Annotated in this window: 51 protein-coding genes and 2 pseudogenes (1 of these 53 running past the window's edge); 27 read left to right on the forward strand and 26 right to left on the reverse strand. The window is 63.6% G+C overall.

The annotated features are described in order from the left end of the window. Positions 1 to 136: 136 nt before the first annotated feature. Positions 137 to 532: a pentapeptide repeat-containing protein gene (locus AC1D1G_RS11110; protein WP_477952123.1), complete on the forward strand. Its 396-nt coding sequence runs from the start codon at positions 137 to 139 to the stop codon at positions 530 to 532. Between the two features lie 85 nt (positions 533 to 617). On the opposite strand, the gene AC1D1G_RS11115 is transcribed toward AC1D1G_RS11110, so the two are convergent. From AC1D1G_RS11115 to nrdH, 7 genes are all read right to left on the reverse strand, one after another. Beyond that, the gene (locus tag AC1D1G_RS11115) at positions 618 to 9,281 is read right to left on the reverse strand and encodes a helicase-related protein (protein WP_477952125.1); all 8,664 of its coding nucleotides are present in this window, start codon (positions 9,279 to 9,281) and stop codon (positions 618 to 620) included. Positions 9,282 to 9,514: 233 nt separating this feature from the next. Then, positions 9,515 to 10,141, reverse strand: coding sequence for a hypothetical protein (locus AC1D1G_RS11120; protein WP_477952127.1), 627 nt, complete (start codon positions 10,139 to 10,141; stop codon positions 9,515 to 9,517). Positions 10,142 to 10,338: 197 nt separating this feature from the next. Beyond that, entirely contained in the window at positions 10,339 to 10,701 is a 363-nt protein-coding gene (locus tag AC1D1G_RS11125) for a type II toxin-antitoxin system HicB family antitoxin (RefSeq protein WP_477952128.1), read from the reverse strand. A 1,258-nt stretch (positions 10,702 to 11,959) separates the two neighbouring features. Then, complete coding sequence (locus tag AC1D1G_RS11130) at positions 11,960 to 12,151, reverse strand: hypothetical protein (RefSeq protein ID WP_477952129.1); 192 nt, start codon at positions 12,149 to 12,151, stop codon at positions 11,960 to 11,962. Next, positions 12,148 to 12,699: a DnaB-like helicase N-terminal domain-containing protein gene (locus AC1D1G_RS11135; protein ID WP_477952130.1), complete on the reverse strand. Its 552-nt coding sequence runs from the start codon at positions 12,697 to 12,699 to the stop codon at positions 12,148 to 12,150. Before AC1D1G_RS11135 ends, AC1D1G_RS11130 begins: the two co-directional genes overlap by 4 nt. Before the next feature lie 56 nt (positions 12,700 to 12,755). Further along, positions 12,756 to 13,019, reverse strand: a complete 264-nt coding sequence (locus tag AC1D1G_RS11140) for a hypothetical protein (protein WP_477952131.1) — start codon at positions 13,017 to 13,019, stop codon at positions 12,756 to 12,758. Between the two features lie 24 nt (positions 13,020 to 13,043). Continuing rightward, positions 13,044 to 13,271: a glutaredoxin-like protein NrdH gene (gene nrdH, locus AC1D1G_RS11145; protein ID WP_477952132.1), complete on the reverse strand. Its 228-nt coding sequence runs from the start codon at positions 13,269 to 13,271 to the stop codon at positions 13,044 to 13,046. A 758-nt stretch (positions 13,272 to 14,029) separates the two neighbouring features. Here nrdH and AC1D1G_RS11150 point away from each other — a divergent pair. Next, complete coding sequence (locus tag AC1D1G_RS11150; protein WP_477952133.1) at positions 14,030 to 14,881, forward strand: hypothetical protein; 852 nt, start codon at positions 14,030 to 14,032, stop codon at positions 14,879 to 14,881. Positions 14,882 to 14,945: 64 nt separating this feature from the next. On the opposite strand, the gene AC1D1G_RS11155 is transcribed toward AC1D1G_RS11150, so the two are convergent. The 6 genes from AC1D1G_RS11155 to AC1D1G_RS11180 all read right to left on the reverse strand — a co-directional run bounded on the left by AC1D1G_RS11155 (position 14,946) and on the right by AC1D1G_RS11180 (position 19,481). Continuing rightward, complete coding sequence (locus tag AC1D1G_RS11155) at positions 14,946 to 15,215, reverse strand: hypothetical protein (RefSeq protein ID WP_477952134.1); 270 nt, start codon at positions 15,213 to 15,215, stop codon at positions 14,946 to 14,948. Positions 15,216 to 15,347: 132 nt separating this feature from the next. Further along, on the reverse strand, positions 15,348 to 15,779 hold the full coding sequence (locus AC1D1G_RS11160; protein WP_477952136.1) for a hypothetical protein: 432 nt from the start codon (positions 15,777 to 15,779) through the stop codon (positions 15,348 to 15,350). Between the two features lie 45 nt (positions 15,780 to 15,824). After that, entirely contained in the window at positions 15,825 to 16,301 is a 477-nt protein-coding gene (locus AC1D1G_RS11165; RefSeq protein ID WP_477952137.1) for a hypothetical protein, read from the reverse strand. Positions 16,302 to 16,689: 388 nt separating this feature from the next. Further along, positions 16,690 to 17,022, reverse strand: a complete 333-nt coding sequence (locus tag AC1D1G_RS11170) for a hypothetical protein (RefSeq protein WP_477952138.1) — start codon at positions 17,020 to 17,022, stop codon at positions 16,690 to 16,692. Beyond that, entirely contained in the window at positions 17,022 to 17,819 is a 798-nt protein-coding gene (locus AC1D1G_RS11175; protein WP_477952139.1) for a hypothetical protein, read from the reverse strand. The genes AC1D1G_RS11170 and AC1D1G_RS11175 overlap by 1 nt, the downstream gene beginning before the upstream one ends. A gap of 735 nt (positions 17,820 to 18,554) precedes the next feature. Next, the gene (locus tag AC1D1G_RS11180) at positions 18,555 to 19,481 is read right to left on the reverse strand and encodes a LysR family transcriptional regulator (RefSeq protein WP_477952141.1); all 927 of its coding nucleotides are present in this window, start codon (positions 19,479 to 19,481) and stop codon (positions 18,555 to 18,557) included. A gap of 357 nt (positions 19,482 to 19,838) precedes the next feature. Here AC1D1G_RS11180 and AC1D1G_RS11185 point away from each other — a divergent pair, with 357 nt between their 5' ends. From AC1D1G_RS11185 to AC1D1G_RS11235, 11 genes are all read left to right on the forward strand, one after another. Further along, a complete protein-coding gene (locus tag AC1D1G_RS11185) occupies positions 19,839 to 20,966 on the forward strand; it encodes an FAD-dependent monooxygenase (RefSeq protein WP_477952142.1) in 1,128 nt (375 codons plus the stop codon). A gap of 80 nt (positions 20,967 to 21,046) precedes the next feature. After that, entirely contained in the window at positions 21,047 to 21,982 is a 936-nt protein-coding gene (locus AC1D1G_RS11190) for a VOC family protein (RefSeq protein WP_477952143.1), read from the forward strand. 50 nt (positions 21,983 to 22,032) lie between these two features. Continuing rightward, positions 22,033 to 23,181 carry an alpha/beta hydrolase family protein gene (locus AC1D1G_RS11195; RefSeq protein WP_477952144.1) on the forward strand — a complete coding sequence of 383 codons (1,149 nt, stop codon included), beginning with the start codon at positions 22,033 to 22,035 and terminating at the stop codon, positions 23,179 to 23,181. 52 nt (positions 23,182 to 23,233) lie between these two features. Next, positions 23,234 to 24,145: a 4-hydroxyphenyl-beta-hydroxyacyl-CoA dehydrogenase gene (gene couN / locus AC1D1G_RS11200; RefSeq protein ID WP_477952145.1), complete on the forward strand. Its 912-nt coding sequence runs from the start codon at positions 23,234 to 23,236 to the stop codon at positions 24,143 to 24,145. Next, entirely contained in the window at positions 24,142 to 25,032 is an 891-nt protein-coding gene (couO, locus tag AC1D1G_RS11205; protein ID WP_477952146.1) for a 4-hydroxyphenyl-beta-ketoacyl-CoA hydrolase, read from the forward strand. Before couN ends, couO begins: the two co-directional genes overlap by 4 nt. Positions 25,033 to 25,076: 44 nt before the next feature. Continuing rightward, on the forward strand, positions 25,077 to 26,030 hold the full coding sequence (locus AC1D1G_RS11210) for a cyclase family protein (RefSeq protein WP_477952147.1): 954 nt from the start codon (positions 25,077 to 25,079) through the stop codon (positions 26,028 to 26,030). After that, positions 26,027 to 27,985 carry an acetoacetate--CoA ligase gene (locus tag AC1D1G_RS11215; protein WP_477952148.1) on the forward strand — a complete coding sequence of 653 codons (1,959 nt, stop codon included), beginning with the start codon at positions 26,027 to 26,029 and terminating at the stop codon, positions 27,983 to 27,985. The genes AC1D1G_RS11210 and AC1D1G_RS11215 overlap by 4 nt, the downstream gene beginning before the upstream one ends. A 103-nt stretch (positions 27,986 to 28,088) precedes the next feature. Next, positions 28,089 to 28,547 carry a MaoC family dehydratase gene (locus AC1D1G_RS11220; RefSeq protein ID WP_477952149.1) on the forward strand — a complete coding sequence of 153 codons (459 nt, stop codon included), beginning with the start codon at positions 28,089 to 28,091 and terminating at the stop codon, positions 28,545 to 28,547. A 16-nt stretch (positions 28,548 to 28,563) separates the two neighbouring features. After that, positions 28,564 to 29,736 (forward strand): acyl-CoA dehydrogenase family protein, encoded by a 1,173-nt coding sequence (locus tag AC1D1G_RS11225; RefSeq protein ID WP_477952150.1) that lies wholly within the window; start codon positions 28,564 to 28,566, stop codon positions 29,734 to 29,736. Between the two features lie 100 nt (positions 29,737 to 29,836). After that, the gene (locus AC1D1G_RS11230; RefSeq protein ID WP_477952151.1) at positions 29,837 to 30,031 is read left to right on the forward strand and encodes a hypothetical protein; all 195 of its coding nucleotides are present in this window, start codon (positions 29,837 to 29,839) and stop codon (positions 30,029 to 30,031) included. A 608-nt stretch (positions 30,032 to 30,639) separates the two neighbouring features. Then, the gene (locus tag AC1D1G_RS11235; protein ID WP_477952153.1) at positions 30,640 to 31,614 is read left to right on the forward strand and encodes an ATP-dependent DNA ligase; all 975 of its coding nucleotides are present in this window, start codon (positions 30,640 to 30,642) and stop codon (positions 31,612 to 31,614) included. Positions 31,615 to 31,873: 259 nt separating this feature from the next. Here AC1D1G_RS11235 and AC1D1G_RS11240 read toward each other — a convergent pair whose 3' ends face one another. The 4 genes and pseudogenes from AC1D1G_RS11240 to AC1D1G_RS11255 form a co-directional block, all read right to left on the reverse strand. Then, on the reverse strand, positions 31,874 to 32,848 hold the full coding sequence (locus AC1D1G_RS11240; protein WP_477952193.1) for a hypothetical protein: 975 nt from the start codon (positions 32,846 to 32,848) through the stop codon (positions 31,874 to 31,876). Positions 32,849 to 32,977: 129 nt separating this feature from the next. Then, a pseudogene (locus AC1D1G_RS11245) lies at positions 32,978 to 33,124 on the reverse strand (zinc-ribbon domain-containing protein); the annotation flags it as partial. Positions 33,125 to 33,154: 30 nt separating this feature from the next. After that, positions 33,155 to 33,502 carry a histone-like nucleoid-structuring protein Lsr2 gene (locus AC1D1G_RS11250; protein WP_477952154.1) on the reverse strand — a complete coding sequence of 116 codons (348 nt, stop codon included), beginning with the start codon at positions 33,500 to 33,502 and terminating at the stop codon, positions 33,155 to 33,157. A 392-nt stretch (positions 33,503 to 33,894) separates the two neighbouring features. Further along, on the reverse strand, positions 33,895 to 34,908 hold the full coding sequence (locus AC1D1G_RS11255; protein WP_477952155.1) for a hypothetical protein: 1,014 nt from the start codon (positions 34,906 to 34,908) through the stop codon (positions 33,895 to 33,897). A gap of 173 nt (positions 34,909 to 35,081) precedes the next feature. Here AC1D1G_RS11255 and AC1D1G_RS11260 point away from each other — a divergent pair, with 173 nt between their 5' ends. The 4 genes from AC1D1G_RS11260 to AC1D1G_RS11275 all read left to right on the forward strand — a co-directional run bounded on the left by AC1D1G_RS11260 (position 35,082) and on the right by AC1D1G_RS11275 (position 37,887). Further along, positions 35,082 to 35,510, forward strand: a complete 429-nt coding sequence (locus AC1D1G_RS11260; protein WP_477952156.1) for a hypothetical protein — start codon at positions 35,082 to 35,084, stop codon at positions 35,508 to 35,510. A 239-nt stretch (positions 35,511 to 35,749) separates the two neighbouring features. Continuing rightward, complete coding sequence (locus tag AC1D1G_RS11265) at positions 35,750 to 36,616, forward strand: hypothetical protein (RefSeq protein ID WP_477952157.1); 867 nt, start codon at positions 35,750 to 35,752, stop codon at positions 36,614 to 36,616. A gap of 381 nt (positions 36,617 to 36,997) precedes the next feature. After that, positions 36,998 to 37,351: a hypothetical protein gene (locus AC1D1G_RS11270; RefSeq protein WP_477952158.1), complete on the forward strand. Its 354-nt coding sequence runs from the start codon at positions 36,998 to 37,000 to the stop codon at positions 37,349 to 37,351. Between the two features lie 332 nt (positions 37,352 to 37,683). Continuing rightward, positions 37,684 to 37,887 (forward strand): cold-shock protein, encoded by a 204-nt coding sequence (locus tag AC1D1G_RS11275; RefSeq protein ID WP_477952159.1) that lies wholly within the window; start codon positions 37,684 to 37,686, stop codon positions 37,885 to 37,887. 420 nt (positions 37,888 to 38,307) lie between these two features. Here the strand turns inward: AC1D1G_RS11275 and AC1D1G_RS11280 are convergent, their stop codons facing one another. Next, on the reverse strand, positions 38,308 to 38,583 hold the full coding sequence (locus tag AC1D1G_RS11280; protein ID WP_477952161.1) for a response regulator transcription factor: 276 nt from the start codon (positions 38,581 to 38,583) through the stop codon (positions 38,308 to 38,310). 263 nt (positions 38,584 to 38,846) lie between these two features. Here AC1D1G_RS11280 and AC1D1G_RS11285 point away from each other — a divergent pair, with 263 nt between their 5' ends. The 3 genes from AC1D1G_RS11285 (at position 38,847) to AC1D1G_RS11295 (ending at position 42,501) form a co-directional block, all read left to right on the forward strand. Further along, a complete protein-coding gene (locus AC1D1G_RS11285; protein WP_477952162.1) occupies positions 38,847 to 40,727 on the forward strand; it encodes an RNB domain-containing ribonuclease in 1,881 nt (626 codons plus the stop codon). Positions 40,728 to 40,924: 197 nt separating this feature from the next. Beyond that, a complete protein-coding gene (locus tag AC1D1G_RS11290; RefSeq protein WP_005249351.1) occupies positions 40,925 to 41,638 on the forward strand; it encodes a ParA family protein in 714 nt (237 codons plus the stop codon). Then, complete coding sequence (locus AC1D1G_RS11295) at positions 41,638 to 42,501, forward strand: ParB/RepB/Spo0J family partition protein (protein WP_477952163.1); 864 nt, start codon at positions 41,638 to 41,640, stop codon at positions 42,499 to 42,501. Before AC1D1G_RS11290 ends, AC1D1G_RS11295 begins: the two co-directional genes overlap by 1 nt. A 333-nt stretch (positions 42,502 to 42,834) precedes the next feature. Here the strand turns inward: AC1D1G_RS11295 and AC1D1G_RS11300 are convergent, their stop codons facing one another. From AC1D1G_RS11300 to AC1D1G_RS11310, 3 genes are all read right to left on the reverse strand, one after another. Then, positions 42,835 to 43,341, reverse strand: coding sequence for a hypothetical protein (locus AC1D1G_RS11300; protein WP_477952165.1), 507 nt, complete (start codon positions 43,339 to 43,341; stop codon positions 42,835 to 42,837). A gap of 376 nt (positions 43,342 to 43,717) precedes the next feature. After that, positions 43,718 to 44,314 (reverse strand): hypothetical protein, encoded by a 597-nt coding sequence (locus tag AC1D1G_RS11305; RefSeq protein ID WP_477952166.1) that lies wholly within the window; start codon positions 44,312 to 44,314, stop codon positions 43,718 to 43,720. 129 nt (positions 44,315 to 44,443) lie between these two features. After that, the gene (locus tag AC1D1G_RS11310; protein ID WP_477952167.1) at positions 44,444 to 44,851 is read right to left on the reverse strand and encodes a hypothetical protein; all 408 of its coding nucleotides are present in this window, start codon (positions 44,849 to 44,851) and stop codon (positions 44,444 to 44,446) included. Positions 44,852 to 46,582: 1,731 nt separating this feature from the next. Here AC1D1G_RS11310 and AC1D1G_RS11315 point away from each other — a divergent pair. From AC1D1G_RS11315 to AC1D1G_RS11330, 4 genes are read left to right on the forward strand one after another with little or no spacing between them, the layout of a single operon-like run. Beyond that, positions 46,583 to 46,729: a hypothetical protein gene (locus AC1D1G_RS11315; RefSeq protein WP_477952168.1), complete on the forward strand. Its 147-nt coding sequence runs from the start codon at positions 46,583 to 46,585 to the stop codon at positions 46,727 to 46,729. Next, positions 46,726 to 49,068 carry an ATP-binding protein gene (locus tag AC1D1G_RS11320; RefSeq protein ID WP_477952169.1) on the forward strand — a complete coding sequence of 781 codons (2,343 nt, stop codon included), beginning with the start codon at positions 46,726 to 46,728 and terminating at the stop codon, positions 49,066 to 49,068. Before AC1D1G_RS11315 ends, AC1D1G_RS11320 begins: the two co-directional genes overlap by 4 nt. Further along, complete coding sequence (locus AC1D1G_RS11325; RefSeq protein ID WP_477952171.1) at positions 49,065 to 50,717, forward strand: restriction endonuclease; 1,653 nt, start codon at positions 49,065 to 49,067, stop codon at positions 50,715 to 50,717. The genes AC1D1G_RS11320 and AC1D1G_RS11325 overlap by 4 nt, the downstream gene beginning before the upstream one ends. Next, positions 50,717 to 51,328: a hypothetical protein gene (locus AC1D1G_RS11330; RefSeq protein ID WP_477952173.1), complete on the forward strand. Its 612-nt coding sequence runs from the start codon at positions 50,717 to 50,719 to the stop codon at positions 51,326 to 51,328. The genes AC1D1G_RS11325 and AC1D1G_RS11330 overlap by 1 nt, the downstream gene beginning before the upstream one ends. Positions 51,329 to 51,420: 92 nt before the next feature. On the opposite strand, the gene AC1D1G_RS11335 is transcribed toward AC1D1G_RS11330, so the two are convergent. The 3 genes from AC1D1G_RS11335 to AC1D1G_RS11345 form a co-directional block, all read right to left on the reverse strand. Then, positions 51,421 to 52,044, reverse strand: a complete 624-nt coding sequence (locus AC1D1G_RS11335) for an Eco29kI family restriction endonuclease (RefSeq protein WP_477952194.1) — start codon at positions 52,042 to 52,044, stop codon at positions 51,421 to 51,423. A gap of 5 nt (positions 52,045 to 52,049) precedes the next feature. Next, positions 52,050 to 53,273 carry a DNA cytosine methyltransferase gene (locus AC1D1G_RS11340; protein ID WP_477952175.1) on the reverse strand — a complete coding sequence of 408 codons (1,224 nt, stop codon included), beginning with the start codon at positions 53,271 to 53,273 and terminating at the stop codon, positions 52,050 to 52,052. A gap of 69 nt (positions 53,274 to 53,342) precedes the next feature. Then, a complete protein-coding gene (locus tag AC1D1G_RS11345) occupies positions 53,343 to 53,567 on the reverse strand; it encodes a hypothetical protein (RefSeq protein WP_477952176.1) in 225 nt (74 codons plus the stop codon). 74 nt (positions 53,568 to 53,641) lie between these two features. Here AC1D1G_RS11345 and AC1D1G_RS11350 point away from each other — a divergent pair, with 74 nt between their 5' ends. Beyond that, positions 53,642 to 54,082: a very short patch repair endonuclease gene (locus AC1D1G_RS11350; RefSeq protein ID WP_477952177.1), complete on the forward strand. Its 441-nt coding sequence runs from the start codon at positions 53,642 to 53,644 to the stop codon at positions 54,080 to 54,082. Positions 54,083 to 54,105: 23 nt separating this feature from the next. Here AC1D1G_RS11350 and AC1D1G_RS11355 read toward each other — a convergent pair whose 3' ends face one another. Beyond that, positions 54,106 to 54,393, reverse strand: a complete 288-nt coding sequence (locus AC1D1G_RS11355) for a hypothetical protein (RefSeq protein ID WP_477952178.1) — start codon at positions 54,391 to 54,393, stop codon at positions 54,106 to 54,108. Positions 54,394 to 54,716: 323 nt separating this feature from the next. Here AC1D1G_RS11355 and AC1D1G_RS11360 point away from each other — a divergent pair, with 323 nt between their 5' ends. Further along, positions 54,717 to 54,965: a hypothetical protein gene (locus AC1D1G_RS11360; protein WP_477952179.1), complete on the forward strand. Its 249-nt coding sequence runs from the start codon at positions 54,717 to 54,719 to the stop codon at positions 54,963 to 54,965. 71 nt (positions 54,966 to 55,036) lie between these two features. Here AC1D1G_RS11360 and AC1D1G_RS11365 read toward each other — a convergent pair. Continuing rightward, a pseudogene (locus AC1D1G_RS11365) lies at positions 55,037 to 55,292 on the reverse strand (response regulator transcription factor). A gap of 241 nt (positions 55,293 to 55,533) precedes the next feature. Between AC1D1G_RS11365 and AC1D1G_RS11370 the strand changes: the two are divergent. Then, positions 55,534 to 57,671, forward strand: partial view of an AAA family ATPase gene (locus tag AC1D1G_RS11370; protein WP_477952180.1) — the 5' portion only. The gene runs 16 nt beyond the window's last position; the window shows 2,138 of its 2,154 coding nt (coding positions 1-2,138); the start codon lies at positions 55,534 to 55,536; its stop codon lies beyond the right edge, outside the window.

A 57,671-nucleotide genomic window follows, 5' to 3' on the forward strand; every position in this document is an offset into this window, starting at 1 on the left:
CACTGGTACAACACCGGCCGGCTCATGCATCGTCTCGGGCGGATCCCACCGGCCGAGTACGAAGCCAAGTACTACGCTGAACACCGTGCCGATCAACCGGTCGCACACAAATGACAGTGTGTGCATGAGACCCGGGATGGTTCATGGTGCGGATCTGACTGGGGCGGATCTTCGCTTCGCGATTCTGCATCGCACCAACTTGACCGGCGCAAACCTGACAGGCGCACGGTTATCGGCCGCAAGCTTGACTGGCGCGAACCTGACGGGGGCTAACTTGACCGATGCCAACCTGACCGCAGACCTAACCGGAGTAACCAGCATCATGGGCAAGACTGGGATCCTGGATCTGACGGGCGCACATCTAGTTGTTGACCTTACCGATGTAGACCTTACCGATCCCAAAACTGACCTAACCGGAGCCGACCTAACCGATACGAATCTGACCGGCACGCGCCATGACTCAAGCACGATCTGGCCGACAGAGGACTTCCCGCAGGAGAGGTACGAACCATCGAACGATCAGCGCACATGACCGGTGCGAGGCCCTGACCAACCCGACGAACAGGTGCCGCTCAGGGCCGATCATCGGTTACCGCATGGGGTCGTGCCCGTCGGTCTCACCTTTCTGGGCTGGTGTCGCGGCTGCGTTCGGCGCGCAGGCCGGGTGGGATCCGCTCGATCGTGGCGGTGTTCGTTGCGGCGGCCGTGGTTGCGTGGGTGGGGTAGTCGGAGTGGACCAGCCGCATGACCTCGGCCAGCTCCTTGTCGGTCGCCGTTTCGGCGGCGGCCGCAGGCTGGGTCCCGTTGGCGCGCACCTCGGTCAGCGCAGCGTGGTGTCGTTCCCACACCGCCACCGGTGGTATGGCGGCTTCCGTGAGGGCGGTTCCGACTGTCTTCTCGGCGGCGGAGATCGCGGCGTCCCTAGTGGGGAAGGTGCCGCTGTCTAGGGTTTCCCTGTCGTTGTGGGCGGACCAATACCAATCGCGGCCGGTCCACTTCACCACGGCGCCGGGATCGCCGGTGTCACGGTCGAATCCGGCGGTGAGCTCGGAGCCGATCTCGTCGGTGCGCTGCCACCGTGGTGGTTGCGGGTTCGCCGCCAGCTCGGCCTTGCGTTCGGCGTGTTCCTTCGCGGCCGCCACCATCCGGGCCGGGGTGGCTTCCCGCAGCTCGTCCTCGGTCATGCCCTGGTCTTCGGCGTGCCCGCGGGTGGGGTTGAGGTCGCGGGTCCACCCGCGGTACATGCCCGTGGCCGCCAATCGTTCCTTCGTCGCCTCCTTCTCGGCGAGCGCCTCGGGGGAGTTCTCCCGGGCGGCGAGGTCGGCCCGCATCTCGTTGTAGGTGTGTGTGAGGCGGGTGATCTCGTCGGTCTTGGCGAACGGGACCCCGAGCTTGTCGGCGAGCTGCTCGGTCTGGGTGACCATGTAGTCGCGGTCCTTGACGTGCAGGTTCATCGCGGCGGGCAGGTCGGCGGCCATGTTGGTCAGCCGGGTCACCATGCCGGATCCGCCGTCGGCGCTGCCGAGTGCCAGGTCGACGACCTCGGCGTCGACGGTGCGGACGATGCCACCGGTGAGCCGGAATGCGTACCCGCCGACCGGGAGCCGGCCCATCGAGATTTCGGCGCCGGCGATCTCGGCCACCAGGTGCTGTCCGTCGGGTTGGCGTTCGAGGTCGCGGACGATGTGCGCCAGTCGGGTTTGCACCGCCTTGCGTACCTCCGCCGGTTCGGCGAATGAGACCGTGCGACCGCCCACGGTGAGGGTCCGCTGCTTGCGGGGCAGTTCACCCCAGGCGGTGAGGGCGTCGGCGACCTCGCGGCCTTCCTCGATCTCCTTGGTCAGGATCGGCAATCGGGTGCGGTTGTCGTGCAGCTGCCACTTGATTCGCTCCTGGTCGGAGCGGTGGGCGCGGGCCTCGGCGTTGAGTTTGCGGAGCTGCGTTTCGAGTTCGACGACCTCGATGTAGCGGGGATCGCCGGTCGCGGCGGCCTTGGTCGCGGCCATCGACGAGGTCATGTCGTCGCTGCCGATGTCTTCGGCCTCGGAGAAGTCGATCGCGCCGCGGCGGAGCTGCTCGATGTAGGCGGACTTCTTCTCCACGGTCTGCCACTTGGTGGTGTCGTAGGAGCGTTCCCCGACGATGTTGATGATCTCGACGGTCTTGTTCTGGTTGCCCTGCCGGATGATCCGGCCCTCGCGTTGTTCGAGGTCCGCGGGCCGCCAGGGGCAGTCGACGTGGTAGAGCGCGGTCGCGCGTTTCTGCACGTTCATGCCGGTGCCCATCGTCTCCGACGAGCCGATGAGCACTTTCACCTCGCCGCGTCGGCAGGCGGCGAACAACTCCCGCTTGTCCTTCGGCTTGGGGTAGTCCTGGATGAACTGGACCGCGCCGGGGGACATGCCGCGGGCGACCAGGTCGGCGCGGATGATGTCGTAGACGGTGTCGTCGCGGCCGGTCTTGGGGGTGCCGCGGTCGAGGAACACGATCTGCAGACCGCCTGTGCGTGGTTCCGGGTTGCCGGCCTCGTCGTAGTAGACGGTGTCGGCGGTGCGTTGCTCGATCTCCCAGAGCTTGTTCACCAGCAGGTCGACCCGGCCTTCGCCCGCCGGTGGTGCGTCGAGGCCGCCGAGGCGGGGGTCGAGGGTGACGTTGGCGCCGTCGCTGCCGATCTTGAGTGGGTTGTCGATGTGCGCGGTCTTGCCGGTGTACATCTGCATCCGCTCGTCCAGGTCGATCATGAAGTCTCGGACCTGTTGCGGCATTTCGAAGGTCAGGTTCTGGCGGCCGCCGCCGGCGATCTCGGGAAGGGTCGCGGGGACCTGCTCACGGATGACGACGTCGGTGAACTGGGCGTTCATCGACATCAGGGCGGGCAGGTTGACGAACTTGCCGATCCTCGACACCGACCGCAGTTCGGAACCGGTGACGTTCATTTCGACCGATTGGCGCATCGCGGCGAAGTTCGCCGCCCAGGCGTCGATGTTCTCCATGCCGCCGGCCTCGAGCAGGTCCGGGCGCAGGTACTTCGTCATCACCCACAGCTCGGACATGCTGTTGGCGACCGGGGTGCCGGTGGCGAAGGTGACCACCTTCTCCGGAACGGGTTTGCGGCCCTCGACGGCGGCGCGCTGGCGGTACTTACGCCGCAGGTAGGACAGTTTCATGTCCAGGTCGGTGGCCCGGCTCGATCCCTCCCGCAGCGCCAGGTCGGCGTTGTTGGACTGGCGGGAGAGGTTCTTCCACATGTGCGCTTCGTCGAGAAACAGGTAGTCACAGCCGGTTTGCTCGAAGGAGAACCCGACGTCCTTGGAGTCGGCGTTGATCTTCTTCTCGAGCTTGTCCTGCCACCGCTTCTTGGCCTTCTCGATCTCCTTGATGGTGTTCTGCCCGGTGGCCGCTTCCCGGGCTTGTTCGAGCTTGGTGATCTCGTCGGCGATGTAGGCGGCCTGGGTGTCGACCGAGCACTGCATCTTGGTGAAGGCCGGCTCCGGGACGATCACCAGATCCCAGTCCTGGGAGGCCGATTGCGCCATGAACAGTTGCCGGTCGGCGCGGGATTTGAAGTCGTCACCCACCAGCACCCGGGCACCGGGGTAGGCGTCGGCGACCTCACGGCCCCACTGGTCGATGAGGTGGTTCGGGACCACCACCCAGGGCTGTTTGATCTGCCCGAGGCGGCGCATCTCCATCGCGCACATCGTGATCGACCAGGTCTTGCCGGTGCCGACGGTGTGGTCGAGCAGCACCGACGGTTCGTTGATCTGCCGCACCGCGACGGCGGCCTGGTGCGGATGCGGTGCGATCCGCAGGCTGGGGAAGGTGCGACCCTGCCCGTTGTAGGCGGGATCGACGAAGGAGTTGAACCGGTCGTTGAACACCCGGGTCAGCTCAGCGGTGCGGGCCGGGTCGTTGAACAGCCAGTCCCCGAACGCCGTTTCGAGCATCTCGGCCCGCTGTTGCAGTTCCTCGGTGAGCTCTTCGTGGAACCGCGGCTTGGGGGAGTGCTCGAGTTCGGCCTCGGTCTTGAACACCCGGATGGGCTGGTTGTTGGCGATCTTCTCCAGCAACGACAACCCGTCGACGCCGCGCCGGTCCCCGGCGGTTTCGTACGGCAGCCCGTAGGGGTCGGTGTACTGGTCGCCGGCGATCGTGAAGTCCCAGGACGCGGTGATGGGGGAGTACTCGACCGCGATGCGGGTGTCCGGGTGCACCGAGAACGCTTCCCGGATGAACTGCGCGTACATCGGGGTCGGCACCCAGTTCGCGCCGGGGCGGACGGTGATGTTGGTCGGATCCAGATCCGCCGGGATCACCTGCCGCAGTGCATCGACCGCGCCGGCGTAGAGCTGCGGGTCCTGCCTGGCGGCGGCTTCGGTGGCCGCCAACTTCTCCCGCACGTTTCCGGACAGGAACCTCGGCGCCGGGATCAGCTCGGTCGGGTCTTCCGGGTTGGGGAAGACCAGCCCGGCGAGTTGGTCCCGGGCGGCGTCGATGTCGATGCCCACCAGCCCGGAGATCCGGTCCAGGTCGACCTGCCCGGTCTCGTCCAAGCTGACTGCCAGCGCTTCGGCGACGTCCTGGGCGGTTTCCGCCCGCTGCGGAGGGGTGATGACGTCCTCGGTGAAGATCTTCGACTTCCGCGCCTGCTGGGTGTCCTCGTCGAAGATTTCGATGCTGCGGACCAGCTGGATCGCCGGGTCGTAGCGGATGGCGCCCTCGAGGTGCCGCATCTTCTTCCACGGCGGGTTCGGCTCGGATGCCTCCGCCAGCAGCCGGGCGGCGACGTCCTCGGGCAGTGCCCCGGTGACCGGGCCGGTCTCGTCGCCGTTGTTGGTCCGCCACTTCTTCTCCAGGTCGGCGAAGCGTTTGTCGATGACCTTCTGCGTCGCCGGGCCCGGAGTGACCCAGGTGAACCGGCCCAGCGGCCCGTACTTACGCGCATACCCGTCGTACTGGCGGTTCAGCTGCGCCCGCAGCCGGTTCTTGGTGTCCTCGTCGCCGCCGGTGCGCTGGGCGTCGACGAGGTCGGTGACCGTGCCGGCCATGGCGAGCATGGACTTCCACTGGGCGGTGCGGGCCTTGTCGATCTTCGACGGCACCGGCATCCACCGGCCGCCGAGGGAGAGCTGCTCGAACATCTCGATCTCATCGTTGAACCGCACCGATCCCGGAACCTCGGTGATCGCGGCTTCTTCCGCAGTGATCAACCCCGCCCGATCGAGCATCGGGTCGGCGGCCGGCTGTTCGGCGTCCTGCCCGAGCCCCGCCCTCTTCGCGGTGTCGACGATGACACTCAGCCGGTCACGGACCTGGGTGGCCAACGGGCGGGACGGGTCGGCGGTCACCTTCAAGGTGGCCGCCGAGTACATGCCCGACCCGACCCCGAGTTCGCCGAGCACGTTCTCCGGGTGGGCCAGGAAGTAGTCGTTGACCTGGATCGCACCGTCGGCCAGCTCGGCCTTCGAGGTGGTGATCCACTGCTCGGTCGCCGTTGCCGGTGCGCGGCCGGCCTCGCGGCGGCGGAAGATCAGCAGGTCGGTGACCACATCGGTACCGGCCTGCCGGTCGAATGCCTTGGTCGGCAACCGCAGTGCGCCGACCAGGTCACCGAGTTCGGCGATTTCCTCGCGGGCCTTGGTCCGCTGGGCGTCGGAGGTGAAAGCGCTGGTGATGACCGCGACATAGCCGCCGGTTTCGGTCAGTGCCAGGGACTTGCGGAGGAAATAGTTGTGAATGGTCAGCCCGGACGGGTTGTGCAGCGGGTCGCCGACCGCGAAGTTGCCGAACGGGACGTTGCCGATCACCGCGGTGAAGGCGCCCTCGTCGGGGGAGAACTTCTCGAATCCGTGGCCCCGGACCTGGTGCCCCGGATACAGGTGGTGCGCGATCCGGGCGGTCATCGGGTCCAGCTCCACCCCGACCATCCGGGTGCCCTTCGGGGCGTGACCGATGAAGTTGCCGGCCCCACAGCCCGGTTCGAGGACCCGGCCGCCGGTGAACCCGGCTCTGCCCAGCGCGGACCACATCTCGGCCGCGATCGCCGGATCGGTGTAGTGGGCGTTGAGGGTGGAGGCGCGGGCGGCGTCGATCTCCGGCGGGGTCAGCACGGCGGAGAGGTCGGTGCGGAGATCGTCCCACTCCGGCTTGCGCTTGTCGAAGATGTCCCCGGCCGCACCCCACCCGGACCAGGCGGCGAGGATCCGCTGTTCGGCCGGGGTCGCTGCCCGGTTCTCGTCGCCGAGCTGGTGCACCAGGCGGATCGCGTCGATGTTCGCCCGGGCGCGGGCCTTCGCCCCCGACGGGGCCAATACCTCGGCACCGAGGACGAAGTTCGCGGCCGTCACCTCCGGCTGGTCCGGGACCGGCTGGATGGCGACCGGCGGAACGTCGGCTGCGGGTTCGTTCTCGACGTGGTCTCGGGTGTCGCGCTCACCGGTGATTCTCGCGGTGACCTCGGTCGCCGCAGCCGACTCGGTGCGTCGTCCGGTGCGGGCGGTGGTGATCGCCTCGGCGAGGGTTGCCGTGATGACCGGATCGGCGTCGCCGCGGCTGACCTGCCAGTCCTTGGTGCGCCACCGATAGTTGACCTGCGCCCGGTCCTTGCCGGGTTCGCCGACAAGGTATTCCGAGTCCCGCAGCGCCTCGAGATCGGCCGGCCCGGTCGCCGCGGTGAACAGGTCGTCGGGCTCACGGGCGCTGGTGTGCAGGGTGTCGAACGCCTGATGGGCGATGTCCAGGCGCAACAGCTCCGAGGTGTCGAGTCCGTGGGAGCGGCAGGCTGCCGCCAGGTCGCGGTGGTCGCGCTCGAACTCGGTGAGGACGCGGCCGCGCAGCTCCCGGCAGCCCTGCGAGGTCAAGAACCCGGTCCGGTTCAGGCTCGGGTGCAGCGACGTTGCGGCCGCGGCGAACACCTCGTCCTGGCTCAGTGCCCGCCCGGTGATCTCGGCGAACCGCCCGCGGGCCTGTTCGGCAGTAAGGCCCTCCCGGACCGGGCCCGCGCTGGTGGCACGGCCTGAGGTCGTGGCGCGGCGCACCGCGGGCAGGTGATGCCCGCCCCACAACTCTCGGCTGTTACCGCCGTCGGTGGTGACCTCCCACACGGGAGTGCCGGTGTGCAGGGTGAACCGGTGCACCTGGGTGCGGGGACGGCCCGTCGCCACGAAGGTGTTGATGTCGCGGGCAAGCCAGTCGGTGGCCTTGTCGCGGTAAGTGTCCCCGAGTGCGCCCAGGAGCGGGCCCCGGACCTCGGCGGTGAGCCACTGGTGACCGCCGTGGTCGTCGATCACCGCTGCGAGGTCCGGGCGGCCGGTGAGGCGGTCGGCGAGATCTGCGGCGGCGGCCTCGAGAACGACGCTGGTCCGTTTGCTCACCAGGGTGCTCGCCGCCAAGGCCACCACCAGCGGGTCCTGACGTAGCTCGCCCTGGGCCCAGTCCCGCCACTTCTCGACGTCGGCGGCGCGGTCGTCGATGCTCCCGGCCGCCTGCCACGCGCGCAGGCTGGCGTCCGGAATCAGAACCCGGGCGCCGGCGGCCGCCTTCTCGGCCTCGGCCACGACGGCGTCATCGGCACCGTCGAGCATCAAGGCGGTGTGCACGCGCTGGGCATCGAGCCAGGCGTGGATCTTCTCCCGGTCCGGGATCTCGTCGCCGGCCTCCACAGCAGCCTCAGGCGCGTCCACCGCGGTGGCCGTGACCTCGGCGACCGTCATGTCCGCCTCGACGGCCGGAGCGGTCTCCGGTGCGGGTGCGGCCAGCTCGGGGGAGGTCTTGACCACCTCGTGGACCGTGTCGAGGGTGGTGGCGATGTTGTCGTGCAGCCAGTGCGCCGCCGCCTGGTACTGCGGGTCGGCGGAGTCGACGGACAGCAGCCAGTCGCTGACAGTGTGGTTGAGCAGCCGGTGGCGGCCGACGCTGAGGTGATCCTCGGGTCGTCGCCGCAGCACCTGCAGGCGGGGGTGGGTGACCATCTCGGCCTGGAGATCGGTGAGGACCTCGTCCTCACGTTCGCGCGCCCACTCGGTTCGGGCGCCGTTCCAGCCGCGGTTCCAGTCGGTGAAGATCTGCTCGGTACGCGGGTCACCGACCGGGACGCCGTCGAGCGCGGCGCGCACTCGCGGGTCCGCCGCCGGAATGGGGGCTCCGCCGCTCAGGCCGTGTTCGGTCCAGGCGTCGCGGCCGATCTGCCGCCAGTCCACCGGATCGGTGCGGTGGCTGTTGGCGTGCACCCGGGTCAGGGTGTCCTCGGCCAGTTGCTGCCGCTCGGTCTCGGTTTCGGGGCCGGCGGCGGCGGTGACGGTGACGATGGCCTGCTGCACCGGCAGTGCGGCGGTGAACTGCTCGGCCGGGCCGGTTGCGGCCTCGGTGACGGCCGGGTCGGCTTCGAGGGCGGTGACCGCGGCGTCGGCGGCCGTGCGGTCGCGATTGTGCTGCGCCCAGAGGCGGGCGGGCAGCTGGGCGGCGGCAGCCTGCCAGTGCGCCGGGTCGTCGAGAGCGGCGCGGGCGACGGCCGCGATCTGCGGGTCCTCGCTCACCACCTGCTCGACCAGACCGGCCTGCACCTCGTCGTGGGCGCGGCGCATGGCCCAGGACGTGAACTGCTCAAAGGTGTTCGACTGCGCTCCGGCGGCCAGGTTGAGGTCCTCGTCCGCCATCACCTGCCCGATGATCTCGTCGAGCAACGCGGTGACGTCCTCGGCGGGGGCGGTGGGTTCGCGCTGGGCGGTGAACTCGGCCACCAGCTCCCGCAGCGGCCGCCGACCCGCGAGGTTCTCCGTGTCCGGTGCCGGGGTGGGCGTTTGCGGTGGTCGGTGTTCCCGGTCCGCCTTCTGTGCCGCGAGCTGGTCGCGTATCAGTGCGGAGCGCTCACGTGCCTGCCCGGGCGACAGCGGCGGTCCGGTGTGCTCGGCGCGCTCGTCCCGCGCCCGTTGCGATTCCGCTTCGGCCAGGATGCGGGCGATCTCCGGATCGGAGGCGTCGGCGACCTTCCCGGACCGGGTGCGCAGTATCTTGATCTGCTCGTCGGCGCGGCCGATCGTCAAGTCGTCGGGCAGCCGCACCGGCAGCCCACGCCTACGCCGCAAGGTGCGCAGATACGACTGCTGGCGGTCGGTCGCGGGCCGGTCCCGCCAGGTCCGGCGCGGGGGCCGTACTCGGCTGACCGCGGCGATATCCACCCCGGCGACGTCGTAGCCGGCATCAGTGCACACCTGCCGGGCACGCTCGGCCGCGTCGCGGGCCTCGTGGGCATCGGCCGAAACCCGCTCGACCCGGGCCGCCATCCGGTCCGCGGTCGTGGTCAGGTCCTCGATCAGCGCTCGCCTTCCTCCCCGCCGACCGCGTGCTCCACGTGCAAGGTGTGGTCGGCGGGAGTGCTCCGGATCGGTTCCCAGCAACGCCGCCTCGGCGACCTGGGCCTGGACCTGTTTGGTGGCCTCGCGCAGGGTCCGGACCTTCTGCCGCAGCGCGTCGGCGTCCCGCTGGGCGCGGGCGTAGGCGATGAGCTCCGCCGGGACTACACCACTCGGTTCCCCGCGGCCTTCGACGCCTTGATCTGCTCGTCGATCATCTGCGCCAGCTCGTCGGCCAGCGGGTCCGCTGCCGTCAGCGGTGTTGTCTCGTTGTCCTCCATCTTCTGCGCGATCAGCGCCGCCGCGTACCCCTGGAACGCGTCCGGTTCGCTCGGCCACACCCGGTCGACCACCTGCCACGCCAACGGCGGGATCTCCACCATCGACGTCCGCCACCGATCCGGGTCGCGTGCCTGGCGCTTCGCCGCGATCTCCGCCTCGATCCGCTGCTCGATCTTCAGCTCCCGGGCGATCTGCTCCTCGCTGATCTCCGGCACCTGCGAGTACAGCTCCTCGGTCAGCACTGCCTCCCGGCTGTCGTGCTCGGCCTGCGCGATCAGCTGATGGGTCGTCATCACGTCCGGATCCTGCCCCGGATGCTCGGCCTTCCAATTCCGCACCAGATACCCCTGGCCGCCCCCGACTCGCTGCACCACCAGCTCCGAGAGCCGCGCTGCCTCCTCGTCGAACTGCGCCGTCAACTGTGCCTCCGTCGCGCCCGGGTCCACGCCCAGATGCTCCCGCCAGATCCGCTCCACTTCCGCGCGAATCGTCGGATCGAACTCCGCCATCGTCGTTTCCTCCCTGGATGATGTGCTCGCTGCGTTCGCTCAACCGTCTGGCCCCTCTCATGCGCTGCCACGCGAAGCGTGACCTTCCCGTGCGCCCATTCGTTGGACACAAAGCACATGAAGCCTATGACGGATTTCGCGAAAGTACTTGCAGCGCAAAGTTGTTAAAGTTCTACAACTTTGCCTGCGGCCTTCCCTCAGGCGGCGCCGGCGGCCGCCGACCGAGGCGCAGCCGGAGCCGCGATCTTCTGGTTGACCAGCATGTTGAGCGAGACACCCTGTTCCTCGGCTTCGATCGCCAAAGTCCGGTGCACCTGCGGGGAAGTACGCACCATGAACTTGCCGCTGTAGGGACGGTCCGCGATCGGGACCGGTGGTTGCTCGCCGGTCAACGTCATGTCCTCGAGCACTTCACGGACGACGCCGATGACACCGTCGAGTGCCTCGGCCTGCGTTTCCGCCAGCCAGGACAACAACGGGAATTCGGCGACGGCCCCGACGAACTCGCCGTCGTCTGCCGACCAGGTCACCCGGTAGGTGTAGTGCGATGCGTCAGCCATCGCCAGCCTCCTTCGTGAGCTTGTCGTATGCGATGACGACTTGGCCGACCTGGTAGGGCTTCGCCTTGCCGCCGCTGCCTTTCTTCGATGTTCACTCGCGGGTCGTCCGCCCACGGCATCTTGAACACCGCGTGCGAGGTGCCGCGCTGCCGCGGTTCCCCGAATATGTCGCAGCAGAAGTTGAACAGCTCGGTATACGTCACGCTCTGCGGGCTCGCCCGCATCCTCGCGATCAGCTTCGCCTGCTTCGACATATGGGAATGGTATCACCGGCGATACTATCGAGATTGGCGTTGAGGGCTGTGAGAGAGATGTCAGCGTCCTTCGACGTCGGGCCAACGCACCGAAACTCCGCTGGTCAGACGAATCAGCGTGCGGTGTCGCCGCTGTTACCCGCGCCGGAAGAGTGATCGGATGTGGCGGCGAGCCGCTCGGTCGCGGGGCGCGGTGGTGGGGGAGGGTCGATGGCCCGCGTGTCGGGGTGTAACGCCGCCGGGCTTCGAGAGAATCCCCATTGAGCCCATGGCTCTGTCGGACCCCGACCCGGCAGCACCATGGGCATTCTTTTCGCTCCTACCCCCGTCGCCTGGTCGGCCGTGATGCGCCAGGGTTGTCCTTCGTTTGGGGCTTCGTGGGGCTCTGCCGGAGTAACGGGCAGTGCAACGTCAGCGATACCTCAAGCAGGTCGGGAGGACCAGGAGACAGCCGTGATCGGCATCGTGTTTGACATCCCGGTGTTCGGCGACCCGATCTGGCCACCGGGCGTTTGGTACGTCAACTTCGCCAACTGGTGGAATCAGTTCTAGCCATGTCACCCCCAGGAATGTATGGCCCGATCGGTGACTTCTACGTGTGGTTCGCAACCGTGACCATGCCGGTCTGGTGGCCGATCGTCGAGTGGTGGCAGGCGATGAACTGATGATTGGATTTCTGCCCGACCTGCCCGTCGACATCTTCTCAGCCCCCTATCTACTTCCGGGCTCTGCGTGGATCGCCTTCGCGACCTGGTGGAATCAGTTCTAAGGAGGGGGCGCAATGATCGGCCTACTGCCTGACCTTGGCTACATGGTGTGGCCTCCGCTCGCAGATGTATGGAACATCTTCGTTGCTTGGTTCAATCAGCTCTGATCGTTCCGTCACGGCCGCATGGTGGCAGCCGCTCGTTCGACGTGTTCGCGCCATTTCAGAACTGCGCCTCGACGTCAGGCGCGGGTCGTAGTCCATGTCATCGGCCGAGCCGACATGTGCTTTGCCCGCATCAGAACAAGGAGCCCTGGTTCTCGCTCGCGGCTGCGTCGGTGCGCTGCTGGTAGGCGAAGGCGAAGGCGCGGGCCGCGGCCTCGGTGCAGCCGATCTCCCGGCCGACCTGCGTCCAGCTCAGCCCCGCTTCGTGGAGATTCCACGCGTCACGTTCGTCGTCGGTGTGTATGCCGTTGGCGTGGATGGTCACTGGCCTTCTCCTCTGAGGTGATTGAGACGGTTTGTGGCGGCTCGCTGCTGGCGACCGAGGGCGACCAGGTGCTCGAAGAGCTGGTCTTCGGGCAGCTGCTCAGCGGCTTGAGCGAGGGACTGGGCGGCGGCGCGGAAGCTGCGCCGGTATGCCTGGCTGACAACGGTGCGGGTGTAGTGGTCGACGGCGATGTGATCGGCTCCACGGGTGGTGATGTTCGCCAGGTAGCGAGACCGTTCGGAGCCGTGGTGACCGGCGAGGTTTCCGGTGCGTTCGAGTTCGGCGGCGACCATCGTGGTGTCGTGGGGTTTTCCGGCGCGCACGAGTCGGGCGATAACGGTGAACAGTTCGCGGTGGATAGGTCGTTCGAAATCTTCGGCCTCGAGGGCGGCGACAGCTCGGGCCGCAGCCTCACTGGGCGCCCACAAGAGAGCGCACAGGCAGAGGGCCTCGACATCGGTATGGGTGTTGGTGTCGATGTCGCCGACCTGAATCTGGTCAGTGTCGACGGCGGTGTCATCCGGGACGAGCGCGAGGGCGGCGGTCATTGGGCGGTCCTTTCGTGGTGGCATGTTCGGCTGACCGGGGTCGGTGAGCCGGGCCGTCATTCGTACAGCCGGGTGGTGCCTGGAAGGAGCTGGTGGCATTGGTTCCACACCTTGCCCTTGAACCTGGCCACGACGACGTGGCCGGGATCTCCGGGTCCAATTCGGCAGGACGTGCCCTCAGGTGCGGTTTCCCAACTGCGGTCGTATCGAGCAGGCTGTGACACGGTCTCGGCACTGCCGACCACGAGGAGGAGGCCGGCCACCCCACCGAGTGCGGCGATGGACAACCGGCGCAGCGTCGGCGCGGAGATGTACGACATGGCGACCTTCTCGGTTACAGGGACTCAGGCAGCTACGAGGGCTTTGATGCGGTCAGGGCGAAAGCCGCCCCAATGCTGGTCACCGGCAATGACGACCGGGGCCTGGCTGTAGCCGAGCGCCCGCAGAGCGTTCACGGCGTGAGGGTCGCCCTCCAGATCGATCACGGAGTACTCGATCCCCTCTTTGTCGAGGGCCCGATAGGTGGCATTGCATTGCACACACGAGCTTTTGCTGTATACCTGAACCGACATTTTCAATCCCTCCCCGTTTGCGCTCTCCCTACCATTCTTATTGTAGTCGAAATTCGAGATATTTCTACATATACCGGCTAGTTTTTCGAGCAATTTAGAGCCTTTCTTTCGTCCGCTTCCAGTTCGCCACCACACCTCGCGATCATGGCGTTTAACTGCACTTTCATCGAACAGACTCGCGGTTAGCGCACGACGGGACGGCGGCGTATTTAACTCCAGGAAGAAGCGACTTAGTGGAATGCAATTCGCCTCGGGAGCGGGTATATACCTGCTCGAATTACCGAATCCCAAGAATTGAAAACAGGTAATTCAAACCCTTTTAGAAATGGCGCGAGAATAGAATTCGACCGCACTCGATCGCCGCGGGGCCACCCTTGGCCCTGTTCGKAAATCCTCCTAGTTCCGTCCGGTGCGGGATTCTCATCGGGCCGCACCGGACGGACGGTCCAGCTATCCGCGGGTGCACCCTCGGCACTCCCAACGGCCACGCACCTTCGTGCAGGTCCGGCCTTGCTCGCACAACCAGCTTTACTGGATTAGCGCGGCCCCTTCCTGCGCCTACCCAGCCGGGCGCACCGGCTGGCCCAGTCCGTAGACACGGGCTCTGCGCGAAGCGCAGCAGAGCACCTATCAGGGACATCTTCCGATGCCCAACGCGGAGTGGAGAGGCGGCTAGCCGGGTCCACCAACAGCGTCGATGTCCGACGCTACTGTGACCGATGTCGGGTGGCTCAGGAACGTCACAGAGAATTCTGGATGTGACTGACAAGCAGAACGATCCTCAAGAGCAAGCCTTCGCGTTGAATCACGCCTCAGTGCTCGCCCGTCAGTACTTCGCTGCCCCACATTTGTGGGCTGCTCGTTACTACGCTGGGCAGGCTCGGCTTCGCGAAGATGCACTGCTCAGGGCTGGCCACCAAACTATCGATACCCTCCACCGTGCACATGTGGTGTCTGCAGTGTTCGCTGCCGTCTCGTTCCTCGAGGCCTACATCAACGAGCTGTACCAGGATGCCTCCCATACGGAGTCCGGGGGTGTCGGCGACATTTCCAGTCGCCTGTCCGGACTCACGAAGGAAGACCAACAGAGCTTGGCCAAGACATGGGATGACAAAATCTGGCCTCAGAGCAAGGGGGACGACTCCTACCGTCTTCAGTCCAAGTACCAGGGCGCGCTAAAAAAGAAAAACCGTTACAACGAGGCCAGTGAACAGATGTTCCTCGATATCACGTCACTGATCCAGCTCCGAAATGCACTCGTGCACTTCACCCCTGAATCAATTGACGTTGCCGACCGAGACTTCGTCATGGAGAAGCGGCTTCGTGGCAAGTTTGCAGACAGCCCGTTCCCTGCCGATCCGTGGTATCTGAATGGTTGTCTCGGCGCTGGGCTTGCGCAGTGGTCCCATGAACTCGTTACCAAATTCGTGAAGGACTGGATTGGCAGGATGGGACTGGAGCGTGACCTCGATGCCGAGCTCGCGGGCGTGCTGCCTCCTGCCGAGCTGTCAAAGCTTGTCCGCTACTACGGTGAAATCGAAGGTAAAGCGCACCGGATATTAGCGCGGCTTCGACTTCGCTGGCGCAGCGCGATTCTGCGCGACGCCTAGACCAAATATCTCCCCCTCTGCGACGCCATCGCCAAGGAACCGCGCATGTCGCTGCGTAGTCCAGTCAACAGATCACCTCTGGAGCCCGCGCGAGCTCGTCAGTGGCGCTGGAGGTCCGGCTCGTCCTGTTCTGCTCCGGGATGCCGGCGGAGTGCGCGGGATCGAGCTGCGGTGATACGCACGGCGTGGCGGGTCGGGCTCGCAGCATGTGGCCGAACTCGTCCTGACATCCGGTGCACACGTCACCGGGTTCGACGACTGGGAAGTCGCAGGTGGGGACAGCGCACGAGATGAACAGGTCGAGCTGAGAAAGTTGGTTTCCGGGCTCGGTCATGGTGTCGCTCTTTTCCTTCTGGGCGAGCGCACCGGGCAGATAGTTGCTGCCCGGTGCGCTCGCTATTCAGCGGATCGGTACTCGATCGTCAAGATGTGCCTGCCGAGCGCCGCGCTATCGGCTGATCCCGCGTCAGACTTCGACCACCTGAGCACTGGCCGTGGCTGCGAAGAGGTCGATCGTCACCTTCTCCAGTGCGCTCCGCGGCACATTCCAGTACCGGCCGTCTTCGCCACCCAACTCGGCGATCTTCACCTTGGCGCCGTTGGCGAGGACCACGAACAGCGTCGTCGGATCGATATTGCGGGCCCGCTTCACCCGGACCATGGAGCCGGTCGACAAGGGCGCGACCGCGACGATCGGCTTCGCCAACAGTTCCGCGGGGGCGGGTAACAGCACCTCCGGCTGCGCCCGCACCAAGGGGCCGACACCGTCGAGTGGCTTGACGTCGTAATTCACCTTCAACCGGCGAACCACCTCGAAAACACGCCCCTTCATGTCCTTGTTCGCGACCACGGGGTCGATGATGACGCGGTCGCCAGCCTGGAAAATGTTCGTCGACATAGTTTTTCGTTCTCCTTCGGTGATGGGTGTAGGCGGTCTTGGTGGTTATGCGGGGATCCAGGTCACGCCCTGGTCTCCGATGAGAGCGACCTTCCCTGCCGGTGCACCGCCGGTGTACTGGTGCAGTGCCGTGCGGGCGCGGGTGACTGCGCAGCCGAGTGCATCGGGAGAGTCTCCGAGTGCATCGACGCTGGCCTCGCCCATTGCCAGGGCGACTGAGTCACCCTGTGTGTCGTACAGGCCGACAACCCAGCTCGTAATGGGTTCACCGGTCGTCAGAGCGGGTTCGCCGTTGGTGGTGGCGAGAAGGTAGATCGATCGGCCGTCGGGGGCGTAACCGGCGTCGCCGGTGAGGGCGTAGCAGTTGCCGCCGGTCGAGGTCACCTCGGGATCGGCGACGCCGACCGCCGCCAGTCGGATCAGTTCCCGGGTGTAGATCTCCTCGAGGGTTCCGTAGTGCCGGTAGTCGAGCAGCTCTGACGTCTCCACGGCGGGAGCGACGGGTGCTGTCGGTGTGCCCATGTAGCGGGAACCTTTCGTCGGAACCGGACCACCTGCGGCGGCCCGATCAGTTTTTGTGCCCTTCTGGCATGGGAGAGGGGCGCCGGTATGAGGGGGCCGGAGTGCAACTGTCGAGCCGAAAAATCTCGGGGGAGCTTGCGGAGGAGAGAATTTTCGGAGCCGAAGGCCGCCCCGCGTCGGCGGTTGCGCGCAGGTCACCGCCGGCGAAACTCGGAAGGCCAGAAGGGAACAACAAGAACGCTCTTCACCAGGGCGGAGCGCAGCGGAGCATCCGCTTGGAGGACACCGAAGGTGGCCAGGCCGCCGGGCAGGCGGATCCCCAGCTGATAGACGACAGCGTTCGGCCGCGTCACCGGTTCATCCGAGACGGCGGGCCCGCGTTCGGCAGCTAGGCGGAGGGCGGTTCGCTGATGGCGTCGGCGGTCACGACCATGTCGAGCTCGAGGCTGTTCATCCCCGCGGCGTCGGTGACGTACACGGTGATCGCCGCACACCACTGTCCATCGTGGATTTGGAACCAGTGCGTTTGAAGCGCCGGCAGCAGACCCGACAGGTAGACCGACGAACTCTTCACCCGCATGCTGACGTAATCGGCGCGCGCCGCGCCCCCACGCCCAAGCGGCAACGCCTTGCCGATGTCCACCTGGACCGCCCGCGGCGGGTCGAATGTCCTGATGACCGGGTGCTCGGGCCATCGTTCGGTCCAGCTGTCGGTGTTCATCACAGTGCAGCTCGCAAGGGGGCGTGGCCGGTGGCCTGGACCTCGGGGACCGTGCGCCAGGCCACCGAACCGGAGTCGCTGCGGAGCTCCATACGCTGCGTGCGCCGTTGGAATCCTTTGCCGGCGGCCGCGACGTCGAGTTGCACCCCGGTGACGCGGCCGTGCCCCTCGCCGAGACCGGAGTATCCAGCGACTCGGGACTCGATGCGCAGATCCACCCCGTCCCAGTGCCCCTCAGCCACCAGCAAGACGGCGCCCTTCGACCGTGCCCGCGCCACCACCGCCCTCGCCCTCGACGGCGTCACTGCCGCACCCGAAAGCCCAAGAATGATGAGGTCAACGCCGTCGATCAGTATCGCCGCGACCTCCACCGCGGAGTCCTTCGGTGCGGGTACAAGCGCAATCTTGGAGAGGTCCGCACCCTGTTCGACCGCGGCCAGCAGACTCAGATCCGGCATTCCGATCACGGCCGCGTGTGAACCGGCCGCAGTGACCGAGGCAAGGAGCCCGACCAGCACCGACGACGTTCCAGCGACGCTGGCCACAGTGCCCCGGGCGAGCCCTCCACGTGGAAGTAGCTCCGCGATCGGAGAGGGCACAGGAAGCGTTCGCAGCGTGGTCTGAGCAGTGGCCACAACCGGTGTCGGCTCATCGACGGACCGCAGCATCACCGGCGGCATAGCCGGTGCGGTGCCCTCGGACCGGGCGGGAATCGCCGCCATCTTCCGCCGCAGCTGGTCGAGCTTCTCCGCTTTGGTGAGCCCGTTCGAGGCAGGCGCAATGGGCAGTTCGCTCATACTCGCCGCCTTCACACATCCCTAACCCGATCCGATCCACCCACCAGTGTAGTCGAACATACTTTCGAAGAAGGTGTAACCTGGGTGACGCCTCAGCTCGGAGGGAACCCACTGAGGTACGCCGATGACCTGCACATTTCGGCGTCTTAAGCACTGGAGGAATGACCACATACCGGAGTGCGCGCAGGTTCGATTGAGCCGTTGCATCAGGAATCCTCCGATTTCAGCTGGTAGCGGCGTCGCAATGGCGCCGATTGGCTCTGCCTTCGATTTCGCTCAAAACTGACGGATTCCATGAGCTATGCGTGAAATCTGCGAGTTCATGACGGATTCCGATACTCGTCGGTTCGCTGGTGATCCATGGCGGCTCGTCTCCGTCGCGAAATGTCGRCGCCGACCTGCTGGGCGATCACGGCCTCGCGGATGTCGTGGCTCTGCACCGGGTGCGGCTCGGCAGAAGCGGTGGGATGTCGGAAAAGGTAGCTTCTCTCCGCGCGGTGGCCGTGGGATGCGCTGCACATCCAATCAACAGTCCCTGACCGAGCGGATGGCAACCGCGGCCACGCAAGCGAGTCCCGCGCCGAAACGCTTCTTCCGGAGTGGGGTGCCTGGTCGCGCAGCGGTGACACGATGACCGCTGGCCGTCCGGACGCCTACGCAACCCTCAACGTGCCACTGTGCCAATCACGGTCAGCCAGACTTGCACCACACCGCGGTGATAAACCACCCCGTACATTATGGGCGACGGTCTGCATCACCCTTTGCGATTTGTGTTGCAACTTCGGCGAACACATCTCGGAGCCAGCGATGCCCCATGTCGTTGCGATAGCTCGGATGCCACCACAGTGCCTCGACGAAAGGCGCAGAACCGAAGGGGCACGGCAGGACTTTCAGGCCCGCTACGTCGCTGAATAGGTCTGCCAGTCTCTTCTGCACCACAGTGACTCGATTCGTGCCTCGGAGCAGGAACGGCAACGCGGTGAAGCTTTCTGTGACGACCTTCGTTTTGGGCTCGACTCCCTTGGACTTCAACTGCTGCAAAGCCGTATTCGATGGCCAGTCGTAGCTAACGACCCACGGCATCTCAGCGAGTTGCTCGATGGTCAACGAATCGGCTGCCGCCTCGTTGTCGGCGGCAACCAAGCACACCCACTCGTCGTGAAAGAGATCCAAGTACGGCAGTTCGTCGACGTAGCCGTGCGGGATCACCAGTGCGTCGACAGCTCGATGCTCGTCGGTCATCGCTCCCAGCAGCTTCTTCCGAACCGGTTCGATATGCAGACAGACGTGAGGCGCACGTTCCTCGATGTCCGCGACCAAGTCGCCGATGAAAACGGACAACGCGTAGTCCGAGGCCATGATGCGGAAGTCTCGCCGTGATGTCTGCGGGTTGAACCCTGACTGTTCGGCGAAAACCCGGCGCACCCCGGCCACTGCCGCATCGGTCCGATCGAGCAACTCGACGGCAAGAGGAGTGAGCAGATAGACGTTGCCCGAACGCACAAGAAGGTTGTCACCGAAATGACGTCGTAACTTGCCGAGCTGAGCACTCATCGAGGGTTGGCCGATCCCGACACGCTCTGCTGCCCGGCTGACGCTGCGTTCGTGGAGGAGAGCCTGCAAGGACAGCAGCAGATTGAGATCAAGGTTTGCCAGCTCCATTTTGCTCCTACACGGTCCACGCTTGCGACAGCAATGTCGTTCCTACCACCACGTTTGCACAATCGGATCACCCCGCGAACCAAAAGAGCGATCCGACCGGAGCCGTCGAGTCGATCTGCCCGAGCAGCTGACGATGTATGCCGGTGGTCGGCTGTTCTCGTATCGCCTGAGTCGATAGTGGGTATCTACGAAGAGGTGTTCCCACCCGGCTGGTCTCCGCACATGATGTAAGTCACAAGCCGTCATCAAGGCTTGCAGCTCGGGCCCACTGCCGACGAACCCATCCGCGACAGGGATGACCTCGTTTGCGCATCCGAGCCGACCCTCATCCCAAAGACGTGAATACGAGGTCTCTCCATGGTTGCTGTCCGCAGCGTCCTAATCGTAGGTGGTGGCACCGCTGGGTGCGCCCTGGCGATCGGTCTGGCACACGCGGGTATCGCGGTCGAGATCGTCGAAATCAAGTCGGACCAGTCCGTCCGCGGTTCCGGCATAACGCTCATGGGCAACGCGCTTCGTGAGCTGCGGGCTCTGGGTGTATGGCCCGAAGTCGAAGCGTCCGGGTACGGATTCGACTCCGCTGCATTTACTTCGGTGTCGGGCGAACTGCTGTTCGAGATCACCGACGCCAAGATTGGCGGACCGGATCTGCCGGCGACACTCGGCATGACGCGGCCGAGGTTGGCAGAGATCCTCTCCTCGGCAGCCATCGCCGCCGGTGCCGCAGTACGCACAGGCAGCACCGTGTCACGACTCGATGATGACGGTGCCGGAGTCGACGTACAGTTCGCGGACGGCGACTCTGCACGATATGACCTGGTCGTCGGCGCCGATGGCATCCATTCGGTAGTGCGCAACCTGCTCGATATCGACGTCGAACCCCGTCCCACCGGTGTGGGGCTGTGGAGGGTGCAGACCCCCCGGCCAGAAGGTGTCACCCGCATCGACACGTGTTCGGATGGACCGTGCCTCATCGCAGGTCATACACCCACCAGCGCAGACACCCTGTATGCGTACCTGGCCGAGGATTTGACCGACAGGTCGGATCTGACATCGGACGAGCTCGTCGCCACGCTTCGCCAGTTGCTCGACGGCTATGGCGGCAACTGGACCGCGATTCGGGAGACCATCACCGATCCAAGCAAGATCAACTACACCTCGGTCGAGTCACTGTTGATCCGAGACCAGTGGCATCGCCGCCGAGTGGTGCTGATCGGCGATGCGGTGCACGCGTGCCCACCCACCTTGGCTCAAGGTGCGGCGATGTGTCTAGAGGACGCCGCTGTGCTGACCGAGCTCCTCGTGGGCGCGGACCAGCTCGACGACGCGCTGCTCGAAGCGTTCTACACCCGCCGGTTCGACCGGGTACGCACAGTCGTGGAAAGTTCGCTCCAGATCACCGAATGGATGCTTGCACGCGAAGTGCACAGCGACATGCCGCAGTTGATCCACAAGGTCAATTCAGTCATCGCACAGCCGGCATGACAGCAGCGAACCGAGCGAATTCTTCCGGCACGCACACCGGGTCCACCATCACCCGAAACGACTCACCAGTTGGAGGGCAAGTGTCCACACGTCTCATCACCCACCTACGCCATGTCGATCTCGCAGTGCCGGATTACGACAAGCAGGTCGAGTTCTACACCAACCTGTGGCAGTTGTCTCCCGTCGCCGACGAGAAAGGAATCATGTTCCTGGCAGCCGAGGGATCGCCCGAGCAATACGTCGTGCGCCTTCGGCAAGCAGATGAGAAACGCCTCGACCTGGTCGCCTTCGGCGCGGTCGACGCGGCCGCCGTCGAAACCCTCGCCGAGCGCCTGAGTGCGGACGGAGTCACCCTGGTCAGCCCACCCGGCAAGCTGCAGACACCCGGCGGCGGATACGGATTCCGCTTCTTCGACATCGACGGCCGCACGGTCGAAATCTCCTCCGACGTTGCAGTTCGCAAGCACCGCCGGGTCGAAGAGGGCGAGTCCGTTCCGGTCAAGCTCTCCCACGTGGTGATCAACTCCCCGAACGCCGCGCGTACACGTGCGTTCTACGAGCGACTTCTCGATTTCTCGTTGTCAGACACGCTTTCGCTCCCCGACATGGGGGAGGTGTTCTACTTCATGCGCTGCAACCCGACCCATCACAGCCTGGCGATTTCGCAGGCTCCCCACACCTCGCTCAACCACGTGTCGTTCGAGATGCGCGGAATCGACGAGTACATGCGCGGGACCGGGCGCCTCATGCGGGCCGGCGCCACGAAAATCTTCGGGCCTGGCAGGCACAAGGCCGGCGACAACACCTTCAGCTACTTCCTCGATCCCCACGGCAACACGGTGGAGTACACCACCGAGTTGGAGGTGCTCGACGAAGACCTGTGGCACCCCCATCTGTACGACGTGTCGGATCCGGCCGTCGCAGATGTGTGGGGCACAGCTCAGTCCGAAGAAGAAGGCATGATGCGGACGTTCAATGACCCGGACAAGGGCATCTTCATCGCCCCGCCCGTCTAGATCGGACTACAGCGCAGGTGACCTACCGACGACCAGTGGAGTGAAGAATCTTGTTCGAGTACTTTCCCGGCAACTACATCTGGAACCTGGCCGCCGCCGGCGTCCTGAACAGCGGCGGCAACATCGACGAGTTCGACCGCGCCTGCAAGCCCCTCCTCGAAGCCGGTGCGCACCAACAGAAGGACGGGAGCGAGCTCCTCTTCGCCTCCTGGTCTTCCGTGGTAGATCGTTTGGTGGAGTCAGCTGACAACGACGCCTCGCACGGGCGCAGTCGAAGCGCCGGGGCGAAGTATCGGCGCGCGGCCAACTATCTCGGTGGCGCCGAGCGGATGCAGAGCAGGCACTGGCCCGACAGGAAACAGGCCTACGAACGGACCCTCGAGCTGTTCGAGAAGGGGACAGCGGATCGAAACTGCACCCGGGTGGAAGTCCCCTTCGGTGACACCACCTTGCCGGCATATTTCGTACGCGCCGAGACTTCGGAAACGAACGCGCCATGCATCATTCAGTGGAACGGTCTCGACTCGACGAAGGAAATGCTGTACCTCACCGGCTTCGCGGATGAACTGGCTGCCCGCGGCGTATCCACATTGATGGTGGACACGCCGGGGACGGGTGAAGCTCTTCGTCTTCAGCATCTGACGGCCACGCCCGAAACCGAAGGGTGGGCGTCTGCCTGCGTCGACTATCTCGAAACCCGCTCGGACGTCGACAACGCCCGAATCGGGCTAGTCGGTTGGTCGTTGGGCGGCTACTTCGCGCCCAGAGCAGCGGCGTTCGAGAAGCGGCTGAAGCTGTGCGTCGCGTGGGGAGCCAACCACAACTGGGGCGAGATGCAGAAGCGTCGTCAGGCCAGGGAGGGCGAGAACCCGGTACCCCACTACTGGGACCACGTGATGTGGGTGTGGGGGGCGGAGGACATTGAGGAGTTCATGTCTGTCGCCGAACGCGTGTCGCTGGTGGGCGTGCTGGACAAGATCACCGTGCCGTTCCTGGTCACACACGGCGAAAGCGACAGGCAGATACCAGTCGAATACGCCCAGCAGAGTTACGACGAAGCGGTCAACAGTCCCAAGCGCGAGTTGAGGATCTTCACGCAGGAGGAGGGGGGCTGCGAGCACGTGGGCTGCGACAACATTTCGCTGCACGCCACTTTCATCGCCGATTGGATCGACGAAACCTTCAGCGATCTCGACTAGATCGAACATCCCAGTACCAAGCGTCGCGGCACCGAACCGGAGAAACAGGTCAATGGATTTAACTGGAAAAGTAGCAATCGTCACCGGCAGCGGACAGGGGCTCGGACTCGCCTACGCAAAGAGCCTCGCCCACTACGGGGCAGCTGTGGTCGTCAACGACGTCAATCCCGAGTCGGCGCAGGCAGCGGTCGACGAGATCACCAAATCGGGTGGACATGCGGTGCAGGTCATCGCCCCGATCGGGAGCACCGAGACCGCCAAGGAGTTGGTCGACGCCGCGGTCGAGGCGTTCGGACGGCTCGACATCCTGGTCACCAACGCCGGCATCCTGCGCGATTCCGTCCTGTGGAAGATGACCGATGAGAATTTCGACGCGGTCATCGAGGTGCATCTGCGTGGGACGTTCACCTGCGTCCGGGAGGCCGTGCTCCGGTTCCGCGAGCAGGGCGACGGCGGGCGCGTCATCTGCATCGGGTCCCCTGCCGGTCAGCGCGGAAACTTCGGCCAGACCAATTATTCTGCCGCCAAAGCCGGCATCGTCGGGATGGTCCGGACCTGGGCGATGGAACTGCAGCGGGCCGGCGTCACTGCCAACGCGGTGTGCCCGGTGGCGGCCACAGCGATGACCGAGACCGTCCCGTTCCTGGCCCCCTACGTCAAGGACCTGAAAAACGGCGAGCCTTTGCCGCCCATCATCCGCCGCGACGTGGGCATGGGGACGCCGGAAGACGCAGCAGGATTGATCAGCTTCCTCGCAAGCGACGCCGCCGCGGACATCACGGGACAGGTGTTCTCCATCGGCGGCGACCGGTTGGCCCTGTGGTCACACCCTCAACTGACAGCCACCGAGTTCCACGACGAGGGTTGGTCGGCCGACGACATCGCGACCCAATGGGCGTCCTCGTTCGCGGACGCGGTCGAATCCGTCGGGGAAAGCTTTCCGGAAGAACTCACTGCGAAATGAGCAAGTACGAATACGGGATCGATTTCGACGCGATCGACGCAATCGACTTCCACACCCACGTCCAGGTCGACGGGTGTGGGCAGCACGCAATGGACGACACCCTGTTGGCCGCCACCGAGAAGTACTTCAAGACCACCGGGGACCAAAGTCCATCGGTCGACGCCGTCGCCGAACACTACCGTTCGAGGAACATGGCTGCCGTCGTCTTCACCGTCGACGCCGCTTCCGCCACAGGGCACTCCGCGAATTCTGTCGAGGACATAGCCGAGGGTGCGGCCCGCCACAACGACGTGCTCATTCCGTTCGGCTCTGTCGATCCCTGGCAGGGCAAAGCGGCTGTCGAACGTGTGCACCGACTCGTCGACGAGTACGGAGTCAAAGGGTTCAAGTTCCATCCGAGCATGCAGGGATTTGCGCCCAACGACCGGCAGTTCTACCCCCTGTACGAGGCCATCGCACACACCGGAGTACCAGCACTGTTCCACACCGGCCAGACGGGCATCGGCGCCGGCCTCCCCGGTGGTCACGGCATCAAACTGCGGTACTCGGACCCGATGCTGCTCGACGATGTTGCAGCCGACTTTCCCGACCTGACGCTGGTACTGGCGCATCCGTCGGTGCCCTGGGTGGACGCCCAGATCTCCATCGCGACGCACAAGGCGAACGTCTTCGTGGATCTGTCCGGATGGTCGCCGAAGTACTTTCCACCACAGCTGGTCAGAGCCGCTAACTCCCTACTGAGGAACAAGGTTCTCTTCGGCTCCGACTACCCGGTGCTGCAGGTCGATCGTTGGCTGAGCGACTTCGAGAACATCGAGGTCAAGCCTGAGATTCGGCCGCTGATCCTCAAAACGAACGCGTTGACAGTGCTCGGCATCAAGGCCTGAACCTCGCCCCGGCGCAGAGAACGAACCGAAGTGGAGAGAAGCAATTGAGTACACAGATCCTCGACGACTACATCGCCCGGCTCAGTCGGTGGGGCAAGTGGGGTGAGAACGATCAGCTGGGCGCGATGAACTTGGTCGGTGCCGAGCAGGTTCGAGCTGCCGCCGCTCTGGTTCGTGACGGAAAGGTCATCTCGTTGACGTTGCCGTACGACCAGAACGGGCCGCAGAGCGGTGGCGTCCGACAGAATCCGCAACTGGTGACCATCGCAACCGGAACCGACAGCCTGTCCGGAAGCCAAACCGAGACGCTGGCGACGGTGTTCGGAGCGCCCGGTGACTTCGGCTACTCGGACGACATGGTCATCATGGGAACTCAATGCGGAACGCAATGGGATGCCCTCTCCCATATCTTCCACAAGAACAAGATGTGGAACGGGTACAGCGCGTCGGAGCACACTTCGAATGGTGCCGCGCGCAACGGAATACAGCACTGGTCCGACCGAATGGTCCTCCGGGCTGTGCTCGTCGACCTCCCCGCGCATCGCGGCGTGCCCAGCTTGGACGATGGATACGCGATCACGGTGGACGACCTCGAGGCCGCTCTCGCAGCACAGGGAAGCACCATCCAATCGGGTGACGCCTTGGTCGTGCGCACAGGCCAGATGTCGGTGCGTCGAGGCAATTGGGGCGACTTCGCCGGAGGATCCGCACCGGGGCTGTCCCTACACACGGCTCCGTGGCTGTACGAGAAGGAAATCTCTGCGATTGTGACGGACACCTGGGGCGCGGAAGTGCGTCCCAATGAGATCGACAGCTTCCAGCCGCTTCACCAGGTCGTCCTCGTGCACATGGGACTGGCCATCGGTGAAATGTTCGACCTCGACGAACTCGCGGCAGCATGTGCGGCCGATGGACGCTACGAATTCATGCTGGCGGCCACCCCCCTGCCGATTACCGGCGCCGTGGGCTCCCCGGTGGGGGCGGTGGCGATCAAGTGACCGAACCACAGATCCTCTGGGAACCGGGCGACATCGAGGACACTGCCATCGGCCGATACCGGTCGTGGCTGCACGAGCGCTACGGCGTCGACAGTCTCGTCGACTACGCAGCCCTGTGGGAATGGTCGGTGGCAGATGCCGACCGTTTCTGGTCCTCGATATGGGAATTCTTCGATGTCCAGGCCGACGGTGAACCGGCGCCCGCGCTCGATGAGCGGTCCATGCCGGGCGCGCGCTGGTTCCCGAACGTCTCAGTCAACTACGCAGAGCGAGCGCTCTCGCCCCTGTGGCCCGACGACGCAACAGCGCTCATTTCCCACAACCAAACAGGACGTACCGCAGAACTGAGCTACGGAGAGCTGCGCGACCAGGTCGCACGCGCCCGTGCCGGACTGCTCCGCCTCGGAGTGCAGAAGGGAGATCGCGTCGCCGCAGTGTTACCGAACATCCCCGAGACGGTCGTCGCGTTCCTGGCCACGGCCAGCCTCGGAGCGGTGTGGTCGCTGTGCCCGCCGGAGTTCGGCACCAAAGCCATCTTGGACCGGCTGCAACAGATCGGGCCGACAGTGTTGCTGGTCGTCGACGGATACCGGTACGGAAGCAAAGAGGTCGACGTCTCCGGCGAGCACCGACGCCTGCGCGCGGGTCTCCCATCCGTCAAGGCAGCGGTACTGGTGTCCTCACTGCACCCGGATAGACCGGCCCAAGACGACATGGTGACGTGGAACGAACTCGTCGAGAAGTCCGCGCCCCTCGAGTTCGAGCGGGTGTCCTTCGACCACCCGCTCTACATTCTCTATTCGTCCGGCACCACGGGACTTCCCAAGTCCATCGTGCACGGCCACGGAGGCATGCTGCTCACGCACCTCAAAGATGGTGCACTACATCTGAACCTCGACCTCGGGGACCGCTTCTTCTGGTACACCACCACCGGGTGGATGATGTGGAACACCGTCGTCTCCGGGCTCCTCTCCGGTGCGACGATCGTACTGTTCGACGGCAATCCCGTGCACCCGGATCTCGGCACGCTGTGGCGCCTTGCCGCGCAGGAGAAGGTCACCCACTTCGGGGTGAGCGCGTCCTTCTTGATTGCGTGCCGTAGCCAGGGACTGGATCTGCAATCGGTGGGTGACTTGACCGCGATACGGTTCGTGGGATCGACCGGCTCACCTCTGCCGCCAACCGGGTACGAGTGGGTCTACGAGAACTTCGGCAGTTCGGTACAACTCGGATCCATCAGCGGGGGTACCGATGTGGCATCGACGTTGGTCGGTTCATCCCCGATGACCCCCGTCTGGTCAGGCGAAATCTCCTGCCGAGCACTGGGCATCCCCATCGACTCCTACGATGCGGATGGCAACTCCGTCGTCGATACCGACGGCGAACTCGTGATCACCGGACCGATTCCCGCCATGCCAGTGGCCTTGTACAACGATGCGGACGGCAGCCGCTACCACACGACCTGGTTCGACAAGTATCCGAACATCTGGCGACAAGGTGACTGGATCACCATCACCCATCGTGGATCGGTCCTGATCAGCGGGCGATCCGACGCGACTCTCAACCGCGGAGGCGTCCGTATCGGCACAGCCGAGTACTACTCGGTGCTCGAGGCGCGCCCCGAAATCGGGGACAGTCTGATCGTCCATCTCGACGATCCAGAGACCGGACACGGCCACCTGGTGTTGTTCGTCGTCGCCGCAACCGACGTCGACGACGACGCGTTACGGAAAATCGCCTCCGAGACCATCCGTGCCACCCTGTCGCCCAGGCATATTCCCGATCTCATACTCGTTGCGCCCGAGATCCCCCGCACCACTACCGGGAAGAAGCTCGAAGTGCCCGTCAAACGGATCCTGCACGGTGCAGACCCCCGTGACGTGGCCAACCCGAACACAATGGCCAACCCGCAGAGTCTGGCGTACTACCAGCACGCACTGACACCGACGACCTGAGGGGAACACGCAGCTGAAGCGGCTCCTGATGCACTCGATGTGCGCCCGGAGCGCGGACGGCATCGACGTTCACTCACTGACCGGTAATACACGAAGGAACGCAATGACTACGACTGTCACGACCACGAGCGATCTCCACCCACTCGTCGGACAACATCTCGGCTACAGCCGATGGATCGATGTGACCCAGGAGCGTGTGAACCAATTCGCGGACGCAACGGACGATCACCAGTGGATACACACCGACCCCGAACGCGCCTCGAAGGAAAGCCCGTTCGGCACGGCAATCGCCCACGGCTACCTCACTATGTCACTGCTGATCCCACTCTTGGGTGAAGTTCTGGTCGTCGAGAAAACTTCTCTCTCAGTGAATTACGGGTTGAACAAGGTCCGCTTCCCAGCTCCCGTTCCCGCGGGATCGAAGATCCGACTCGGCGCGACGCTCGGGCCCGTCGACACCATCGCCGGCGGTGTGCAAGTCGTCGCCGATGTCGTGATCGAGTGCGAGGGCGTGGACAAGCCCGTCTGCATCGCTCAACCAGTGTTCCGCTTCCTGGACTGATCGAGAAGAGAACTCAGTGAAGCGCACGCTGTATGAATCCGTCCATGAGGACTTCCGAAGCTCAGTCCGCCGTTTCGTCGAGAACAAGGTTGCGCCCAACCTCTCGGACTGGGAAACAGCCGGCATCGTCGACCGATCACTGTTCACCGAGGCAGGTGCAGCAGGGCTGTTGGGGATGTCGGTGCCCGAAGAATTCGGCGGGGGAGGCGTCGACGATTTCCGATTCAACGCCGTCGTCATCGAAGAACTCGCCTATGCCGGCGCACTCGCAGTAACCATGAACATCAGCGGTTTCAACGACCTGATCGCGCCATACCTCGTGTCGCTGGCCAACGAGGAACAACAACGTCGATGGCTACCCAACCTGTGCGAGGGCACCACCGTGGCAGCCATCGCAATGACCGAACCCGAAGCAGGCAGCGACCTGGCGGGTATCGCGACCGTCGCCGAGCCACACCCCGACCACTTCGTTCTCAACGGAAGCAAAACCTTCATCAGCAACGGCGTTCTCGCTGACATCCTGATCGTGGTGTGCCGCACCGACCCGTCCGCCGGAAGAGACGGATTCAGCCTCCTCGTCGTCGAACGTGGAATGGAAGGCTTCTCCCGCGGACGGAAGCTAGACAAGATCGGCTTGTCGAGCCAAGACACGGCCGAGCTGCACTTCGACAGTGTGCGCGTGCCCCGGACCAACCTCTTGGGTCAGCTGAATGAAGGGTTCCGCTACCTCAAAGGGAATCTTCCGCAGGAGCGACTCAGTGTGGCTGTCGCTTCGATGGCCGCGATGCGGCGCAGTTTCGACACCACGGTCTGTCATGCCACTACACGAAAAGCATTCGGATCGAGCCTGTCACACCTACAACACGTTCGATTCGAGCTTGCGGAGATGCGCACCGAAATCGAAGTCACCCAGGCGTTCGTCGACAATGCCATTAGTGCACAATCGCGTGGCACGCTCACAGATGTGGATGCCGCGATGGCCAAATGGTGGGCCACCGAATTGCATCAGCGTGTCGTCACACGGTGCCTGCAACTCCACGGAGGCTACGGATTCATCAAGGAGTACTCCATAGCGAGAGATTTCCTCGATGCGCGCGGCGCGACCATCTACGCCGGCGCGACGGAAATCATGAAGGAAATCATCGGGCGCGACACCACACGCGGGATGAAGCAGCGGTCCAGGATCTGACCATCCCTTACGGTGACTCATTGTCAGTGCGCAGCTGAGGTGCGAACCCGGCCGCATCTGGTGCTTTGCGCACCGTATCCGTACGGGTTCATCGTGGTGTATGACCGAGAATCCGGGAACTCGCGCGGGTCTGACAACAGGCGACACGGTGATGCTCCACCCTCAAGGGGTCTCGAAGTTCAAAATCCTCAGCATCGATGAGGACGGCCATGCACTCATCGAGTCCCTACTGGACAGCCCAGGAAAATACGCCTTCAGCGTCGCGGTGAAGTTTCTCGTCCCGGCGAAGTCCTGATCGTCTCTGAGTTCCTAGCGGAGGTCTGTCAGAGGGACGATCTACTCTGACAACCGCGACGAGCAACAGGTCGCCACTCACTGCCCAGACCGGTGATCTGATCACGGTCCTGATCTGCGGTGTTCCGCGGATTGGCAGGTGCGTGGCGGCCTGTTTCTCTTTGCGATCTGGGGTGAATCCGCCATCACTCGGCCTGCATCTATGGGGGCCCACTCGATTGGGTAGCTGTACCGATCCGCCTCCGGCGGGCGATACACAGCGCAGGAGGGGGTTGCTTCCATTCAACTGAGCCCGTTTCCGACCAAGGAGATCACGATGGAACTCTTGTTCTGGTACCCCTGGCTCACGCCTGTTGTCGACGCAATGGTTGCAGCAACGAGGTGGTGGCAGTCGCTTCCATTCAACTAACCCCGGAGGTGATGACGGTGATTCCGATCCCCCCGTACGGGTCGGGAACGAGCTGGATGGTGTGGACACCTTGGCTGGTGCCCATAGTTCTCTGGTGGAACTCCTGGCACTGACCCTGTACCTATCGCGCGCCGCCCGGCGACACGCTTTCCTGAGCCTTCTACCTGCGTAGCTCCCAGGTCACGGGCACAATCGGGGCTATGCGGCTGATTGCGCCCATGCTGGCCACGGCCGGCACGCTTCCGGACGACACGGCGGAACGGCCATGGAGTTTCGAGATGAAGTACGACGGGTGCCGCATGCTGGCCTCGGTGGGCGGCGGCCGCGAGCCGGTGCTGTGGACCCGCAACATGAACGTGGTGACACCCTCGTATCCCGAGATCGCCGAGGCATTGACGGCCGCGTTCGGCGGCCACGGACGCATCGTTCTCGACGGCGAACTGGTAGCTCTCGATCAGGGCACGCCATCCTTCGGGCTGCTCCAGCGCCGACTGGGGGTCACCCATGCGACGAAGCCGCTACAACGTCGAATACCTGTGACATTTTTACCCTTTGACGTCCTCGCGCTCGAAGGAGACGATCTCACGAAAGCGTCATATCTGGAGCGGCGGGCGGAGCTGGCCGAGCTGGATTCGGTCATCCAGGACGTCGGTGGCCTGCCCATCACCGTCCCTCCACACTGGGAAAATCAGAGCAGCAAAATCATGCTGAATGCCGCGAAAAGTGCTGGCATGGAAGGAATTTTGGCCAAACGATCGGCGTCGATCTACCTTCCGGGCCAGCGTAGCCGATCCTGGGTCAAGCATGCAATCCGCACGCGCAGTTCAGTTTTGGTGATCGGCTTCGTCGGCTCGAGTCGATCGGTCGCGGCGCTGATCCTCGGAGCGTACGACGCGGAAGAACGGTTAGTCCAGGTAGGTTCTGTCTCCAGCGGACTCACGGTCTCGATGCGCCGACAGCTCCGGGAGGACTTCCGGCCGCTGGAACGCCCTAGCAGCCCTCTCACGGACCCGTCAGCGGCCGCGGAGACCTTCCCCGGGGTTCAGTGGCTGAATCCTCGACTGGTCGTGGACGTCGCGTACAGGGCCCACACGGCGGGTGGGCTGCGCCATCCCTCGCTGAAAGGCCGGCGCTTCGACGTCGATTTTCAATCGGTCCGGGTGGAGGATCTGTAGCCCGACCAGAGGAAAGCCGCCGACACCTTCCCCGGCGTCAGCGGCCCTCCTCATCCCCCTACGCCTGGGAACGCTGCGCAATGCAGGTCTTACCCGGCCAGGGGGTGACAGTGACGCCATATCGCCTCTCGGCAAGTGGTCGCTCGCAGCGACTTTTCTGGTGTGGTACCCGGGGTATGCGCGCCACCGTCAGCTCTCTTCAACAGCGGCGGAGCGGGTGGTATTCCGATGCGCCGGCCAACTCTCACGGGGCGACCGGTCAGAAATTGATGACGCCATAGGCAAGGGGGTTCGGTGTATGCAGCGGGTCAGGCTTGCCGATGAGGGGGTGGTCAGTAAGCGGTTCACCGAGAATGGCCAGACCGCCGCGGTGCAGGGTGAGTCCGGTGATCGATGCCACCAGGACAACAGTCTTGTCGTGGACCATGAGGACGATCGTTGATGCGGCGACGTGGTCGGCACGGAACTTCCACACTCCGCGTCCGCGCTCCCACAGTTCTTGCGGCGTGAGATCCGGGGAGTAGCCGACGTGCGTTCGGCCGAGGGGGTCGCCGGTCTCGGCGGGTGAGGATTCGTCGAGCCTGACCCGAACTGCGGTGATCCGTGGTGGGAGCTGCTTCGGGCGGAAGCCCTGCAACTCGGACAACGACCCTCTCTCGCGGTCCCGAGGCAGATGATTAAAGGCGGGATAGTGCCTCCCTGCGAGGTTGACCGGAGGCAGGTCACCGGTCGCGGAGAAGCGCTGTTGCTCGCAGAATTGCACGCGCCGCTCGATGTCGTCTTGTAGGGGTGTGTCGACGATGTCGAAGCCGAGCTTCTTCAACGCCCATGCGATCTCGTGATGATGCCGCCCGGGAAGATACCGGTCATGAAAGTGCCCGGCATCTTCCGGCACGGCCGAGTGCATGTCCTCCCGGCAGTCCTGCGGCAGCGCATCGAGGATGCGGAGCATGCACGCGCCGAGCAGGCTCGATGTCGGCTCGCTCAGCGTGGGACGATGCTCGACGGTCGCGATGGCGGCGTACACGCTGACCATGCGAACGAAATATGCCTCCACCAGTGGGAAGATCTCGTCCCACCACTCGACTGCGTCGGCCGCCTTGCCGCAAAACTGGGCGTAGTGCGGGCTCTCATCGAGGATGCGGACCGCGGCCGCGGCCGAATCGTCCAGGGCGTCGAGAATCAGTTGTGCGTGCTCTGTGCTCTCACACTTGTCGCACGGGTGGGCGAGCACACGGAAGGTGGATTCACTGCGCCGAAACCTACGATGACCGCAGCTGTAGACGAGGCAGCCAGGGGCTACGCAGTACAGGCATGCGTGGAGATCCCCCTGCTTCCACGTCGCGTGCGATCGCCGTTGCAGCGGCGTTTCTCGCCACTCGTGACCAACAGGGCAACGCCACCACAGCATCTCGTGTGAAGATGCGGTGATCGAATCAAGATCGACCCCGGCATTGCGGGTCCGATGTAGTTGCCGAAACAGGTCTGGGTGCTCATCTTTGAAACGCATACTCCCCCTTGTGTCTCCTGTTCGAGGCCGTCAGTGGGCGTCGTGGAAGGCCTGCTCGACCTCGGCGGGCATACGACCGCGGGAGGAGAGCTCGTAGCCCTGCTCGAGCGCCCAGGCGCGGATCTTCTTCGTTTCGCCCGATGGCCGCTTCCCGGCAGTGGGGTTACCCGGTCGGTCCGCGCGGTGCTTGCGGCCGCCGACCCGGGTGGAGTGCGCGATGTAGTACTCGAAGGTCTCGCGGAGTTCCTTCGCGTGCTCGTCCTTCAGGTCGATCACATACTCGACGCCGTCGACTGCATAGTGGATGCTCTCGCCGTCCTCACCGAAGGCTGTGCCGTCGATGTCGTCGACCATCTCAACTACGACCTTGCGTGCCACAGATTCCACTCCTCGTTCTCCGGCACAGACCGGATGACAGTACTGGCAGTATCAGAAAACTCCGCGAGCCCCGGGGATCTATGGGTGCCGGGCCGGATGGTCTGACTCCGGGAAGTTCTCGGCCCACTCCCGTCGCCGGTCCGGACCTCGAAGTGCGCCTCCCACGGGAGGTCGAAATCGGCCGATTCGACAGCGTCCTCTGCTGCGTCAAGGTCATCGAACACGGCCGCGCCCTCCGGGGTTCGGTCCGTCTGAGACGGTGTAGCGCCCTGAACTGTCGCGCGGCGCCAGCAGATGTCCTGTCCCGCCGCCGAAGCAACCCCTGAGGGTCGACTCCGTCGCTGCAGTCCGGCAGTAGACACGCACACCTAACGCACGCCTACCCCTGAGAGTCACTTCGTGTCCCGCTCGCCGTCCTTGGTCGCCGCGCCGGCAGTACGCGCCTCGGCGAGTTCGGCGCGCAGCTCATCAGCTCGCTCGCGGGCGGTCGCTGCCTGCGCCTGCGCGGTCACCAGATCCGCCTTGGTGGCGCCGAGCTCGTCGCGGAGTTCGCCGGCTCGCTCGCGAGCGGCCGCTGCCTGCGCCTGGGCAGTGGCGAGATCCGCCTTAGTGGTGGCGAGTTCGTCGCGGGCTGCATCCGCTCGGGTGCGTTCGGACTGCACCGCGGTCCGCGCCTCTGCGAGATCGGATTCGAGACGGGCAATGGTGGCCGTCGACGCTGCCAGTGCGCGTTCAGATTCAGTCCGAACCTGGTCGATCTCACTGCCGAGCTCGGTGTTGCGGGCCTGGAGGGACTCGATGATTTTCTGTTGTTCTGCCGCCTGGTCGCGGTGCTCGGCGGCCGCGGTGTCGAACTGCTGCTGCCACCGATCAAGGACTGCGGTGTGTTCGTCAGCGAGCGCGGCCAGCTCCTGCTGCTGCGTTACCCGCAGGGCCTGCAGCTGCTCAGCGTGCTCACGCTGGGCATCGGCGAGCGCTGTCGATGACTCCGCGGCCGCCGCTTCGGCGGCCTGGGCGACAGCGTCGGCGTTCTTCCGGTCATCGATCGCCGCGTCGAGCTGGTTACGGAGGTCTTCGATCTCCGCGGCGGCGTCGGCCTCCACCTTGGCAGCGGTGACCTGTGCGCGGCGTAGGTGGGCGTCTATCGCTGCCGGATCCCCGAGCAGGTCGACCGCACCGGTGATCCGATCAGCAACCGCAGACAGCCTTTCCAGTGCGCCGCCGGCCTCCTGCCGGAGCAACGGCAGGACCTGCGCCAACGCCGCCGCGGCCTCCGCGGGGTCGTTGGGTAGCTCAGCCTCCGCCGCGGCCGAGGCGGTCTCCTGCTTCTGCCGCGCCCGCCAGGCCCGGACTCGGTCAGCGTCCGACGCGTACTCCCGGGGCCTACCCGGCTTGTTTTCAGCCATTTCGACGCTCCCACCGTTGACGTGAGGTAAATCGTAACACATTATCGTTTCGTTTCATTACATGATTGTTATGAAACGAAACGATACGAAAAGGTGAAGCGTGTAGCGTGCTTTACGAAAAGTGTGTAGCGTGCTTTACGAAACAGGTCAGAACCGCAGATGAAGGAGACAGAATGTCGTCGACCTATGCCGCTCACATCGTGACCAGCGACGCCGTCGCTCTCGGCGATCCTGAGATCCTCGTGATGACCGCGCCGGACGATCCCACCGGTGAGGGCTTCGTTGCCCGCTATCCCCTGGCCGCCGACGAAGTCCCAGAGGACGTCCTGGCGGCGAACGGGTGGCGGATCACCAGCGGCGACACGCCCGCGGTCGAGAGTGGCTACAGGATCGTGGATGTCGAGGCCGTCGAATGGGAGCAGATCGTCAAACACGTGACATTCGCCAAGGCGCAGGCGGAGATTGAGGCGGGCCGGCAGGACCTGGCGTGGCGTACCGCGCTCCGCGATGCAATGCGCGACGGTGGTTCAGCTACACGGCTCGCAGGAGCGGCAGGAGTCAGTCGAGAGCGGGTTTACCAGATTCGCGATGGGCGCCGCTGAATGTCCACCGGTTAGATATGCGAATCACCCGTGACATCGTCACTGCAGGCGAGGACGATTAAGGTTGAAACCAACCGGTCTCGACGCTAGCAACCTCGAAGTCTTGGATCGCCTTTAGCTCCGGCGGCATCCGAGGAGATTGCACCCAAAAGGGAATGCTGACTACGAAAGCGGCGAGTACAGAGCAACAGTGATCGCCAAGTCCAGTTCTATTCTTAACAGCAGAGTGGGGGTAGACAGTGGAACAAGACGCTGAGCACGTCTCGTTGCACGACGAGGTCACGACACATGAGGGAGCGACCCCCATAAATGACGACGCCGCCAAGCATGACGTGCCCAAGAATGACGTAACCAAGAATGACGGCTGGGCGTCCGATGCGACGCGTAACACGCTGGCCTTTTTCGCTGTAGTTGTCTCAATTATCTCATTCATCGTTTCGAGTGGGCTATGGGCGCATCAACAAGCCTTACAGAAAGATCAGGTCAACCTGTCGAGCCAGTCGGTCGACACGCAGAAAACACAGCGCGACATACAAAAACTGCAGTACGAATTACAGCAGCAAGGCTTCAGACTCGAGGAACGGCTGGTCGAAAGCACTGGCGTCGTTTTTGAATTCCCAGATGATGTATGGGTGGAAATCGATAACCCGGGCCAGGGTCCTAAAAACAACTCATACTGGGGCAAAGACAAAGGTACCGCCACTTTTTCGGGGACGATCCCGTTTGATGAGTGGACAGGCGTCGGCGTGAAACGTTACTTGGTTGCGAAGGTATGGAATACGGGCGAGAGGACTGCATATCCGAACGAATTCGGCATAGGAACGAGCGAGAAGGGTTACACTCCTGCAGATGAAGGCGCAAGATCGTGCAAGAACGAAGGCGACCAAGCTTTTACGTCGGATGCATGCCCAGAACCTTTCCGCCCTAACGAATGGCGACTTTTTGCGGTTCAGCTCACGGATTCCTACTTGAAGAGAATGAACGAGGATGCACGTCAAGCGGGAATTAGGCTATGTATCGATACGGAGCCGTACGATATTCAATGCGGTACCAAACCCGATATACTGCTTCCACAAATGGAATACAACGTGCCTACTGGCAAGTGATACGGGAATCCTGTTTGATCACCTGCGATTCGCCGTTTGGGGCCATCACCGAAGATGCCTGCGGCCTCGAGCGATCTCCACTGGTGGATGCCCACGCTGCGCAACTGTGTGTCGAGCACAGCATGCGAACAACCTAACGCTTCCAATGACGCCAGCACGTTCGTTGACTCTATGCCCGCGTCCCCCGATTCCAGTCGGTGGCAGTGGCGCAACGGCTCCGTTAGCTGTAGGTCATCGGATCGGTCCTGGTTGGGGGAGTCTCGGATTGGTTCTCGGGTTACCCGCGACAGCGCGACCTGAACCCAACGTGCGAGCCCTAGGCCGACCCCCGATTTCCGCATCAATGTCCCCAGGGTCATCGAGAGGGCTACGATCCGCGGTGTGACGCTCGGCGGTCTCACGATGTCCCTTCTCCGGTTCCCCTACCGACTGCTGCGGGTTCCCCTGCAGTTGGTCGAGGTGATCGCGCAATCCCATCTCGACGAGCAGGCACCCACTCGGCTCGCCTACGAGCGGTTCCTCATCGCCGGCGACCGCGCCGCCGCCTACCTGCTGGACGACGAGAACGCGGCCCGCCGCGCCGWCGCCCTGACTCGACACATCGTCGCCGTCCACCTGCTGATCGCCCGCGARCACCAACGGATCCGACACCGGGGCCTGMTCCTGCTCGACGAGCAGCGGGACCGCTTCTACGCGCGACGACACCACCGGCCGAACGGACACGCTCCCACCTGAGCCCGCCTTCCGTTCCCCCGACACCGTCGCTAGCCTGGGAACCGGTCAGCGCCGTCCGCGAAGGGGAGCCGACCGCCCGGGTGGTGCGTAGCGCAATCTCGCGCAGCCTCAGGGAGTGTCGGGCGGCGCTGGCCGTACGAATCGCGCTCGCGTGCCGAGACGAATGCTGTAGGACCTTCGCCCCTACACACAGGGTGCTAGTTCTGGCATCCTCCGATCGAGGACACCAGTTGTTCGACCCTCCGGCCATCCGCGGTACGGGGACGGTCAGGGTGTCGAGATCGGCCCTCGGTGGGAGGCGCCGCCTCGTCGGCTGCAGGGAGTGAACGACCATGGCGCAGGGCACAGTGCAGTGGTTCAACGGCGAGAAGGGCTTCGGATTCATCAGCCCCGACGACGGCAGCGCCTACCTCTTCGTCCAGTTCTCCGAGATTCAGGGCAGCGGGTACAAGTCACTCGAGGAGAATCAGCGGGTGCAGTTCGAGGTCGGCCGAGGACCGAAAGGGGTTTACGCCCAGAATGTGCGCCCCGTCTGAGCCGATCGGCGCGTCGGACGGGAGGAGCCCGATGCCGGAAGCCACCAACGAACCGATTCATCGCTGGACACGCCTGGTTGTGCGGGTCGAGGCGGAGGAACGTTGCCGGACTAGCAAAGCTCTGACCTGACAAACGAACATGACCGAGGCACCGCCCTTCCCACGCCCCGGGGGCGTCGGACACCGACCAGGGGTGGCGGTGGCAGGTGCTCGAGGCGAGCCTGATCACCGAGACGAATACCTGACTCCCGACCAGCAAGACGCCGGCGAGATGATGATGATCTGCGTGAGTCGCTGCAAAGGAAGAAAACTCGTACTCGACTTGCGACCACGCGCCCGTCAGATCTGCACACTGGACAGACCGACGGGCCACCCCTCCGCAGCGCTCTGACGTGCTACAGCATGAAGTGGACCGTTGCGTCAGAGCTCAGCGAGAGACACCAGCCCATCCTGCAGCGCCCGGATCAACAAGCCTGATTTGTCGGCAACGGGGCGGCCTGCGGCAGCGTACTTCGCCCGGATCCGAATCAGGTGGGTATTGATCGTGCCCAGGCTAATTCCCAGGTCGGCTGCGGCAACGGTCTTCGATTCACTCCGCAGCCACAGGCGAAGAATCTCCAGCTCGCGTGGCGTCAGCGTGGGCCGCTGCTGTGGTTCCCCGACAGTGTCGGGCGTGGGGCCAGGAACAGAATCCATACCGATCTCACCTTCTCGAGCCGCAGCGCTTGCCGCTGGACACACTGTGCGATTCGAGGCGGCACCCCAGCCGGATGGGTCGACACGCAGGCTCACGCCACCGAGGAGTGTCCGTTTTGTCCGTTGTTCACCGCGGTGAACAAACCGTACCCGAAGCCGGTTTCGAGGATGCGTGGGCGATGCTCCAGGGGCGCGTCGCTGACGGTGCCCGGGGAAGATTGGCTATCGTCGGAGGCCTGTAGAACCAAGGGGGTGCGGCGACCATGACATCTTCCACAGTTACCGACGTGTCGACGCTGCTGATGATCGACTCGCAGCATGCACGGGACCGGGACGACGCCTTCTCCGTCATCCCTCGGGCCGACGGCCGCGGGTGGTCGGTCGAGGTTCATATCGCCGGCGTCGCCGACGTCGTGGAACTGGGGTCGGTCGCCGACGAGCAGGCGTTCCTGCGGGCCGAGACCCGGTATCTGCGCAGCCGCACCATTCCGATGCTCGGCGACACAGCCGAACAGGCCGCCACCCTGACCACCGAATCGCGGCGAACCAGCCTGCGGGTCACCGGCACCCTCACCACCGATGGCCGGCTGGTCGATGTCACCGTCGGCCGCGGACAGATCCCGTCGGGCCGGTGCGTGGCCGTCGATCACGCACAGGTGCCTGGCATCCTGACCGACACGGCGCATCCCCTGCACCCCCAGTTGACTGCAGCGGATGCGGCCGCGCAGGTCCTGCTTGGCGCCCGCCGCGACGGCGGTGCCCTGGCGTTCTACGACCTCACCCGCGGCTGGGCGGCGAATGAGGACGGGGCCATCGTGGCGATCGCCGCCGAACTGCGGACCGTCGCCTACGTCATCGTGCAGGAGCTGATGATCGCCACCAACGAGACGGTCGCCCTCTGGTGCGTCGAACAGGGTTTGCCGATCCTCTTCCGCAACCACCGACCCAACCCGGTCGCCGGCAGCACCGACGAGCTGATGCACGAGATCGCCGCCGCGGCCGGGGACCCGGACCTGTTCGCGAAACTGCGTGGCCGCCTGCTGTCGACGCTGCGGGCCGCGACCTACGATCCGACGGTCCACGGACATTACGGTCTCCGTCTCAGCGCCTACAGCCATGTCACCTCCCCGCTGCGGCGGGTGGCCGACCTGATCAACCAGCGGATCATCTTCGCCCACCTCGACCACTCCCCCACCCCCTACACCGGGGAACAGCTCGCAGCCCTCGGCGCGGACCTGAACCGGCGCACCCGCGCCGCCCGGGAGGCGAAGAAGAATCACTTCAAGCACGCCGACCAACGCATCGTCGCCGAACAGGCGGCCACCGCCGATCTCACCGCCCTGGACGGTCGACGATTCCACAAGGTCCTCAAAGCCGAAGCCGCCGGACCGCTTCGGGCCGAACTCGCCGCCGAACTCGCCCGCCGCGTCGACGCCGACCTGATGACCGCCCCGGACGTCGCGGTCCTGATCGACGCCGCCGACCCTACCTGGCGTCCCATCCAGCTCCGCGTCCTGGACACCCTCGCCGACACCCATCCGGAGATGGGCCCCAGCGTGGCGTCGGTGTGGCAGCAAGCCCACCCCGATCAACCTCCCACCGATCTCGAGATCCGGCGCAACGGTGCCGACCACAACCCACTGTTCGCCGCCCGCGCCACCCACCGAGGCATTCGCGGACCGTGGACCACCGCAACCGCGAAGAAGCCGGCCGAACAGGCCGCCCTCTGGGCGGCACTGCGCGCGCAGCTGACCGGCACCGACCACCCCGACACGGAACCGGACTGGCCCACCACTCAGCCATCCCCACATCCAACGACTCCCCCACCGGCGCCGCAGGATTCCGATCCCGCCAAGTCCGTCGAACCACATCGGAAAACCACGCCGGCCGCACTGAATCTGGACGGGGCCAAGAAGTCCAAGGCACTGTCGAACCCCACCGCCTGGCTGATGAGTCTCGCCCAGAACAACCATCAGGCCCCGCCCGAGTGGAAGTTCCACACCGACGGGCCCTCACACGCACCCCACTTCACCGCCACCGTGCACCTCGCCGGCCACACCGCCACCGCCGACGCGACCACGAAAACCGCGGCGAAGACCGCATCCGCCGCCGCGCTCGTCGAGACACTCTTCGCACAGCACTGAACTGACGATGTCCGTTTTGTCTGTTGTTCACCGCGGTGAACAACAGACAAAACGGACATCGTGAGGCGCGTTGGGCGATCCGTACATCATTTCGCCACCCCGCCGCGTGTCGGACCTGCCGCGACCTCCTGGTGCCGTACCGTGCTCTCCGTCCGAAGTAGCCCACACGAGTGGGTGAAGCAAACGGAAAGGGTCCCATGACCATTCATGTCCTTCTCAATCAGAAGGGCGGCGTCGGAAAGAGCACCGTCGCCGTCAATCTCGCCGCCGTCACCGCGGACGTTCTCAACCAGGATGACGATCCCGAGGCCACCTCCCCGGTCGCCGCGGTCTCCGTCGACCCGCAGGGCTCGGCGATCTGGTGGGCGGACCGCCTCGACAACCTGCCGTTTCACGTCGTGCAGGCCCACGACGACCTCAACGGGCTCCGCCAGCTGGGTCAGCTGCCCGGCATCCGCCACGTGTACGTCGACACCCCCGGCTGGATCGACCTCAACGCCGCCGACGACACCTCCGACCCACTCGGTCGCGGACCGGCCGCCGACGCGCTACGAACGGTGCTCGAGGTTGCCGATCATGTCATCGTGCCGATGGAGACCGAACCGCTGTCCTTCGACCCGACCGCCCGGACCATCCGAAAGATCCTCGAGCCCCGCGGAATTCCGTACACCGTGGTGATCAACAACTGGGACCCTCGCGACGGCAAGTCCGATCTCGAGGAAACCAAGGACTTCGTCCGCGCGAACAAGTGGCCACTCGCCAAGACCGTCATCCGGCACTACAAACTGCACGCCCGGGCCAGCGCCGACGGCCTGGTGGTCACCGAATACCCCGCCAACCGGGTGGCGCTGCAGGCCCGGGAGGACTTCTACCGGCTGGCACTGGAACTGCGGATCGACGGTGGTCGGTGATGGCACGCGGCACCCGCACCAACCTCGCGACCCTCGCCGGCGTCGTGGGCGACAACTCCCCCGTCGATCGTCCCCCAGTCGGCGGGACACCGACCAACGTGCCCCTGAGCGAGCTGGCACCGAATCCGCGCAATCCGCGTGATGACCTCGGCGATCTCAGCGATCTGGTCTCGATCACCGGCACCCAACTCCAACCCGCCCTGGTAGTCACCCGGGACGCCTACCTGAAGCTGTATCCAGAAGACGAAACCAAGATCGGGCTCGCCCGATGGGTGGTGATCAACGGGTGCCGGCGCCTTGCCGCCGCCGAAAACTTCGGCCGCCCCAACCTCGACATCGTCGTCAAAGACGAGGTCGCCAAGGACCGGGAGACCCTACTCGCCGCGGCGGTCATCGAGAACGTCGGCCGCCGCGACTTCGACGTCATCGAAGAGGCCAAGGCCGTCGAACTCCTCATCAACGAGTGCGGAACCGTCGACAAGGCGTCCCTCAGGCTCAACAAGTCCAAGGCGTGGATCTCGTACCGMCGATCCTTGCTCAACCTCGCCCCCGAACTGCAAACCGCACTCCGCAAGGGCGAGCTCGCCGTCCGCACCGCCCGCTCACTCGCCCAGGTCCCACCTGAGGCCCAAGTCCAAGCCTGGGCAGCCGAACAACAGCGAGAACACAAGAAGCCCGAGCCGGATCCGACACCTGATCCTGAAAACCGCATGCCAACAAGAACTCCCGTCACCGCGGCGAAGGTCACCCGCACCTTCCGTCGCCTGGAAGCCGACCCAGCCACGCTCGCCGACGCCCTCGTCGACTACCTCGATGCCGACGGATTGAGAACACTGATCCAGGCACTCACCGATCGACACTGATTCGGGATTGGTATTGGTCTGTCCCCCACGGTGACAGCCCAATACCAAGATGCTTGTTGGGAAGCGTTAGGCCGTCCGCACATTTGCGCGGACGGCCTAACGCTTCCGACGACGTCCGTACGTTTCGTCGACTATGCCTGCGTCTACCCATTTCTAGGGACGAGCAGTAGCTGACGGTCGCGGACATCCGCTTCGTCAGCTGTAACCGAGGCCGTTCCAGGAGACGAAAGGGGCTGAGTGCCGTTCTGCGGTCACCGGGGTCCGTTTTGGCCATCCCTATACCGGCCAGACCAAGCTGTTCAGTGCGACCGCCGACCACTGCTCGGCCTTTCGTTACGGGACGCTGTTGCAGGTCACTCGGAAGTTTGTGAAATCGCTGTTGGCAAAGGTGTAGTGAAACAGGGATCGCTCGGTCAGCTGAGTGCCGTCGGAGAACGACCATTTGATCAGTAGCTGACTAGAGTTGGATTCGGCTGGGCCGCTGGTGAGCCCCCCACCACTGGCTCCGGTGGCGGTAACGGTGGGCAAGCCCGGATCGACGGGAGTCCCTGTCACCAGCACCGTGTACCGGAAGTTGAGGCGCTGAACGCCTGCACTCGTGTCGACAGTGCGCACCGAGAAGTTGAAAGTCTCGGTGAGGTTGTACAGCGGCCCATCCGAGCAGTACGAGGCGGGTCCGACACGGTCGGAGGTATCAGTGAAGGTGTCTTCGGTGACCACCGCCGGCTCTGCCTGTGCAGGTAGGGCAACTGCGGCGCTGGGCAGGAGAATCAGGGCTGCCATGGGGAGCGAACGAGCAAGGATGCGAAGGGAACTGCGGATACCAAGATCAGACTTCATGGTGCCTCCTTGGGCGCAAGAGAATCCGCGACGATTTTCCCACTGCATCGGACTATTTGGGGCCGGAATCTTCCTCCGGTAAGGGAGAATTCACGGAATGAGGGGCTCTCCTAGCGCCTACGGCGAAGAGCTGATCGCGACCATGACTTCATCAGGTAACTCGCAGAGGACTCGCCCTGATAGAGCCGGGGGGTGAGCAGTGGCCGCCAACGGTCCCGGCCATCGGCTCCTGAGGCTGTTACCGAACCTGCCGAAGAGGCGAAACGGGCTGAGCGCCTTTCTGCGGTCGCCAGGGTCCGTTTTGGCCTTCGTCAAAACGGACGCGGCTCGAGGCTCGATAGGACTCGTGTGTCAGATGCCCTTGCGTTCTAGGCGGTCAGAGCGGTGGAAGTCCGAATAGCAGATCAAGCCAGACGAGAATCGCGACCCCACCACCGAAAGCGCTAGCGCAAATCAGGGCAGCGCTAGCCAGCAGGTCCGTCAGATTGCGCGGACCGGCTGGGTCGATGGTCCCAGCGGCAGCGTTGGGGCTGGTTGCAATGGTGACCGAGCGTGAAGCGCCGATCCCAGCGACAACGCAACCGACGACGAGGAGGATTGCGCCGACCGCAACCATCCACAGTCCCCACCCGATGGACGCCATACCGCCATTGAGGTCATCATCGGCGATGAAGCTGGACACTCTGGTCAGGTCCACAACAGCCACCACCAGGCTGAGGGCGCCCGACAAGGCAGCCACAACCAGCGGCCATCGGCTGGTCGTCGCAGCCTTGATCAGCAGCACCAATGCAGCGACACATCCCAGTGCCAGTGTGAACATGCCGTCGGCCTGAGTACCGGGAACAGAGATGAACGCCGCGGTCGCCCAGGGCGCGACACTGCTAACAATGATGACGACACTCGCAATCCACGCGACGATGTACCCCGGGAGGTTCACCGACACCAGGGCCGAACTCCTCACCTGCGCAACCATTACACCCGCCTTATCCCTACGAACACCACCACGCACTTCAATCTGGGGCTCGACTTCCTTGGTTCTCGCAGAAGCATATAGAGACGTTCCGACTAGATCGGCGAACCGGATCAGTGCCGGCACGAGTCGTCAGGTTCGATTGCCGACGATCCGGGAGACGGTGAACGACGTGACGCTCAGCGCTGCGCCTGACAGCAGGACGACCCATAGACCCCAGCCAACCGACGTGGCGACCATCGTTTTCATGACTTCCACTTCCCCGCCACTGATCTTCGACGCATCGGCGATGCCTATGACAACGACGATCCCACCGGCGATTGGTGCGACCCAGCGATCGCCGTACTTGGTGAATCCACCCCGCGCGAGAATCGCGAATAGGGCGGCTGCGCCCATTGCAGCAAGGACCAGCGTCAGTAGGCCGTCGCCTTCTGTGCCGGCGGGGCCGACTGAAGTTAGAGTGGGCAAGGCCGCCCAGGGCCCGAGACTGCCGATCACGATTCCCAGGCAGGCGATCATGCCAGCAACCACATTGGGCACGTAGCTCGTCGGAAGGGGGGCCGGAGGTCTTCGTGAGGGCACGCCTACGAAACTTCCGGCGGCGTTGAGATTTACCAGTGGAACGGCTGGTTCCGGACCGTGGGACTCGATGGGCTTGCCGTTAGCGAGCCACCGGTCGACGATGCTGCGTTCAGCATCGCCACCAGGTCGGTTCGATTGATTCGTCACTCGATGGACCGTCTTTCTCTCGGATAGGCCGCACCGCTCCAACGAGCGTTAATCGGATTGTAAAGGCCAGCCCGTGGCCGGCGCCGTCGCTTGCACTATCCACGGTCAAGTCGTCGGCTGCCCGCCCGGCCCAACCGCCTAACGAGCAGGCTGGCGACACAGGCATGTGCAAATATGCTGTCAGACAGGGACTTCCTCCCACTCGTCCATTGATTCCTGATAAGAGCTTTGAAGATCGGGCGGCGCGCGCCCGTGCGACAGCCTTCTACTTCTCACATCCAGCGAGAACGTCCTGCCATGAGACCGAGGACACGTCAATGCGGACGTAGAAGGTGACATTGCGGCCCGCACCCGGCTGATAGCGATTGCGTCCTGCCCGCAGCGTTCCGGGCCATCAGACTTCAGCTGGCGGTGTCGCCCACAACTGGCATGCTCTGCGTGTGGATCATTTGGTGTTGGAGATCGCTCGCGTTCGGACCGAGCTTCCCCTTGTGGAGCCGCAACCAAGCAAGTCGCCAAGTTCATCAGGGAGATCTGAGCCATGAGCAGGAAACGGAGCAGGCCCAAGCGCACGAGCAAGAGTCTTCGGTTGCAGGCGACTGAGCCCCCGAGGATCGAGCCGTGCTCCCGGTGTGGGGCGCCTTACAACTTAAAGCAGTCGAAGGACCCTCTCTGCGGGAAGTGCCGACCGGCTCCCAAGCTGAACAGCTACCGTACCGACGGCGTATCCGACCCGCGAGGCTTCGGCTCACCACGCCGGATCACCACGGTGGTCCGCGGCGGACTGCCGAGATAGCCGAGACGCCAACAATCATCACGCCACGGAGTTGACTCCGCAGCGGCGGAAATCTCCCACCTGGACAAGCCGCAGGTCCGACGTCTGCACGTATTCAGGTGGTGCGGAAGATTTCGTGGAGATGTCATTCGCTCAGATGACATTCGCTCAGATGACATTCGATTGACTGACATTCGAGACAGAGCGTCCAGGGCGGCGATTCAGCAATTCGAGGTATGCGTCCGAAGTCGCGGGCGTAGAAGTCCGGGCTCAGCGTTGCGGCGCCGAAGTACCGGGTCTTGGACTTGACGCTCTGGCGGTGTGGGTATTGGCCGGGTGGGCATGGATCGGCCGGCTGTCGCGCTACCGTTGCCGGCCGTCGGTGGCGTCGTATCGCCGGAGGGGGCAGCCTCGAATTCCTGTGCTTGGGCGAGATCGCGTTCTCGCTGCTCCGCCGCGCGGGTGGGATCGACAAGCAGTAGCGCGTCGTCGTCCCGGGGTTGGATGCATGGTCCGTTGGTAGCAGTGGGCCCGTGTATTTCTCGCCGTCCCAATCCTCAGCAGGCGACGATCCTCGTTCGGCCGCGATTCTCGTCGCGTCAATTCCGCAGTCCGCAAATCGTATGTGGTCGCGGAGGCTCCTTCGCGCTGCTCCGTCGCGCCTGGCATGCCGTACACGGCTGGTCAGCGTGTCGTGGGACCGCCAGCGAATGGTCCAGCGGGTTACGGCAAGATAGCTTCCAGTCAGCCCAACACAGAGGAACCACATGCCCGAGACTGCAGTCGTCTCCACCACCCCGTATGAGAATCCGCGAGTCACGCGTCGATCAGGCAACTCGGTCCCCGTTCTCCTCGGGCAGACCCTCACTGCGGGTGTCCACGGAGCGTTGATCACGGTGGGAAACAACTCATGACCGAAGCGCATCCGAGCACGCTCAATCTGACTCCCTCTCCGCGAATCCTGGAGATGATCGCGGAGGTCGATCTCCAACTTCACCAATGCCTTGGAGAGTTGGTCGACAACGCGCTGGACGAGTTAGTCGAGGCGTCCCGGGCGGATCAGACACTGGAACCACGGATCGATATCACTCTCCCAAAGACCGGCGAGGTCACGAAGGAATCGAAGATTTCGGTCGTCGACAACGGGCGTGGTATGTCAGCCACACAGTTGCAGGACGCGCTCAGCGCGGGGACGTCCGGCAAGCAGCGCTTCGGCAGCCTCGGCTTGTTCGGGATGGGGTTCAACATCGCCACAGCGCGCTTAGGTGCAATAACCGAGGTTCGCACCGGCCGGAGCGGCGATGACCAATGGGTAATCGCCACCATCGACCTCATGGCGATGCAGCGTGAATCCACTTACGTTGTTCCTCTGCGGTACCAAGACAAGGCAAGCGAAGAGCACGGCACCTTAATCACGGTGACGAAGCTCCGCGAGGACATCATTACGCGGCTGAAGGCCACCAAGGCCATTCAGGAGACCGTTGGTCACCTCGGTCGCATCTACACCTTCATGCTGCGTGACCCTCAGGGTGGGCATTCGGGTGCCGAGCTAATGGGCGGTGCGAATCAGCGACTGTACGTGAACAATCGTCCCGCCCCTCCCCACCTGCCCTGTATCTGGGATCCGAGCCGATCCGTTACGTACAAGGGCGCTGAGGTCCCTGCGGCGACCAGGATCAATGTTCCTCTCACCAATGCCTACGCCTGCATGAATTGTGGCCGCTGGTACGGCACCGCCTACGAACAGTGCGTTGACTGCGAGGGCACCGACATCCAGGAGCGTGAGCGTCGAATCTGGGGCTGGCTCGGCATCCAACGTTACGCCGACAAGTCGGACTTCGGTCTGACGTTCTTGCGGCACGGTCGCGCGATCACCTACCAGGACAAGTCTCTGTTCGACTGGGAGACGCCGGACGGCGAGTTCGTACTCGAGTATCCGATCGAACTAGGCATGGGACGGATTGTCGGTGAGATTCACCTCGACCACACGCCTGTAAACGTGCGAAAGAACAACTTCGACAAATCGTCGAGCGAGTGGCGATTCATGGTGGAGAAGATTCGTGGGCCCGAACCACTGCGACCGCAGATCGCGATGCGCCTCGTCGGGCAGAAGAACACGTCGCCGATGAGCAGATTCTTCAACGCCTACCGCGACAACGACCCGGGTCTGCGCTGTCTCACCCCCGGTAACGGCGAGACGGCGATGCATGACACCGCAAGGAAGTGGGGCACGAAGTTTCGAAGGGGCGATCCCGACTTCGAGACTGACGAGAAGTGGTACGAGGCAGCCAAGAACCACGATCGGATCAAGAACGGGCCGCCCCCCGAATCGTCTCCGCCCGATGATGATGACAGCTGGCTGGACGAGGAGGGTCTGTCTCACCTCGGCGAGGACGGCGAGGTGGGCGCGGCTGACTCTGCGGAGGCCGACGAGCCGGAACCGATCAAACCGGAAACCGAGAACGAGCGCTTCGCTCGGTACCAAGAGGCCGCGACTCTCCTGCCGGACACGGACACAGAGGTGCGGCTTGGGACTGCCCAGGCCGTTCTGCGGGTCTACGTCACGTCTGGGGTGGATCTGATCAAGGATGATCGTAAGCAGCCGTACGAGATTCGTATCGTCGCGGGCGAGATCGAGGTGTATGTCGATTCGGGGACTGCGCTGATCTCCCAATACGGTTGGTCGCCGATGAACCTCGCGCTGGTGTGTGCCGCATCCCGCTTGACCAACGTCTACTCATTCGACGGGCCGGTCGAAGAACTCGTGACGTCGATTCTCGAACAGTTTCCTGATCGTCGGGTGGATGCCGCAGCTGTTCGCGCGCGAGCTGAGGCTCTCCTCGAGAATATGCGCGAGCGTCTCGCCGACCTAGCTCCGAAAGACCCGAGCGGCTTCTGGAGTGCGCTCTCTAGTGGTTCAAGGCGCTCCGCCGAAACCATTGCGGTCACCATCGCGCCCGACGTCGATTGGACCGGCGCCATCGACTGCGGCCAGTTCGCCCGATACCTGAGCGCGGAAGGGATCCAGGACCTCGTAACCAACTGCCCGGAACGGGTACTGGACGGGGCGCTCTTCCGCACTACTTACGGTCCGCTCGGCGAGGACACCCAAGCCGAACAGGTAGCACGCGTGGGTGCGCTTCTCGCGGATTTGCGGAGGATGGTTGCCGGACCGGCGACGCACAAGACCCTCGAACTGTCGCGGTTCCTCATGACGGCCGAGCTCCTCGATGCGGAGGTCGTCTCGGCATGACGTTGTCGTTCTTGGACCCCCCGTTCCTTCTCGAAGAAGGGCCGAAGGGATTCACTCGTCAGCTGGAACGGCTACTTGGCTTGATCGCCTTCACCGACGTCGTCAACGTCGACGGCCCTGGCGACAAGGGCGCCGACATTCTCGCCCGGCTACGCGGTGAGGATTGGATCTTCCAGGCGAAGTGGAAGAAGTCGGGCAACGTCGACCTTGACGCGGTGGATGAGGCGCACAACGCGATGAGGCACTACAAGATCCATCGAGCGGTGGTCGTGACCACCCAAGGCTTTACACAGAAGGCCAAGCAACGGGCGCACGCCCTACGAGAAGTCGGAATCAATATCACCCTGTGGGACGGTGGCCGTCTCGCAGCGCTGTATGAGAAAGCCCCCGACAGGGTGAAACCGTTCACTCTGCACCAGTACCAGGACCGTGCGGTTGAGGCTTCATGGGAAGCACTCACCGAATCGGGTGAGGCTCTCGTGTACCTGGCGACCGGTCTCGGAAAAACCGTGGTGGCTGGTCAGGTGCTTAGACGATTCCTACTCGCGAATCCAGGAGCGCAAGTCCTGGTGACGGCACACATGATCGACCTGGTCGAGCAACTCGAACGCGCGATGTGGCGTGACGTCCCGAAGAACGTCCCGACACGGCTCCTGAACGGCTCCTCGAAGCCCAACGCACTACCGGGAGTTACCTTCGGCGTCGCCCCGACGGCTCGCGCGTACATCGAGTCGGGCTACTCACCGGGGCTCATAGTCGTCGACGAGGCCCACCACGTCGGCGAGACCGGCAACTACGCAACGATGCTCGATCTCCTGCCCGGTGCCAAGCGGCTCGGCGTGACCGCAACGCCGTGGCGGGGCGACAAGTACGACATCGAGCAGACCTTCGGGCAACCGGTCGTCCGCGTGTCGATCTCAGAAGGAATGAAGCTCGGATACCTCGCGGACGTGAAGTACCGCGTATTCGCGGACAACATCGACTGGGACTTCGTTCGGGAAGCGTCCGAGAACGGCTACTCCATCAAAGACCTCAATAAACGCCTCTTCATTCCTGAGCGAGACGAGGCAGTTAAGGAAAATCTCGAACGGGTCTGGGACCAGACGACGAGCCCGCGCGCCATCGTCTTCTGTCAAAGTATCCAACACGCCGAGCGCATGCGCGACCTCCTGGCGCTCCGACCCGGATGGGAGAATACGGCGACCCTGCACGCGAATCTGAAGATCCGAGAACGGCGGGAGCGCCTCCTCAAGTTCCGCTCGGGGGAAGTACCGATCTTGGTCGCCGTGGACATCCTCAACGAAGGCGTCGACGTCCCCGACGTGAACATCCTGTGCTTCGCACGGGTGACACACAGTCGACGGATATTCGTCCAACAACTCGGCCGCGGACTTCGGCTGCGGAAAGGGAAGACACACGTCGAGGTGCTCGACTTTGTCAGCGATATCCGGCGTCTCGCAGAACTGTATGACATGCGTGAACAGGTCTCCGAGGATGAGATCGAACAGGTGTCTCTGGGCAGGAACCAATTCGTCTTCGAGGACCTCCACGTGCGGGACCTACTCGAACAGTGGATGGCCGATATCGGCGACCTCGGTGGCGCTGACGACACCGTGCGACTCGAGTTCCCGCCGATCGGAGGGATCTAGTGGCAGCGGCAGCGATACCGCGGGAAGTGCGAAGCGAGGTCATCACGGAACTGGTTCGGCAGTTCGACGCCGCACGTTGGGAGGAATTGTCGGCGTCCGCAGCCAGCGAGATGTACGACCGATTCGTCAAAGACCCGAAGATCGGTGCCCGGCTGGCACCGTTCATGCCCGCCGAGAAGGTGAGAGTCTGGATCAAGGATGGGCCCGCGCATGACTACCGACGAGCATTGGAGGGCGCCGGCCCCATCGCGCCCTTCACGAAAAGGGCATATCCCGGAGCCGAATCCGTAGTGCGACTGGCGCTCGGTGATCAGTGGGTGCTCATGCCGGACACTTTGCAGATAAAGCCCATGCGATGCTTCGCCGAGGATCGCAAAGGACAGTCGATGTTTGTAATCTGGGGCCCACTCAGCGCAATCCAGGCACTGATCTGGAATTCTTGTCTGATCCGTGCCGAAGACCCACTGAAGCCGATCACCGTTGTCATCACGAAGCCGAATAGTGCCCCGCTTCCCGAGAACGACTGGAGATCGGTCAAGGCGCTCAGCAATATCGTCGATGCGGACTGCAAGCAGGTCACCTACGCGGTTGGCCGGAAGCCTGGAGCTTAGACCATATGCAGTGAGCGGTTCAGCGGACGCTGGTCCTCGGTCTCACTCCGAGGGACCATAGCTGTTGCTGCTACTTGTCTTGGACAAGGCGCTCATTCCAGGCGGGAGCGGAGGTATTCCGTGATGTCGTCCTGGATGTGTTCGGCGGTGTCGCTTTCGCGTCTGGATTTCAGTTTCTGCGCCCATTCGCGACCAGGATGAAGCACGTCCCAGCGGCTGACTTCTCCCGCGTGTCGGCCTGCCCCTGGGTCGTGGTTGCCGAAGCCGTCAACGATTCGGTTCCACACCGGTGCCGTGCGTGCGATGAGGACGTTCTCGCCGAGCGGGATCCAGATCGGCTCGACGACTAGCCACCGGCACCAGAAGTCCTCGATGTTGAGGTTGGTGGCCTTCTCGACGGTTCCGGCGTGCTCCTTCAAACGGGAGCTGAGCACTGTGCCCTTCGTCGGCTTCTCCGGATCCGCGACGATGAGTCCGCCTTTGCGTCCGCCTTTCGGGATTGCCTTGCCTACATAGATTGGCTGCTCGAACTTGTTGTCCCGGTTGCGCTCCGCGAGCATCTGGTACGCGGCGAAGTCACCTGTGTAGTAGATCGCGTAAAGCCCGGCGCCCTGGAATCTGGGCACCGCCCCAAGCGGTGTGGGATCGGTGTCGAGCATCGCTGTCGTGATGCTGAGGCCGAGGTTGTGCATGTCGAGTGGATTGAAGGAGTTCATCACGGTCAAGCGGTGGCATGCTTCTTAGTCGTGCCGACGCTGCGTTCCTTGGCAGCGGCGCGGAGGTCGGCGACCGCGATGTGCTCAGCCACGCTACCCGCGACCTTTTGCGCGAGCAGGACGGGCACGGCGTTGCCGAGCTGGCGCATGGCTTCGCCCCACGCGCCGTGCAGCTGGTACCGGTCTGGGAAGGTCTGCAGACGCGCGGACTCCCGAATGGTGAAATAACGCACGGACCCGTCGGGTCGACGGAGCATGTTCTCACCGCCAGGAACGCCGTGGCCGCCCGCCTTCAACGCTTTCGCCGGAAGATCGATCGGACTGCCTGTGTGACCCGGGTACGTACGTGCGCCCGGCTGCAGAACGTGGTTCAAATGCTTCTTGTCGCCGCCGACCTTCGGCTCAGGCAAGTCGCTAATGGCGTCGCGCACGGTTCGCCAGGGTCTCTCGGCTGGTGTGCCCGCTTTTGCGAGGGCCTTAACACGGTTAGCCGCACGTGCGGGCATCTCTTCGCGCCGAGACTTGGGCACCTTGTGGCGCTCCCAGTATTCGCCGGACACCCACTGCGAGTACAAAAGCGCGTCGTATGAGTGGGTCGCCGTCGGGAACGACCACTCAGCGTCGAGGTCCGACCGGAATCCGACGATGAAGACACGCCAACGCTGCTGAGGCACTCCATAGTCGGCGGCGTTCACGAGCGTGGGGGCGACGTTGTACGTCAGCTCGTCGGAACGCGTGGAGGTGTGGTCACTCTGCAGGCGGTGCAGGTGATCCACCCACGTCTCGCCCTCGTGGCTTACGAGGTCCGGATGCGCCAGTCGGAGCTGGATGTATTGGAAGTAGTTCGCGAAAGCGCTGCGCGTGAGTCCTCGGACGTTTTCGACGATGAACGCCTTCGGTCGGAGCTGACGAATGACCTCGGCAGTCGCTGGGAACATGTCCCGAGCGTCGTCGGCTGCGCGCGCCTTCCCGCCCATGGAGAACGGCTGGCATGGGGGCCCACCCGCCACGAGATCGACGGAGTCCCCCAACGCCGACCAGTCAACGCCGCGAACGTCACCTTCGACGACGTCCCAGTCGGCGACGAGTGGGTAGTTGCGGTCGCGGTTCTCGCGGACGGTGTCGCACGCCCACCGGTCCCACTCGACAACCTTCGCCGGTGAGAATCCGGCTAGCTCACAACCTAGCGCGAGGCCGCCGGCCCCGGCGAACAGTTCCACGGATTTCACGCATGTAATTTAGCGCGGGCGGGGGAGGGATTTCACCAGACCCAGGTGACACGCCGCGCGACACGCTGATTAATCTTCGATCCCTTGTTCGATCAGTCTCCACACAAGGTCGTCGTCGAGCATGTCGAGTCCGTCGACTGGGATGGAGTCCTCCGCGCAGTACCTCGCCATACGGTACGCGATTCCATCGACGTCGAAGGCACTCGACTCCATGCCGTGGAACTTTAATGTGTACTCGATACAACTCACGGCCTCACGATGCAGGCGTTCGAACGCGTTCACGGCGTTAGGCATGGTACTCCTCGGGGCCCGGGGCAGGAGTGACGGTGGGACGCGGTGCCACATCCACTCGACGTAGCGTAGAAGCCGTGGTCGAGTCGTGGGCGTCAACCCCCGCTGTACGACGTGTCATGCAGGGGAACAAGGGGCGCGACACGAAGCCGGAGCTCGCGCTCCGACGTGCCCTCCACGCCATGGGCTTGCGGTATCGGGTGTGTGCTCGCCCGGTCTCAGAAATCCGGCGCAAAGTAGACATCGTCTTCGGTCCAGCACGTGTCGCCGTCGAGGTGCGCGGCTGCTTCTGGCATGGATGCCCGGAGCACTATCGCCCGTCAACGAAGAACCAAGAGTTCTGGGCGAACAAGGTCGCGGAGAATGTCGCGCGGGATCGGGACACTGACCGACGACTGTCGGACGTGGGATGGCTGGTGCTGGTGGTCTGGGAGCACGAGGACGTCGCTGCTGCGGCTCAGCGCGTCGCGGCGGTCGTGCACGAACGACGTCAGGCGAGACGTAGTGACGAACGGTGAAGCCCCGGCGGTGCGGCGTGGTGTCAGCCGAACCGGCTTTTCACAAGGTCGGTAATCATATTGACGTCGGCGCGGGCCATGGTCATATCCCAATCAATTCCGAGGTCGCCGGCCACTTGTTGCGCCCAGAGGTGGACGACGGTCGGCGGCTTGCCGAGTTCTGCCGCGAGCGCGGGAACCCACTCGGTCAGTTTCGTTGTTGTAGGAGGAGGCCGTGGGAGGTGACGGCGACCGTAGGGTGTAAACCGACTGGCGTCGTCGTTCGTGGCATCAGCGTGTTGCTCGAAATTGGCGGCATCGTCGCGCTCCATGGCCAACCTCACCTCCCGGACGGATAGGTATAGGCGTTTGYTGGTTCGCCCAATAACCAAGCGCATCGCGCTCCACTGCAGCCCACAGATTCCTATTCAGGATAGTGCTCAGGAGGTAGTCACCCCGAAGGTGCCACATCGATGCAGCCCCGTTTTTCGAGGGGTGAGCAAGATCGGACGGCCGCCGGTGCACCCCGCAGCCGACCAAATCCCAGTGCCACCGAACTCACCCGGCGCCCGATATCACTATTCGAGTTCGACCGTTAGAGTCTTTTGGATGCAAAACCCAACCTGTCGATCACGCCAGAGCGGGAAGCTTTCGTGTGGACACTGACAGCGCTGATGCCGTCTCCGGTGGCGTCCAGACCGAAGATCTCCTCACCCGGGCGGTGATCGAGGCCATCACGGCAGGCAGGTCGTGGGCGCACATCGCTACGCAACTCGGGGTTCCACCTCCAGCTACCCGCGATCACCTCGCAGTGACGGATCGGGACTGGCAGGAGGCAATCGTCGCTCATGAGAATGCCCGGGCAGCACGGCTCAATGGCCAGACCTGGACCCGACGGTCGTAGACGAGACATCGAGAGAGTCTGCGAATCCGCGCATCGCCAGATGCCGGTTCAGGATTGCAGATCACCTGGCGTCAGACCTTCGCGAGAGACACCAGCCCGTCCTGCAGCGCCCGGACCAACAATCCGGACTTGTCTGCAACAGGACGCCCGAGGGTGGCGTACTTCGCTCGGATCCGGGAACGTGTGGGTGTTGATCGTGCCCAAACTGATTCCCAGTTCGGATGCGGCAACGGACTTCGATTCGATGCGCAGCCACAGGCGAAGAATTTCCAGCTCGCGCGGAGACAGCGCGGGCCGCCGCCGCAGCCCCGCGCCGGCTTCAGGCAAGGCCCCACGAACTCACCTTCTCGAGCCGGAGGTGGTACTACTGCTGGACGCACACTTCGTCCGGGTTATGTCCGCAGCGAGACCCTGGCCCTGCGGTGCCCGAGGTCGTTGCCACGGCGAGACCGGCCCCCGTGCCCCACCAGCTCCGGGCCTCAGAGGACAGGCCGGGTAACGCCACGGAACCCCAGGTCACAGCAACCTCATGCGACATTTCACTGACCCTGCCCTATAGATTAGATCGATGGCACTGAAGGCAAATGGTTACCAGATCATCGGCACTTCCTTAAGCGGGTCGGGTCCGATTAGCGATATCATCCACCTCGAACTCGATGACGGTCTATCGGTGTTGTACGGGCTCAATGGTGCCGGTAAGAGCCACGTACTTCGAGCGCTGGCGGACTGCCTCTTGGGAAATAAGGGGGGTGAATACGCCGGGATACACATCCAGCTGGACGACGCGCCACCCAATTCTTACGCAACTTTCCCACGGCAGATCGACCAAGTTCTCAACGCAGCGATCAAGCATGAGCGTGGAGATATGTTTTCTTCGTACTCATTTGATGAGCACGAAATCCTGGATAGCGAATATCGGGAGTCTAGCGATGACGAACTTTCGATCGACGAAAAGCTCTTCAAATTGATTGAGCTGAGGGCTTCGCACCACGGCTTCAGTAGCGAGACAAAGCAAGCGCTAAACGACCTAATCCAACATCGTCGATTCACTCTACATCCAGATGGCGACGGCACGTGGTCTTTATGGCTTGCCGCTGGAGTATCTGACAGCACGCTTGCTTCAAATTTACTAGCGACGGTGCCTGAAAGTTTAGATACCTTCTACCGAGGAGTTTTTGCAGACGAACCCGACAGCGACCGCTACACTCATCCACTTGTTCCGATTTTAATCGCGATGAATTACGCTACGCGTTTTCCTACGACTGGCACAGGCGAAACCCCGCAGGCCCATATCGAATGGCCAAATTGGCTGCAGGTACCAGTTTTCAGCATCGGGAAGGGCATTACCTTAATGCCAGCCACGGCCATAGACGCCGCGGTTGACACAAGTCAGCTTAATGTTGACACGCTGGTAGCGATCACTGGCGTAACGCCCAGACCTTCAAATAAGCGCGCTCCGATGATCGCAGCGACAAGCAGAGATACCATTGAGTTAGCATCCGAAATAGAAACTCGAAAATTGCAAATCGAAAGAGATTGCAACTCCTTTTTTTCCCTCATGCTCATTCCTTCTCCTACTATCCGGTTCAATCTTTGTACCGCCGACGAATTACTCTTAGGCGAACGCCCACGGTGGGAATTTTCAGTCTCGTCCAGCCCGGACCGATGGCTCTCCATCGAGAACCTTTCCACGGCCCAACTTCGCTGGGCTCAATACAGTATCCGGCTCGCAATCGCCCACAGAGACGAGGCCCCCGTGGTATTCGTATGCGATGAGCCTGAGCTTGGACTGCATCGCTTGGCGGAACGCCGTGTTGCAGCCGGTCTCATGGAACTGGCCCAAAAGGGACAAATGAGCGTACTGGCCGCGACTCACTCGTCATTTGTACTAGACAATGCGAAGGCGACCAAGATACTGACGTACCGCGACAAGAACGGCGCAGGCGCAACAAGGGTTCGGCCTCTGACCTACAGCCTGCTCGACTCGTTTGATATCGACTTAAGCGTTGTCCAGTTGGGGTTGCAGTTTTCCGACTTAATCCAATTGATGAATGTTGCAGTCGTAGTAGAGGGTCTGCACGATGAAGTTGTCTTGAAGAGCCTTCTTCGACCACACCTCGATAAAGCTGCAGCAGGAATTTTCCCTATGCGTGGCGCGAAAAATGCAAAGTCTCTCGTGGAAGCCAAGTTGCTATTTATGGCGACCAATGCGCGGGTGTTGGTTGTTCTCGACAACCTAGACAACCAAATAATTTCTGGACACTGGAAAGCGATCTGCGACGCAGCAGATGGGGGCGATCTCGATGAGGCGAGGCGCAAGGTCGGTGGTCTTCTGAGTTTGAAGGGAGTAGACGAAGCGAGATACTTAGCCGAACTCGCGACCGCAGCTCTTGATACGGGAAACATCTCTCGAGTAGAAATATTCGGACTTTCGCAGCCCGATATTGTCTGCTACCTGCCAGAATCAGATTTATTGACAAATTCAACGCAAAGCTGGGAGATGTTAATTCGACGATGGAAGAACGATGCACCCCCGGCGGGGCCAAGCAATATCAAGAAATTCTTGAACAAAATCGGATGTCTTCCGCAACCTAATTCTGAGGAGCTGAATTCCGCGATCACCAGTGCAGCATTATCTGCCGCCGAAACACCCGCAAACCTCAATCCCGAGCTAATAAGGCTAGGCGAGCGGATCGTATCGTTGGC

This window comes from Rhodococcus sp. P3_B8 (genome assembly GCF_056402775.1).

What these genes read in the sequence shown, in the direction of transcription:
- AC1D1G_RS11110 (WP_477952123.1), top strand. Translation starts at nt 137, where the DNA reads ATGGTTCATGGTGCGGATCTGACTGGGGCGGATCTTCGCTTCGCGATT.
- AC1D1G_RS11115 (WP_477952125.1), bottom strand. Translation starts at nt 9,281, where the DNA reads ATGGCGGCCCGGGTCGAGCGGGTTTCGGCCGATGCCCACGAGGCCCGC.
- AC1D1G_RS11120 (WP_477952127.1), bottom strand. Translation starts at nt 10,141, where the DNA reads ATGGCGGAGTTCGATCCGACGATTCGCGCGGAAGTGGAGCGGATCTGG.
- AC1D1G_RS11125 (WP_477952128.1), bottom strand. Translation starts at nt 10,701, where the DNA reads ATGGCTGACGCATCGCACTACACCTACCGGGTGACCTGGTCGGCAGAC.
- AC1D1G_RS11135 (WP_477952130.1), bottom strand. Translation starts at nt 12,699, where the DNA reads ATGACCGCCGCCCTCGCGCTCGTCCCGGATGACACCGCCGTCGACACT.
- AC1D1G_RS11140 (WP_477952131.1), bottom strand. Translation starts at nt 13,019, where the DNA reads ATGTCGTACATCTCCGCGCCGACGCTGCGCCGGTTGTCCATCGCCGCA.
- nrdH (WP_477952132.1), bottom strand. Translation starts at nt 13,271, where the DNA reads ATGTCGGTTCAGGTATACAGCAAAAGCTCGTGTGTGCAATGCAATGCC.
- AC1D1G_RS11155 (WP_477952134.1), bottom strand. Translation starts at nt 15,215, where the DNA reads ATGACCGAGCCCGGAAACCAACTTTCTCAGCTCGACCTGTTCATCTCG.
- AC1D1G_RS11160 (WP_477952136.1), bottom strand. Translation starts at nt 15,779, where the DNA reads ATGTCGACGAACATTTTCCAGGCTGGCGACCGCGTCATCATCGACCCC.
- AC1D1G_RS11165 (WP_477952137.1), bottom strand. Translation starts at nt 16,301, where the DNA reads ATGGGCACACCGACAGCACCCGTCGCTCCCGCCGTGGAGACGTCAGAG.
- AC1D1G_RS11170 (WP_477952138.1), bottom strand. Translation starts at nt 17,022, where the DNA reads ATGAACACCGACAGCTGGACCGAACGATGGCCCGAGCACCCGGTCATC.
- AC1D1G_RS11175 (WP_477952139.1), bottom strand. Translation starts at nt 17,819, where the DNA reads ATGAGCGAACTGCCCATTGCGCCTGCCTCGAACGGGCTCACCAAAGCG.
- AC1D1G_RS11180 (WP_477952141.1), bottom strand. Translation starts at nt 19,481, where the DNA reads ATGGAGCTGGCAAACCTTGATCTCAATCTGCTGCTGTCCTTGCAGGCT.
- AC1D1G_RS11185 (WP_477952142.1), top strand. Translation starts at nt 19,839, where the DNA reads ATGGTTGCTGTCCGCAGCGTCCTAATCGTAGGTGGTGGCACCGCTGGG.
- couN (WP_477952145.1), top strand. Translation starts at nt 23,234, where the DNA reads ATGGATTTAACTGGAAAAGTAGCAATCGTCACCGGCAGCGGACAGGGG.
- couO (WP_477952146.1), top strand. Translation starts at nt 24,142, where the DNA reads ATGAGCAAGTACGAATACGGGATCGATTTCGACGCGATCGACGCAATC.
- AC1D1G_RS11220 (WP_477952149.1), top strand. Translation starts at nt 28,089, where the DNA reads ATGACTACGACTGTCACGACCACGAGCGATCTCCACCCACTCGTCGGA.
- AC1D1G_RS11230 (WP_477952151.1), top strand. Translation starts at nt 29,837, where the DNA reads ATGACCGAGAATCCGGGAACTCGCGCGGGTCTGACAACAGGCGACACG.
- AC1D1G_RS11235 (WP_477952153.1), top strand. Translation starts at nt 30,640, where the DNA reads ATGCGGCTGATTGCGCCCATGCTGGCCACGGCCGGCACGCTTCCGGAC.
- AC1D1G_RS11255 (WP_477952155.1), bottom strand. Translation starts at nt 34,908, where the DNA reads ATGGCTGAAAACAAGCCGGGTAGGCCCCGGGAGTACGCGTCGGACGCT.
- AC1D1G_RS11260 (WP_477952156.1), top strand. Translation starts at nt 35,082, where the DNA reads ATGTCGTCGACCTATGCCGCTCACATCGTGACCAGCGACGCCGTCGCT.
- AC1D1G_RS11275 (WP_477952159.1), top strand. Translation starts at nt 37,684, where the DNA reads ATGGCGCAGGGCACAGTGCAGTGGTTCAACGGCGAGAAGGGCTTCGGA.
- AC1D1G_RS11280 (WP_477952161.1), bottom strand. Translation starts at nt 38,583, where the DNA reads ATGGATTCTGTTCCTGGCCCCACGCCCGACACTGTCGGGGAACCACAG.
- AC1D1G_RS11285 (WP_477952162.1), top strand. Translation starts at nt 38,847, where the DNA reads ATGACATCTTCCACAGTTACCGACGTGTCGACGCTGCTGATGATCGAC.
- AC1D1G_RS11290 (WP_005249351.1), top strand. Translation starts at nt 40,925, where the DNA reads ATGACCATTCATGTCCTTCTCAATCAGAAGGGCGGCGTCGGAAAGAGC.
- AC1D1G_RS11300 (WP_477952165.1), bottom strand. Translation starts at nt 43,341, where the DNA reads ATGAAGTCTGATCTTGGTATCCGCAGTTCCCTTCGCATCCTTGCTCGT.
- AC1D1G_RS11305 (WP_477952166.1), bottom strand. Translation starts at nt 44,314, where the DNA reads ATGGTTGCGCAGGTGAGGAGTTCGGCCCTGGTGTCGGTGAACCTCCCG.
- AC1D1G_RS11315 (WP_477952168.1), top strand. Translation starts at nt 46,583, where the DNA reads ATGCCCGAGACTGCAGTCGTCTCCACCACCCCGTATGAGAATCCGCGA.
- AC1D1G_RS11320 (WP_477952169.1), top strand. Translation starts at nt 46,726, where the DNA reads ATGACCGAAGCGCATCCGAGCACGCTCAATCTGACTCCCTCTCCGCGA.
- AC1D1G_RS11325 (WP_477952171.1), top strand. Translation starts at nt 49,065, where the DNA reads ATGACGTTGTCGTTCTTGGACCCCCCGTTCCTTCTCGAAGAAGGGCCG.
- AC1D1G_RS11335 (WP_477952194.1), bottom strand. Translation starts at nt 52,044, where the DNA reads ATGAACTCCTTCAATCCACTCGACATGCACAACCTCGGCCTCAGCATC.
- AC1D1G_RS11345 (WP_477952176.1), bottom strand. Translation starts at nt 53,567, where the DNA reads ATGCCTAACGCCGTGAACGCGTTCGAACGCCTGCATCGTGAGGCCGTG.
- AC1D1G_RS11355 (WP_477952178.1), bottom strand. Translation starts at nt 54,393, where the DNA reads ATGGAGCGCGACGATGCCGCCAATTTCGAGCAACACGCTGATGCCACG.